A 57,671-nucleotide genomic window follows, 5' to 3' on the forward strand; every position below is an offset into this window, starting at 1 on the left:
CCCCAAAGATAGATTAGATCTCTAATGAAAATTTGACACCTATATGGGTGTTATGTGGGGGCTAAGTGGGGTATAAAGTGTCATCTAAGCAAATGTACCCCACTTAGCCCCCAAGGGTTTATGATAAGCTCTTGAGGTTAGAGAAGGAAGAGGCAGAGTTCTGGGGAAAGACTCATAGCAAGTTATTCTTCTCTCCCCTGCTTTCCTGCTCCCCTAGATAATCTGAACAGATAACTTTCAAAAATCAAAACGTATTGACTTGATCCCTATGTCAAACATTCACGCCTTGCAAAAAATTTTTCCTGCTGGCTTTGATAACGGTTATGGAAGCCTAAAACTTTTAGTCGAAGGGTTTGAAGTAGTTCGTGTTCCCAGCTATATCTCCACAGCCGAGATGGAAGATGTACCCGGACGGGTAGTTTTTAACGGTACTGCTTACACTGTCGGGGAATCAGCTTTCCGTACAGGTTATCATTTTGACCGAAACACTGATAACAATGAAAATAAAGTCAATAATGCGTTGTTGACTTTATTCGGTGCATTGGCACATCTGCCACACCGTAAGGCTTGGCACTTAAAATTAGTCGTCAGCTTACATGATGTTGGTCTGGCTGACGAATTGCAAAAAGTACTAAATGGAGAATATCAGCCGATACTTGCTGGCAAACAATCAGAGGTGAAGGTAGAAGTCATCAAAGTTGTGCTAGAGGGTATGGGTGCATTGTTTGGGCATCAACTGCCAAAAAAATTAACAATTTTAGACTTTGGCAATGGTACGACTTTGTATTCTCGTTACAACCAGGGGAAACGAGAAGTTCACACCGCTTACCCCATAGGTGTAGAAGTTCTCATCGATGATATTTCCCAAAAAATGAAACATTTAAATGGAGGGAAAATTGGGGATGCATCCAAGATCCGATTTTGTCTAGAAATGGGGCATACCCGGTACAGCCGTGACATAGATATCAAAGACATATACAGCGCTTGTTTGAAAGATTGGTATGAAAAATACTTGAAGAAAGTGGTGAATCTGACACTTGATGCCAAGCACCAAGGGGATGAAATCTGGGCAATAGGTGGAGGCTGCCTGTTACCAGGATTTAAAAAGTTGTTAGAAAAGAATGGCTTCAAAATCCTGGACAATCCAGTGGAAGCTAATGTCTTTGGGCTTCTAGAAATGGCAAAAACCATTATGAGCAAGAATTCACCAAACATATCTGGGAAGTGAAGTTATAACAATGACAGACAAACAAGACTTAGCTCCGGTAAAAATTCGGCTCAAAGATAACTACCGAGAACGCATATTTGCAGAGTCCCAACAACTAGGTAAGAGTTACCTGGAGACGCTTTACTTTATCATTGATTGCTATTTTGTTTTCATAAAGGGTGGATTACCCGCACAACAAGTAGTTTTTACACCGATTAATACTGAGTCAAACAAACAAGACCAGCCAAATCCCCAGCCATCTCCAGACTCAAAACCAGAAGATCCTGATGGCGAAACATTCAGTCTTGATTTTGATTTGTAACCGTCAGATGAAGTTGGCAACGGTAATTCCCAACCCGTGGGGGTAATTATGTCAAAAAAGTTTGAAATCTAGCTCTTGTGTAAGTATTTTAGTATTTATGTACTACGTAAGATAAGTTGATGTCAGCGATTCTACCAAACAGTGGATTTTTATTCTGGATATCTGTAAAAAAATAATGCCAGTACCAACAAGTAAGTCTGTATGTACTAGCATTATTCAGTTAATTTGGTCTAGAACGGAGGTTCTTGGTCTAAATCTTCATCTGTCGAAGTAACGTTATCTTCGAGTAGTTCCTTGGCAAAATCGGGAGTTTCAGGCGAGTGAGGGGTTTTACTAACCTGGGTAAGTTCGTTGATGGGCTGTGCTGACATAAAGTTTCTGATTACGAATGTGGCAATCTTTTCTTTGTAATCACCCCTGTTATCAACTAGCAAATCAAGATATCCTTCTGCTGTGCCGTGTACGCCTTCCCCTTGTTCGTTAATAACGACGGCGGGTGCGCCCTTGGAACGGAATGGCATCTCGTCAGCAACTACTCCCTCCTTGGAACGGTAGTAGAATTCGGCGATCCCAAAGGCAATCAAGGAACCTTCTTTGTCGTGGGTAGTGTTCACTGACTTAAGATTGATAGTTGCAGTATTATGAATCATGTTCCTTCTATTTGTAGATTGATTAGATGATTTATCGCCTACGATTTATACTGCATAGGCGATTTGTAATTTCCTAGAAATTTGCGTTAGCTACAGTCTGTGTTTCGTTTGGTGCAGAAGTGGATGTAGATTCTTCCTTACGGGGTGAACCTAACAATTCAATGGCGTTGATTGTAATTACGGGTTTTTGCCGCATAGTGCCAGAATTTTTATCTGCCCAACGATCAAATCCAAACTCGCCAGTAATTGCAATTTGGGTTCCTTTACGAACGTAATTTCCAATCACTTCTGCTTGATTTCCCCAGGCGACTAAATCAAACCAAAGGGCTTGTTCACTTCTGTAAGGTGGTCTTACTGCAATAGAGATTGAAGCCTTAACTGCACCGGACTCGAAGTATTTCAATTCAGGTTCTTGTCCGCATCTGCCAACCAGCATGACTTTGTTGATATAGTTCATAACGCGAGGATTTATATATTTCTCTTATTGCTGCGTCAGCATTAGTTCTTTCAGGATTTATTATTTGACGAGTTGTTTTATTTAAACCACATTCTTTTTTATTCATACTCATGAGTTATTTTTTGTCCTTGTTTATCGTAAAACTGTGGTTTTTACTAGGGAACGACAAATTACCCTGTGCTATGGTGGTATCGCAATTAATGTGGTCTGTATCTAAAAATTATAAGTAATGACTTATGCTTGAATATCTTCTCCTGAAGCGAGTAAGTATTTGTAAGCTGATGCTTTTGGCTTTGATGTGGATACAGTCGGATGAGGATAGCCAAAACCAGCTGACTTCTGAGTACTCATCTTCTTTGCGGGTAGAAAATCTTACCTGGTTAGGAGAAACATCTGTTGGAGAAGATGTAGAGCATTTTTGCGATGTTTCCAATACAACTAGGATAGGCGTTTGGGGAGAAATCCTAGAACTGAAATTAGTAGATTTAATTGCTGATTTACCGACTTGTTTGCACAATGCGTCATGGTTTGCTCTACTGGCAATTACCATGATGCTAGTAGATAAGGAACTAGACCAAGTATGCGTGCATCCACAAGATGAGTATTTTGCCCGGACTATCGCGCTTGAAAGTTTAGCAGATTTGGGTGATTCTTACTTAGTCAAAGGTCATCCTTATTTAGATTTTCCTCTATCGTTAGAAGACGCTAAATCATTACTGCCAGTTAATAGAAAGCAAGAGCTAGAAATCGAGTTAGATAAATTTATTATTGATACTTATGAAGACGATTTTGATGATGAATATCCAGATGTTAATGAGCTTTCACCCATCTATTTACAAGAGATTTTAAAAGAGTTTTTTAATGAATCTGATTGGCAGGGTGATATCAATCAAGAGGCTGTTGCCGAACTCCAACAGAAGTACGGTTCGCAGTATTCAGAAGGTGCGTTTTCTGCTGAAACTGAGGGACACGAACGTTGGGGGAAAACGCTTGTTTTTCTCAAACAGTTTATAGGTCTGGATTCCAGTTTTATTGAAAGCCAGAGCGATTTATTCCTTGATGATGAATCTCAGGTGGCTGATTTACCTGACTACTTCTGTATCAAGTCTTATTGGGAACGTTGTCAAGACCGAACAGTTGTTTTATCACGGTTGGTCCATACTTTGGTTTATTTTTTGCTGGTAGGGCAAAATTATCATCCCAGTCATCTGCAAGATTTGATGGCTATTCCAGCTTCTTCGCGGGCCATATCCAGCTTACAAGCTTGTTTGGGTGTAGCTGCTTACAGAAGTGGTTATTACATGGCTGCTTCAAATATTCCTGAATCAGAAGTTGGGCGGAACTGGCTTTTAGAAAAAGCTTTCCCTAGCCTGTGTGATTTTTATCAAACAGGTCGATTGAGTGGGAAGCAATAATTAATATTTTATTGTTAGTTTACAAATATAAATTTTTACTTATGAAAAAATACTTATTTATAGGATTGTTACTCTTACTGATTGGATGTTCATCTCCAGAAAAAGAAGATAAAGTCTCGGCTATAGAATCGAATTCTTCACCTACGCCATCATTATCCCCAGCTAATGTTAATAATGCTACGCCATCGCTAAATCCAGAAGCGTTGCCTGATTTATCAAATAAAGAGAAGCTTGGAGAAGTTAATGCAGATAACGACTTAATTGACTTGTTCTATTTTGATGGTAATGGTGTGAAAGTCAGTTTAACTATAGCAGCTGATAAAGGTTGTTTTGTCTACGTGCGGCGCAGTACTCCAGACCGAGTTGGTGAGGTTGAAATTGAGTCATTACGGCGCCAGAAATTGGGTTTGTGGCGTTCGTATAACACTCAGCGACTTCTAACTCAACCTGCTGGGAATAAACTAAAGGTTTATTTATCAAGTGAAGAACTTTATTCTACTTATGAAAATCCTGCTGTATCACAAGAACTTCTTGTGGCAGTAAAGGAATTGAAAGAGCGTGAAAAATCGTTTAAATTACTTTTACGTCAGGACTTGAGGGCAAGTGATTCAGCAAGACGAATTTATGTCAATCAGTGTCAGAAATTAAGTAATTTTTATTATAAAGAAGAACTACCTCCTCTCACAGAGAAGGAGAGGAAGGACTTTGAAAAGAGTGTTGAAAAAAGGACTGAAAATTAATTATGAGAACAGTGATAATTGCTCCATCTGAATATTACTTTCAGTTGTAGTTGCTTTAACAGGGTGTTTGTTCTTATTTGGCGATTTTTTACCCCACCCTTCTTTCACCGCGTGTTTGACTATACGGGAACGGATATCAGCAGCTAGGGTTTCATAATCAGAGCGGATTTTGTCATACTGAATTGGGGTTGTACCAATCTTCTCCCACAGTTTATCGTATTTGAAATTCTCAAAAGGTCTGTGCCTTACCAGGGCATCATAACTTGCCCAAAGGTAAACATCCGTCCATTCAGATGAAAGCGGCACTTCAAAAGCAATTGGCATCATAAGTGCAACAACTTCGCTACTAGAGGCGAGTTTACCTACTTTTCCCTTGTCTATCTCTTCTAGCGCTGCATCTAATCTATCGACTGCGATCGCTTTTCCTACCCAAGACGGAATTGACTGTTGCCAGCCGTTCTGCTGAGTTACAATTGGCCCGACGATGTATTGAACAATTTCATGACTTGCTCCTGCTAGATCAAGTAGACTGGCTGTTATAACTTTGTTAATCCCTTGGCTGGTTAGTAACTGAAGTATCTTTCTAGTGCTAGGAGTAAGAATTTCGCTAGCTTTTTGGCTTTTGCTGTTACGGATGGTTTCTTCGACATCGAATAAGCTTTGCTGCTGGTTCATATTCTTTATGTGTAAATAAATACTGCCAGCTAGAAATACTTCTAACTGGCAGTGCTTTTTGATAATGGATGGGTTTTGCTATGGCAAAAGTAGGTTATCCCAAACGCTTCTAGGAGTAACGTGATGCAACAATTGCTTTCTTGCTTGAGTGAATTTAGCTAGCAATTGAGTGCTTTTGAATTTCTGCCACCAGTTGTGTTGCAGGTAGGTAAGCAGCCATAATTGTGTCTCGTGATTCCAGCTTGAGATGGAGTTACTCAAACTGAGTGCGTTGAGAATATCGTCAGGAGGCACTTCCAGTTGACTTGTGATTTCTTTTGAGATGGAAGCTAACATTGTGATGTTGGCGATCGCTTGACCAGGACTGCCTGAACTAATAGCTAGTATTTTTTCTGTTACTTCGATTTGTTGGTCTTTCAGAACAGAGATAACCTCCTCATCAGTTAACCTTTGGAAAGGTATGATTTGACACCTACTCTTGATAGTGGGTAATAGCTTTTGAGGATAGGACGAGATCAGGATAAATGTTCCAGTTTTCGGTTCTTCCAGCGTCTTGAGAAGTTTGTTGGCGGCGGTAGGGTTGAGCATATCTGCTTCGTGGATAATCACCACCTTTTGCTTGGCCTTGACTGCACTAGTTGATAGAAATTCAATTGCCTCGCCCACCTGTTCTACTCGAATAGTAGGTATACCTTTCTGCTGGGAGGTGTTTTCGGGATGGGTTGGTTTGATTTGTAAGATGTCTAAATGTTTATTTTCTCCTGCGATCGCGGAGCGACTCCCTTTTGAGAGTATCGCATATGCGATCGCCAGAGCAGTTTTTCCTTTCCCCACTCCCTCAACTTGACTGCTAAATAGGTATGCAGGAGCAATTTTATTCTGTTCGATTGCTTCAGTCAGGAGAAGTTTGGCGGTATGTTGTCCGGTGATTTCTGTAAATGGGTTGTTTCTCATATCGTAGAAATTTCAGCAATTCGACTGGTTAGGTTGTCAATTCCGCTTTTGAGTTCGGCTTCGAGTTGTACAAGTAAAGTAAGGCTGTGTTTAAGCTTTTGAACGCCTACAAACTTGACTTCCTCTTTGAGGTAATACAATCTTTTGGGGTTTTTCAGTTCGGCTATTTCTGCAATCTTAGTATCAGATAATTTAGTTTCTACCCCAGCTTTGGTTATTAACCAAGTGCGGAAAATAGAGGTAACTGTTGCTACTATTTTGAGCTGATGTTCATTATTATCTATTAGTTTAGATACCTGCACTATTGCCAAATTTGGATGATTCCTTAACATAGCAATAGTAAGCTTTAGGTAATCAGTATTATGATTACCAACGAGCTGTTTTACTTCCTCAACAGAGATTATTTTTCCACTTGCATAAACAGCAAGTTTAGCGAATTCGCTATCGGTTCGTGCAGTGTTATTGCCAATTGCTTCAGCTAGGTAATCAGTGACATCTGGAGTGAGTTTAACTTGATGGATGGCTGCATACTTTCCTATCAAGTTAACTATCCCCTTTTTATCCCAACTAGGAACGAGGGGAAACTCTTCTTGTTGGGCATATTTTAGGATAGTTTTTACTACTGTCCTGCGCGAATCTGGCTTTTTATTACCAGTAATTAGTAGAATGTTGCTTGAAGGTATTCGGGACAAGTGATTTTCAAGTTCTTGGTTATTATCTTCATTTGAGAAACTTCCAATTAGAGAGTCGCTGTCTGTATGAATAATTTTGTTACCCTCTCCAAAAGGCAAAGTCATAACCTCAGTAAAGACTTTGGCAGCAATATTTTTCTCATTTCCAGATAGCTTGACGTAATTGAAATCTCTCCATTCCGCATGAACATTTTGATTCACTAAATAATCAATTTTTTGATTTAGTGAGTAGCTATCTTCGCCGTAGTATAGGTATACAGTCATAATAGATTCGATAAACATTTATTTATCAGGCGTTAGTCGTAAGCGGTGGTTTAATAAAAAATAAGAGTTAGTAGTAACTCTTTACATATCCTTAGTATTTGTTATATAGCCGCTAGCAAAATATAGCGATCAGCAAATACTTGCACTTAATTTTGTACTGACTGTACTGACTTCTGATTTGAGACTTTCTCAACAGTGTTTTCTACTGGTTGAGTACCCAAATATTTACGCCAAGAATCCAATTGTTGAAGATACTCTATTACTCCACTAGAACCAGTTACCTCATATAGCGCAATAGCTGTTTCCCACTCCTTTAAGCTAGCTTTTTTCTTGGAAAGAATTTTGACTATAGCTCCTGGAAGTTTAGTCTCTTTACCAGTATCTAGATTTAGGTGCGATACGCTTTCTAGTAATAGTTCTTGTTCGGATAAAGGAACACCACCATCTTCGATATTCATAGTATGAAGTTCGGCACTAATTCCTGATAGAGGAAGAGTATGCTGAATAAATTTTTTAACTTTCTTGGTTTTAGTATTCCTCTTTTTTGGTTTAACGATAACTGGGTTGTTTGGGTCTGCAACTTCGTAACACTGGGGAAGTTCTAGAGAAAGTTGACCTGTTAAGTGCCATAAAGCACTTCGTTTTTCTGGTGGGGTGATCCGGTACGAGAACTCGGCTGTTTTTCTCGCATCGCCAAATTTCCTGAGTTTGACCCGCATCTTGTAGCTGATAATTCCTTGAATATAGGTTTTTGGGTCTAATATTACTGGGTTTGTATTTTCCCACCACTCAATTTCAACAACGCGATCGCCATCTAATTCATAGATAGTTCTAACTCTGGCATTAGGATGAGATGTAAGGAATGAGTTCACCCAAGCCCGTTGTTTTTTATTAAGCCTGGGCTTGCCATATGAGGATTTATTTTTCATTAGTTACTTTTCCAATTTAAGGATAATATCTCCATTAATACATCAATAAATTAACGAACTTAATCAGTTAATTAATGACTGATACTGTGTTTGCTAATCTGATTTTTGGCGACATATTTTTTGTTTGTACGAATGCCTGAAAATACTTTAATGAAAGCCGATTTACTTGTAAGTATTTGTCATTGTTTACAAATTATCGAGAATTCATGGATTGAAAAAAGACTTGATATTTATTATTTTCAGTACTTAGGTTAAATATCAAGTTTATTCATCTAGAAAAGAGATAACTGACGTTTATTACCTTCTAGTATTTCAGGAGCGGCTATTTTGAGGATTTCTTCTCGCCTTTTTTCGATAAGGTCAAGATAGTATTGACGTGAATAGCTCTCATTAGTGGTGGTATTAGTAATACCTCTGATTCCGTAATAGTAAATTACTACATCACCAGGTTTTCCTAATTTAAGAAGTTCTTTTTCCCCAACACGAATTTTGCGAGTAATGCAGAGGTTTTCTATCGGGTATTTCCCTGATAAAATATGTGATTTTAATTCTCTGAAATATTCCTCTGCTGTGGATTGGTTTTGGATTAAGTAGGTTAGATATTCAACAGGGAATTCTTTCTCTAGCCTTGAGCGAGAACGGTTTCTCCAACTACCTTTGCGGATAATCAAGTTATCTTTCAGCCATAACAGATAGTTCTTAGTTCCCCTTTGCGGAATAAACATTGCATTGGCAATAAACTCTAATTTGACGGTTATCCCTTTGGGTAATTGAGACTGAAGTGTGGCATACACTTTTTCTGGGTTAGGGTGAGTAAAAAACACCCCGTCAGTATCAACTTCTACAGGGGTTGCGCCAGCTTGATTGATTACCTCAATCATGAATTGTAGGATGCGCCGACCGTAAGCTGTTACCAAGGCGGCTGCTTCCATATCGTTGAAGGCGAGTTCCGATGTTCCGAAGAACCCAAACTGAGAATTAGCTAAAACTTTGGTGGATTCTCTTTTTTCCTTGGCAACAATGTCTCCGGTGCTGGCAACTTGTTCCAACCTTGATTTCTCATTTACCAAATATTGCAAGATGCTCAAGCCGATTCGCTTTGTATCCTTACGAGAGACAATTCCTTTCGACAATATGGTTTTGGGGTACATAGAACTGATATCGATGTATCCAACCTTTTTATATAGTCCTGGAATAGAGTAGGCTATCCCCCCTTGAAATTTATACTTACGGTCGGGTTTGGGTTTGTATTCTGGGTAGTGATGCGAGAATATTTGCTTCCACTTGGTGCCGTTACCAGCGAGGGCTAACTGCTGGAGGTTCATTCCCGGTACAACCAGTGCTTCATAATGATATGAGGGTACAAGTCTGTTAGCTATGAGTTGCGTATCTTCCAAGTCGTAAATAAGGTAATCCTTGATTTTCTGCCATCCCCTACTACAAGAACCGACTTTCCAGCAGGCGAGAATTTCTTCATAGGGGAGAACCAGTCGCGCTTGCTTACGCAATCCCATTTCCAGTACCACCTGTTTAAGCGATCGCCCGTTAGTAAGTTCCTTGGCGACAAAATCCCACCTGAGAACGCAGATAAAGATATCTACGTGCAGGCAGTTGCGGATGAATACCTCCCGAATTTCCAGTGGTTCGCCGCGTACTTGGGCAGTTCGGATAGTGCGCTTCTTAGATGCAATTCTAAATGGATGAGGAATGCCGTGTAACTCGCAGCGGGTGATGAGAAACGGTAGGTCAAATTCTGTTCCATTGTAGGTGTAAATTACTTCTGGTTTGCTTGCTTCTAGGTGTTTGAAAAACTCCAGGAGGATTTTGCTTTCGGCTTGATCCATAAAGATGGCAATCTCCCCTATCTCGCTCATACAGCCAATTGCATAGATACGATTTTCTCTTGGGTTTATCCCTGCCGTCTCAATATCGACTACCAGAGTTTTGAGCGCTCCGTAGGTCGGAATATTTACTGTGGGATGCCACTCAGGTATTGAGGTAGTATCTGACCAGAATATGTCGAGTCTTTCCTCGTCAACGATAATCTTATTACCAGATTTGGTAATAAAATCTCGGTGGTTATAATTCATAATATCCAAAATTAATTACTCTTTTTTGGCATGATTCTTGTGGTTTAGTTGGTGGTTTTTTTGGCGATAAAAACACCTCAAAAATGATGTCTAGATTATTAGGAAGTGCGAATATTGAAAGCGGCTGTGTATGTGGTTATTAATAAAAATTTTGACAGATACCTTGCTGGTTCTAAAATGAAATTGGACGATGAAAGCTGACACGCCCTAGCTTATGCAAGACTTTAGACAAGAAATAAATGCCAGAGCTTCTATGGATTTGGAACAGCGAAGGACTTGGTATTCTCCCGTTGCTGATGTTTATTACAATGCAAGACCGCACTATCCAAAGGAACTAATTGATCGGTCTGTGGCTTTAGCCCAACTTGACTCAGATGCATCGATTCTTGAGGTTGGTTGTGGCCCAGGAAATGCGACAGTAGCTTTTGCTCAATTTGGTTTTTCAATGACGTGTATTGAGCCAAACCAAGATTTTTGTCGTTTGGCACAACACAACTGCGATCGATATCCAAAAGTTACAATTTGCAATACTTCATTTGAGGAGTGGGAACTAGAAGCAAAACAGTTCAATGCCGTTCTATCTGCTAATGCCTTTCACTGGATACCGCCAGAGATTAGATATACCAAGACAGCATCGGCAATGTGCGATAACGGTTTTCTTCTTTTGCTATGGAATCTGACCCCAGAACCGAAATACGAAGTTTACCAAATTCTAGAGGAAGTGTATCAAGCTTATGCGCCCTCCTTTGTTCGATATGAAGGTGCCCAGATTCAAGCGGAGATTTTGAGGGGGTTTGAACAAGAGATTTTAGACTCCAATTGTTTTAAAGAGTTGGTTGTCGAGCAAACTACGTGTGAAGTCACTTATAGCATTGATGACTACCTCAAGCTTTTGAGTACCTTACGGAGAGTAGAGCCACAAGCGAAAGAGTTACTATTTGCAGGATTGCGCCAGAAGCTAGAAAAATTTGGAGATAGCGTACAACTCTCGTTTCTTTCTGCTGTTCATGTTGCCCGCAAAGCACCCGTGAGAGGTTAAGAGAATTGCACACATGTCTGCTCGCTGCTGGTAATTCAAGTTCTGTACGAAGGCTAATTGCTGCAACTGGCATAACTTTAATCAGATACTTCCAGAATGCCAGTTGTTAAATTTTGTTGTGGTATTACTTGATATCTTAATTTTCTGCTTCCTAGTCAGGACAGTCTTTATTAATATTGAGAGTTACTGCACAAGGTAGATATTGCTGTAGATGCAAGTGTATTATATTTAATGTAATTTTTGAATAAGTCTGAAAAATCTTTCCCCAAAGTTTTTATTGGGGAAAGTAAGTGTTTTTACAAAGTGACTAACATCTGAATTAGGCAGTTTGTAATTGAGACTTCATCTGAAGCTCTTGTACCAGTTGTACCCATGCAGGTGCTTTTTTACCTTTAATGGGAGTAACATTGTTCCAATGCCTTTCGAGTTCAGATTGAGATAAATGTGGGAGTTGTTCCTTACCCCAATTTATAGCATCTTGGATTGTTTTCCAATTAGTCCAAGGTTGTTTTTCTTCTTTGATATTACTTAACTCAATGAGTGTCGCTTCCAACCAAAGTTTAGCTGCCTCGGAGTCACGCATTAACTGTTGTCTTGACATTAACAGGGCAATACTTGCCTGAACCTGGGTTAGTTCCCACATCTGAGAAATAGTAACGAGTTCCTGCCAAGTGTCTTCCTCCAGTTGAGTAATTTGTCTATTATCAGGAGCAGTTTTAGCCACTAGCAGGTCTTTGAGAAACCCAGTTAAACTTGAGTAGATGACGAATGGGTTTTTGCCATACTCTATTAAGTCTTGGAGGATTTGTAAGTTAGCTGTTACCTCCCCTTTAGCCAGGTTTTCGGTTATGGTAAGTAGATCGTGTTCGGGAACGACACCTGATAATTCCCAAACCCAGTTTGGTGTGATTTCATCTACTCCCAGGTTGCTCAATTGATCGAGCAAGACAAGACAGTTGCGAATAAAACCTCCACAAGACTTGACGATCGCCCAAATACCAGCTGCGTTAATGTTGATGTTTTCGTTCTGGGCAACTTCTGATAAATACTGAACAAGTGTTTCTAGTCCTACTCTCCTAAAATCAAACTTTTGACAGCGCGAGATGATAGTTTCAGGAACCTTGTGTATTTCAGTTGTGCAGAAGATGAAAACTACATGACGGGGTGGATTTTCAATAGTCTTGAGAAGCGCCTGCCACGATTGACTGCTTAGGGCATGACATTCATCAATAATGAAAATTTTGTACCTTCCCTCAACTGCTGCAAATTGGGTAGTAGAAATTAACTCGCGGATTGTTTCTACCCCGCTATTGCTGGCAGCATCTAACTCAGTTACATCCAAGGAAGAAGAGGCTGTAATTCCCTTACATGAATTGCATTCTCCGCAGGGCTTGGTTGTTGGCTCCTGAGTTGACTGACAGTTAAGAGATTTGGCAATGATGCGGGCGGTGCTAGTCTTGCCTGTGCCTTTGGGGCCGTTAAATAGGTAGGCAGGTGCAATCTTCTGGAGTGCGATCGCCGTCCCTTGCGTGTCTCCTTTAGGAAAAGGCGGGCGTTTAGCGATCGCGGAGTGACTCCCAGGAGGGAGTATCGCATTTATGAGAGTGCGGACGATATGTTCTTGCCCGATAACTTCATTAAGGGTCTGGGGACGGTATTTGAGATGTAGTGGTTGGTACATAATTTTGATGATAAACGGGTCTTTTATTTACTCCCTACCAGTGTGGTTGGTAGGAAGTTTAATTTTTTAGGCAGTCGCCGCTTCTTTTTTCGTTCGTGGCGATCGTGAGGTTGACTTACCCTTGTTAGTATCTTTCGCTACCACAGATGGCGTTTCTATTTGAGGAGTTTCACTATCGTCTGTTGCCTGTGCCACATTTGCTACTTCTTCAGTACTAGACTCAGTTTGAGTGCTAACTTCTGTTACTTCTTCAGTACCAGGCTCAGTTTGAGTGCTGACTTTTGTCTTTGTACTTTGGTTTTGGCTATTTACCTTTTCAAACCCCTGCTTGATTTCTACAGGCATTACCAGATATAACTGATTGAGCAGTCCTCCCATCGGGCAGACAATGACTGGTTGCGTGGGTTTGTTGCACCGCACCACGATTTCATCGGTACTGATATGCTTTAATCCTTCGATAAGGTAGTCGATGTTTAATCCAATACTGATGTTTTCTGAATTACTAGTTACTGATTTCATCAGTACCGAGTCAACTGCATCCCCGATATCAGTAGCTTCAGTGTATAGTGTTGCCTGTGTAGCTTCCAATTCCCAGAGGATTTTGACAACCTTTTGCTTGCGTTCGGCTAGATAACTTACCCGCTTGAGTGCGCTTTCAAATCCCTTGCGCTCTAATGTAAATTCATACTCAAACGACCGGGGAATCAAGCTATTGATTTTGGGATATTCTCCCTCCAGAAGTCGGGAAATGAGCTTTGTATTAGGAAGGCTAAACTCGATAGTTCTATCTGATAGAAGAATATTGCACACGCTCGTATCGGCGCTTTGAGAGAGAATTTTGTTTAACTCGCCAAGTGACTTACCTGGAACAGTGAAGTTGATTGGGTCAGAATATTCGCTATCGAGTGTTCCTGTTACTAGCGCTAATTTGTGACTATTTGTACTAGCAGCTTGCCACTTGTTGGTATCAATTTTGAAGTTGACACCAGTTAAAACCAACTTTGTTTCGTCGCTGCTGGCGCAATAGAGTGTCCCTTCAAGTGCAGCTTGGAGTTTCTTGGCACTTAAGTTTATCTCCGTCGGATTTTCCCCCTTAGGAAGTGTTGGGAACTCGTCAGATTTTCCGCCAATTAGTCGGCACTTACCGCTATTGTGAGTAATTATGCAGGCTTGATTTTCTACTTCTAGGGTAATTTCGCCTTTAACATTACTAACAGTATCGGTTAGTAGTTTGGCAGGAAGTGCTACCTGACCTGAAGTTTCGACGTTAGCGGTGGTTGTAGTATGAATTGTAAGGTTAAGGTTTGTGCCTGTTGCTGATACTATCCCATCTTCATCTGCAATCAGTAAGATATTTCCTAAAATTGGGTCAGTGGGTTTAGGACTGATTGCGAGGTAAGCGGTTTCTAGAATTTCTGCAAGTTTAGATTGTTCAATGGTTAGTTTCATTTGTTACTTGGTTTTTAGTGGATGATTTCTTAACGGGCGCTATTTCTAGCACCCTTTTCGCTTAGATGAGGTAGTTTGTTTTAGTAAGGCAGTTTTTCTATCTCAGTACTGTATGCTGTATAATCATGACCTCCTGTACTAGGAGGAAGTGCTGCTATTGGCATATCGGCTGCACCTATGAGGCGGTTATGTTCTGCTACAACGGTTGATATTTTACCGATGCGGTGAGAGAATTCGGGATTTGCCTGCATCGTTGTTTGGATATCGATTTCTTTGTCCTCTGAGAAGAATTCGAGAAAATCGCTGCCATCAGGGTTTGGTGATTTGTAGGAAGTGACAACTGCTACCCAGGATTTATCTCTTTGGTTAACTGCTTCTTTCGGTTCAAGGGATGGTGTGAAGGTGGGTTGAAATGCACCAAGGCGATGAAACTCTGCACGTTTTTCAGCGACAGTTGTATCAGTAAATCGGGCGAATGCAACCTCTAGTTCGCGTTGGAACTGTTTGTAAGCCTCGCCAAATTTTGATGATGCAACGCCTTTAATTGACAAGACAATTGGTACTGAGTGCAGGTTGTTATTATTTTCATCGACAAGTTGCAACAAGTAGAATCGTCTCAATACTGCGGCATCTTTGCCTAGTGCTTGGTACATTTCGTACCCATCAGGTGATTCGTACACCCCCACAATTTTGCCGTCATCGCGCTGTTCAATATATCTGGGAGAAACATCAAGAATGTGCATTCTGGGAGATTGCAACAATACTCCCATTTCTGGCGTACCGCTAGAGAAGGTGTGCTTGTGTGTAGGTTCTTGTCCTTGCCAGTTAATTGCTGCTAAATACTTATCTTTTATAAACAATCCAACTTTTTCTGCTTCCATGTGGTTGATGACTTGGCAGATGCAGATATTGCTAATCGGCGCATTGTACTCAGGGTTGGCAAATTTAGAAATAGCTGATTTACGCTTTTGTATGTTTGCCCCATTCTGAACGGTTTGTTGAGGGGGTTCCGACTCTGAGACTGTGCTTTCTTCAGTAGTAGGCTTTGTTTGATTTCTTGCCATAATTTTAATTAATTGAAATCAATCTTTAATGCGTCAAGCAAAAAGCCGTTGTAAAAAATAAAAGTCGTCTGTTAGAAAGACGACTTGAAAGATTTATTAATTTTTCGCTATTTAGATACAGTTTTCATCATTTAAACTTTTGAATCTTTAATCGAGAAAACCTCGCAATCGCTTGTGGAAGTAAACCCTCTCGTAGTACTGTTCTCAATGCACTCTTTCTTGAATTCGGTAAAGTTGTTCATGTAAGTGTCTTCCTGAATAATTCCAGCTTTGGTGTTTAAAAGTGTTTGATATATTTGCTGAAGATTGATGATGATTTGTCTAAGAACAGATGTATTTTCAGTTGTGAAAGTCAGTGACACAGATGTTGTGCTTGAATTGTGTATTGCAACTGTTTGTTCTTCAGGTGCGCCATAAGTTGTTATGTGACTATCTTTACCAGGAATAAATCTGTAGGAAGCAATAGTTTCAATTGCCATATTTATCTCCTTGTTCGTTGGGGTTTAATTTCAAGCATTTTATTAGTAAGTTTGGTGACATTACTGACTTTCCAACCAGCAAGCTTGCACTTAGTAACTGCTAGTTCTAATTCTTGCTGTGTAAGGATTTTGTATCTCGTATACTTTCCCCATTTAGAGAAGATGTACGTGACATACCTAGTTTCATCAAGTTGGCAGTACGCCATACGTTTGTAGTACACTATGGTTTAATTATTTTGACGATTCTAGTAGCTACATTTGTAGGGTTATTTGAACTCAAAAAGGCATCTTTATCTACCAACTCGACATAGCTCTTATTGCTCTGTAGCCACTCTTTGAAGCTTTGATACTTCCGGTTGAAGAAAACCGATTCAGGGACGACTGAAACTAATACACCACCTGATATAATTAACTTCCAAGCTTGATAGATATGTTCGACAAGTTCGCAAAATGGAGGATTCATGATACAGGCATTGTATAAATGACTGGGGTTAAACTCCAGAAAGTTTTTCCCTACGAGATTAAATCCTTTGAGTTCTAGAATTTGTCGTAGGTTGTAATTCACTTCAACTACCTCTATTTGAACATTTGGGTAAGTTTTAGTGATATACTCAGCAATATTTCCGCTACCAGCGCTAGGCTCTAAAATTCGCCAATTTGCTTCAATATCTGCCAGTTGAACAAGTCGTTGACAAACTGGTTTGGGAGTAGGAAAGAAATCTCCAGATTTCATGCCAATGATTTCTAACTCAAGCTTATTAAGTTGCTGCTTGGTAGTATCAATTGCTTCAGGTTTTACTACCTGTTGAATTTCTGTTATTGCTGATATGATTTCGCCTGATGTATTTAACCCTGCGCGACTGAGAGATTTTACCCAGTCTTGGTAATATTCGCCTTCTAGTATTTCTTGGACTTTCTGGCTAGGTTCTCCACTTTGAGAAATCCCAAATAGCACTTCCACCTGTGATTTACGAAATATACCGCGTAGTATTGGTGGGATATTTCCTACTTCCCACATTTGTGCGATCGCAAATAGCCAAGACTGGATAATCTCAAGTTCAATTCCTTCTTGGATTATCCCTTGAGCTATGGTTTTACGGCGCTTTGTTGCCCTTTGATTCCCAATAGCAGGATTTTTCTTTTGGTCAATAGTTGACTGCATGGAAGCGGCTAAATTACGGAGAGATTCTGCTTTTTCTAAGTTAGGAATATTGAAAATATCTAGTGATGAGTTATCCTCGTTGTAAGACAGATTCAGTAGAGATAGTTGCATTGCTAGATTCCTTTAAATCTTTAACGGCGCATTTAAGAATTAGGGAGGTTGGTACATTCCAAGTTTTTACCTCCCATTCAGTAGCTAATCGTTCGGAGTGACGGATCACTGCACTACTACATTTGTTTTTTCGGAGAAGCCAATCTCTAAACTTTTCGGCTTGTTCTTTGGTATCGAACCCGAAATAGCTGGTTTTTCGGTTTCCCAAGGGATCAGTAATAGTTGCTACCCGACGTGAGAGGATATTGAGCGTCCAACCACTGTTAGAAGTGAGTTCGATTTTGGTGATATTTAATTCTGTTGGATTCATAATTCCACTTCAGGAATTGCTGCTAAATATTCCGTAGTTGATATTTCTCTTGCCAGCCATTTATCATGTGCTTCTTGAGGAGTTATTTTATCGGCTAAATGTTTCTTTTCATTGTTGTCTCCTATAAAAGGAGCGAGTGTTTCTTCTAACCGTTCTTTGAAAGCCAAATGTTTCTTTTCAGAGTAAGTAAACTGGTAGATACTATCAGTATTTATGAACAAGTAAACTAGGCTAATTTGTTCTAATGGCATTCCAGTTCGTTCGTGAAGGAGAAATAATCTCAATTGGGTTTGCCACTTGCTCTCAAGAATTTCAAATTTAAGAGGTTTTTGAATTGTCCAGTCAAACCCAACTACTTGATTTTCACCATAGATAATAAGGTCACACTCGCTATAGAGAAGGATATCGTGATATAAATATTGAAGTTGGGCGTTCCATTGTTTGTTTCCAAGGATGTTTATAAAAGGTTTTACCTTATCGACCCAGTTATTAATTTGGGGGTATTCCTTTAAGAAAGGTTCGACTGGTAGCCCTAACCCAATTTGTTGCATGACGAGGTGAAACTGACCTCCAGCAACTTCGGATTCACTTTTTACAGTGAGATTAGAATAATTTTTCGTCGATAAACAGTCTGGATGATGTTCGGCTAACTCAAGTGTTTTGTGATTGAATCGATTCATAAAAATCTATCCCAAATTTGTTTTTTGGGATAAATATGCGTCAGCTATTTGTGGTGATTTGTCTACGGTATATAGTATTTTTTCAGATTGTCGATGCTTGCGTAAAAACTTCGGGTTGACATTGTTTTGAGGTCAAAATAACTGGCGAACTTTTTCAACCCCCCCGTAAGGGTTAATTCTAGTAAGTACTGGGCTGCGATCGCACTCGTCATTTTATTGACAAATAGCGACTGATAATTTCGTGCTTGAATTTCCGCACATGAGAGGTTATTGTCAGTGAGTTCTTCCAGTTGAGGAACTAACAATTCCGGGTGAACCAGCGCCGGGGAGGGAAGATGCAACCAGAATTTAGGTTTGTCTGGGTTATTGGCAGCTTGAACTATATTAAAATTAGAGTGCGTTCCAACTACTACTTGGCCAGAGTGGTCGCTGTTTCCACAATCTAGCCAAAATAGCGATGCTGGCTCATTTGCACTGTTCAGTTCGAGAACTGAGTGAACTTTGCTCCTGGCGGCGCTGTTATCCACACAACCAATAATTACTGTTAGGGTGTTCCATGAATTGGTGGTGCGAATCATGTCTTCTTCAAACCAGTCGCAAATGGCTGTAATCTCAATTCCATACTTGGCGCTGCATCTTGCAGCCAGTGGTTGTACCTTTGGTAGCCCAATTTCAGCTTGTTGATAATTTTGGCGGGTGATATTCTTAAGCTCGACAGTATCGCCATCGACGATCGTAAAGTTAATTTCTTTCCTCGTGCGCTGGAGTTGCAGAATAATTCGACATAAATCTTCTGCAAGAAACCCCCCTGTTCCTCCTACTCCCACTAAGACGAAGTTAATACGGGTATGATTGCGAGGTAAGACGGGTAAAGCTTGTTGGTAAGCAGTTAATTCGAGCATTTTACCTGTGGCGGAAGTTCAAATATGTGATTGGGGTTGATGTCGAAAAAGTGATTGTATATCCCGATGCGGGTGTATATTGTGGGAATGGTATTCAGTGTGCCGATGATCGCGAACACTCGGAATTTGCCTTTTTCTTCCTGATTGTCCACACTTGAAGGGTAAGCAGCTAGAGTTCCATGACTATGTATTTCCACTAATCCATCTGTATAGCTTTTATCGAGTGCGCTTTCTAAAGATAGGACGTGAGTAGAAGACGCAGTTTGCAGTGGCGTGTGACACCACCATTGGTAGTTTGTCACTCCCAAGTAGAATAGGATTTCCTGTTGGGGGTTGATACTGGCAGCATTGATAATATCAGCAATTACAAGGCTTGGGACTTTTGGGACTTTCAGGCGAAAGTAGGGTTCAATGGGTTGGAGTCCAGCAACTTGAGTTTGAGTCACTTGCAAGCAAACCTCTAACTCGCGGCGGTGCGATCGCAAGAAAAGCCCATTTGCTGCCAGCCAGTATTCTTGAAGTTTTTGGCTGTAGGGAGGAAAATTATTACTTGTAGCGAAGTGATAACCGATAAAGGGATTCATGACTAACTGAACAAATGATGGATAATGTCTTCTGGGGTTGTGACTTTCCAGCTATGAACGGAAACAAGGTCACTTGAAGGGTAGGATTTGGGTTTAGACTCGTGCAATTTGATTAGCTGGTTGCAGATATTGTCGGGATAAGTTTTTGACTTGCCTTGGGACAAGTCCTTATTAAAGGGTGATTTCCAGAACAACTCCCAAGTTTGGCTTATAGTTGCAGCACTGCATGTACCGGGAGAATTTCCCCCAAAGCAAATACTAGAGTCGTCCCAGACGTTAGGTAGAGGTGGCTTGTACAGTTGCGCGTCTGGTTTAAATACCCTCCCTTTAACTGCCCACAGGTAATATCTACTACCGCATCCAGCAAAGAGGAATGCAGGCATGGGGATAGTAATTACTTTAGTTTCCTGCCCCATAATTTGAATTTGATATTTTTGGGGAGAGTAAAACTGAATAATTGCCTCTCCCTCTGGATTTTTACCCCACCAAATCGTGTTACTAGAAAGCCATCCAGATGTAGCAGTTTTACTTGTGAAGGCTTTCTCTACTGCTTCGGGGGAAAGAAATTTGTACTTAGATTTTTTCCCTTCGTGTTCGACTAAGATAAACTGTCCTTTGAGGATAACTAACTGTGCTAGTAAATCATCTTGGGGAATATTTGCAAGCAGGATTTGCGATATACTTTCTAAGTTAATTATTGGTAATATATTTGTATCTACATTCATGCTTTTGATGCTTGATTCCAAACTTTGACTGCTGCTTTTCGAGCAGGAAGGGATGTTTCTAGCAAGTGGGTAAGCTTATTTGATTTTTCCATCATCGAGATGGCTTCTTTCCACTTGTGACCGAGAAATATGATATTTTCATAAGTCCATTCCAGCCAATCGCTTGTTTCACACGTAACATCTAGCCAGATATTTTCAGTCGAGTAATCTATAATTCGTATGGCTGTATCTAAATATTGAAGAGGACTTTTATAACGACGGCATAGCTTGACAAGTGTCTCGAAGTAAATTTCTTCTGCTAGAGCAATATAATCAGGAGTAAAACCAAAATTTAGTTCCCATTGGCTTATATTGTACCCTTGCCCCATCAACGACAAGAGGAACTTTTCTGAGTATTCTAGTTCCTCGAAATCTTCATACCACCATTCAACTTTTTGTGGTGAGACAGGAATACTATTATGTTCGGAACTAAACTCAATCTCGTCGATATATTCTATTGGGAATAGATTATCATTCACCAGTTGAATGAATTCAATCTCTCTATCCATATAGACACTTGTTGGATGTGATTGTTTATCAATAGGAATGGTTGATTCTAGCCATTGCTCTGGGAATATTTTTTGATACAGACTTAAAATATTTATTCGTTCGGAGAGATTTTCTAGGTAGATAATTGCTGTTAAACAAGTAATGGGTATTTTGAATGATTGTATGTTTGTAAGCATAATTAATCAGCCGCTAAAAGTTATAGCGGCTATAAATTTGTTATTACAGTACGGGATATTTACTCGTGGCAGCAGGTTGATGTTTAAGGCTTCGAGTTACTTTTTCGATGTATGTTTCCCAATTTTGACCGAGCTTGATAGCTTTTTCTATCTCAGGTTGTAGGGTAATTAAATTTTCGAGACTAATTTGATTTTTTATCTCCAGAAGCTTTATCTGCCACCCTAACTTTAGTGCAGGATTTATTTCTTCAGAACTATTTTTCAATTCTCTGAATTGACTCCCCTTAGTACCTGCTTTTTTCACTAAACGAATTGAAACCGTATCATCAGTTGTTTGTCGTTCAATTTCGGCATTAGCATATTCTGGAAAGTAGACGCTAATGGCTGTTTTGAGGGTATTGTTATCAAGAGCGATCGCCTCATCAAGAGGAATTTCTTGTCCTTCGATAATAGCAATGTACTTCATGGTAATTAAAATAGTGACAGTTGGTTGTTAGGCGCGGGTGTTTTGTCTTTATCTTCAGACAGGTTACGCTTTTGTACTTGTCTTGATTGTTCCTGTCTATTCTGATGTATAGTCTGCTTTTCCATCCTTTGCTTGCAGATATCTAACATCTCTGGGAGAGATTTTTCTAAATCCTGTAGCAAGTTATTTATGACAGGATGAGATGTTATCTCAGCAACGTTAATTATCTTAATAATTGGAGGTGCGCCTTTGATTCCAATTGAGACAATTACTGTTTCAGAATTTGGTATTAGTTGAATGGTTATTAAGGTGGTTTTTGTGTCAGAATTGCCTAAATCTATCTCGGTAGATGAATCTTGGTTTATAACTTCAGTGTTTACTAATTCATCTAATGTTTCTTCTAAATCGCTATTCTCCTGAATATCAGGATTAAAATCTCTACTGCTATAACTGTCTTCAAGGTTAGTTACATTCTCGTCAGGTAATATTTGACTGCTCATAATTAAGAGAGATTGGCTAATCTAAATAAGGTGCGGATAGTAATACCTGTCTTGTTAAAAGACTGCCATTTGTAGGCGCATTCGCCTGATTTGTACTTAGGAGAAAGTTGGCTCCAAGTGTCCCATGCTTTAAATAAAATGGGACTGACACTATGAAGTGCCATCCCGACTTGAATCCACGAGTGGTAATCATCTGCAAATCGAGGGTGTATAACTTCAAGTAGTACAAGTGCAGTCTGGATATTTGTCTCGATTGAGGGAATTAAATGAGCGTATCTGTCTACCCCATATCTGCGGTTATATTTTTCTTTGGGTAGGTTAAACTTTCTTGTTTTCTCCTGTTTGGCAAGCATCTGAGCAATTACCCAGTCAGGGGCTATTTCTATTTGGCGCTCAGATGGACTACAGCCAGGAAGCCATCTGTAATTTCTGCCTTCTGGGTGAAAGGAAGGTGGAAGGATTGAGGCTAGATTTTTGCCTCGAAACTCCAAGTGTTCATCCTTCCCAGTTTTGATTTTGCGAGATTTTACTTCCCAAGCTTTTGAATTTGGGATGAGGTATAAGCGTTGGCTGCGATATTTCCTTCCAGAGGTAAATGCAATTGTGGGAGGAAGGTATTTTTGAGCGCGTTCGTGTAACGACTCCGTAGGAGTATCGCACAACGACTCCATAGGAGTATCGCGTGCTTCGACGGGTGTTAGCTGGTTAAGTTCTTCTGGTTCTGTATGTTCGTTAATTTGGATAATTTGTCGCCAGGAGGTTTCGCCGTCGCAGTCAATAGCTACTAAGTACCCTTGGGGATGATTGGAACCGCATACCAAGGCTACACCAGTGGGGGTGATCAATCTGTTGTTTGTCCAAACTTTTAGACGGCGGCGGACGAGTTCGGCTTGTAGTTCTCTGGGAGAATAAGTATTTTTTTCCCATTCTTTTCCTAGAGGACGTTTACCAAAGGTGGGGACGATTCGCCATTCTTCGGGTAAGTTGTCAAGCGAAGATACCAAATGACGAATTTGGGCGTGCATGAATTCATGTGGCTAATTATTTCGATAATTCATGCACGGATGCGTTAGTGACTGTAGTGGTTTAATATTATGATTACGGTGCTAACTGATGGCCTGCTTCTACTAGCTTGGCAAGGGTATTTTGGTCAAACGCTTTGATACTGGATACAAATTGTTGCCACTGCTGCCATTTCTCCTTTGAGTAATCATGATTGGGATCAAAGTTGCAGACTTCACAGAATTTATGAAAGTCAGCATTCCAATGAAACGTGCAAATGCCTGTTATTAAATAACTGATTTCTTGGTCGCTCATGAGTGATATTTTAGCTTCTGATTTCTGTTTTAAGCCAGCCTTTGGTTCAGAGCATTTTCGACTTGATAAGTTCCAAGAGTACAGTTTGTATTGAAGGGAAACGTAGGAAATTCAAGATAATTATTCATGGTTTTTGTTACCTTGCACAGTACCATTATCCCGTCCCTACCCTTTTTTTCTTGATTATGATAGTAGCTGATAATCTCAAACTCATTATTACCAGCTTCAAATCTGCTTCCTGTATATTGGGAGATAGCTTTTTTCCAGTCTGGCTGCCAGAGCATGAGTGTATCTATTGCCATTGCTCTAACAACCGGGTTATCTAATTTAATCAGGATATCTGGTAAGTAATGGCATTGTTTGGCAATTACCTCTCGTGCGTAATTTATTAGCCAATACTCGGCTTCTTTTAAGAGAGCTTTTGATTCGAGATTTTGGCACACTTCATCGTAAACTTTAGACATTAAATATGCCCTTTGTTCAAAAACCATCCCATTAGTTCGTAATTTTAAGTCTGATGGATAATTAATCATCAAATCAGCAAGCTCGTCACTGATTTGAGGGAGAGTATATTTTTCATTATCTTGCTCTTTGGGATGGGATATTTTTACTTCATATCCTAAATTGACAGCATGATTGATAATAAAGTCGATGCTATTAGACTCAACAAAATCTCCTAACTTAAAATCTGTTTCTAGGAGGAGATAAGTTGGTGCATGGAGAATTTGAAACCGTTTAGGATTTTGACTTGAATCGGCTAATAGTTCGATATACATTGCTTATTCTCACAAACTTTCATAAATCTTGTGCGTAAGCGATGTATGTGGTTTAATTACTGAAAAAATAATCCTACCCAAGATGGGTAGGATTATCTTAATTATTGATTCATCGTTCTTGTTTTTGTAGGATTGATTATTTCCTCCAGTAGAGATAGCCCAATTGATTTAAATAGTGCTTTGTTATCATCAGGGCAGCGTTGAATTGTTGTACAAGATGAGCAGCCGTATTTGCAAGGGCAATTATCTACTAGAAACTTTGCCTTCATAAAAGCAGTTTCTAAATACTTGATGAGAGTATCGCACATACCTGTACCGTGTTCGCATGTATCGAAGAAATAGCCTACTATGTTATGATTTGATGGTACTTCGATTAACAGAAAATCGATATCTCGACTGTTTGCCCCATGTTCGACAAGTGGTAAACTGAGCATGAGTTGGTGTGCGAGAGTATGAACGCAAATCTGAGTTTCATTGCTTTCAAATAGCTGTTTTTCTTCATTGGAAATATATTTCTGTTTGTTGAGTATCTCTTTTCGGAGATTTTTGACGATAGCTGAAAAATAGTTTCTTGCATTAGCGTTAATTTCAACCCTAACGCAGAATGTATTGTAGTTAAGAGCAAATGCTTCCTTGTATTTATTTTCCTCCAATAGTTCGACAAATTCTCGTTCAATAAGTTGGGTATTGCAAGCAGGACAAGTTTGTATGTGTCCGGGTAAATTTAAATTGAAGTTGCGACATCTGTTATTAGTACAAGTCCATTTTTGTTCCAGCCTGTACAAGTTGTACCCGTAAATTTCTTCTTTGATTTTGGCTGAAACAGGTGTAAATCTAGCTGCGCCTTGGGAAAGATTGATAATTTTGGCTTCCCCTGCAATTTTGATTTCCTCGAAATTTAGGCTTCCTTCGGGACGACTAAATAGGTTGGTTGCCTCAATTGGCTTGAGAATTGCTTTCCCTTCGGTTAAATTTAGCTCTTGTGATTTATACTGTACGGGGTTGCCGTCAAAGTCTTGAGCAAGATATATGGCACCAAGGTAAACTTCTCGTAGCGCAGATGATGCCGAACTTTCCTCAAACTCTTCCGCGCTATCTTGATTGATATAACTGATGTTTTGGTCAGTGTTGCCTCTGAATTTAATTTTTGAGTGGACATAACCAAGGTTTCGATTAGTTGTCAGTTTTTGGTTATAACTGAAAATTAGTTGATTATTACCGATTAGCTGTCGTGCGATGCCTGCGGCGGGCGTAGCCATCGCATCGCCAGAAGTACCAAAATGCCGTGCAATTTGAGCTTGTGTCGGTTTACTTTCTTTGCAACAGGCGAGAATGTGCTGCTCCAAAATCGTTTCATAATTGTGGTTAAAGTTGATAATTTCTGGAGGGTCAGATAAGAGACGTTCCGGGTGATTGGCGTAGTAAGAGTCCATAATCGACCTTTTCGACGGTATAAATACTAATAGCCCTGCTTCTTGCCTGCCTGCACGTCCCGCTCTTTGGCGAAAGGCAAGAATTGAGCCTGGGTAACTATGTACGATAGTTGCATCAATAGACCCGATATCCAGACCCGCTTCTAAAGCACTTGTGGATATAATGAACTTGACCTTCCCGCCCTGTATATCTGCAATAATTTTGTTACGCTGATTTGCCTTCATGCTGCCATAAAATGCTGAGATGCTTTCTCCCAAGTGAGGCAATTGCATCTCTACTAAAGCTTTACGAATGGCATTAGTTAAAACCTTTACCAGTTCTCTACTATCGCAGAAACAAATCCCGACTATTCCTTTAGTTACGAGCATCGCTGCAACTTGGGCAGTTTGGTAAAGAGTATTGTTTCGTGCTTTGAGGCTAAGGAAAGTAATCTCCGAGCGTTTTGCCCCACTTTGGTCGATAATAGCAAGGTTGCTTTGTTCTACTCGATTGGATATCTTCTGGGCAATTTCGCTGCTGTTACTAATTGTTGCAGAAGCGAATATGTACTGCAATTTAGAAATATTGTTACCAGCAGATTCTATCATTAATTGAGTTCGCCGATTAAGTAGGGCAAAGTGTGAACCGAATATGCCTTGATAGAAATGCGCTTCATCACAGACTATGATTGAGATTTTTCTAATTGTTTCTCTAAATCCCCAATTTGAGTCAAACTGATAGTTGTTCAGTTCGTGGTTCCATACATCGGGTGTCACGCATAAAATCGAGGGTTGATGGCTGTAAAGTTGTTTGCGCTCCTGGGGAGGAATATCACCATTAATATTGAGAACTTGGGGGCGAACTTCTTCATCTAGGTGACTAACAAACGAGCGGATTTTCTCTACCTGGTCAAATGCAAGTGCTTTTAAGTTAAAGAATACTAAAGCTGATTTACCTTTTAGGCACTCGTGAACGATTGGAATTAAAAAGGAGATACTTTTACCACTACTGGTAGGAGTTTGGAGAATGATATCTTCCCCTTTTTTGTAAGCTTCCCATGCTTCGACTTGATGAGAATATAGTTGGGTAATTCCTGACTGACTCAGGGCATATTTAACTAGAGGGTGAATATCATCTGGTATGGGACAAAGTTTAGCTTCTTGAGCAGGAATTACATCGCAACTTTGTAGTTTTCCTGAGCCATCAAGAATAGCTGCTATTTCTTGGTAGAGAATACTTTTACCTGTTGGTGCTTGGTTAAGAGGTAATAAATTACCGCTATTTACCTCCTGCTCCCAGTCAAAAATAATTTGATTTACACTTCCCTTTTTGAAGTAAAGATTTTTCTCGATGATAGCAGCGATATGGATAACACCATGTTCTTTAGAATAAACCTGTTTATTTGCTTGTAACCATTCAATCTGGGTCATAAAAAGTTACCTACTTGCTGTTTTAGCAGGTAGGCGTTAGTCAAAAGTAGTGGTTTTTGTTATTGCCAACAGCAATGAAGTAGCGTAGGTGTCGCAGTTCCATAGTTTTGATATTTTATAAGTCTCAAATATTCATAAATATATATTGGACATGTCAAAAATTGCTACTTATGATACTCATACATGGAAATCATAGGAAGATGTAACTATGTCGGAGAATTTAAGAAGCCAAGTTGTGACCCAAGGAGTGCAGCGATCGCCAAATCGAGCTATGCTGCGGGCAGTTGGTTTTAAAGATGAAGATTTTAATAAAGCTATTGTCGGTGTTGCCAACGGTTACAGCACCATCACCCCCTGTAATATGGGGATAAATGAACTGGCGCTCATAGCGGAGACTGGGATTAAAACCGCCGGGGCGATGCCGCAAATGTTTGGCACAATAACCATCAGTGATGGGATTTCGATGGGAACAGAAGGGATGAAATATTCCCTAGTATCGCGGGAAGTCATTGCAGACTCGATTGAAACCGCCTGTACTGGGCAAAGTATGGATGGTGTGCTAGCCATTGGTGGCTGTGATAAGAATATGCCAGGGGCAATGTTAGCGATCGCGCGGATGAATATCCCTGCAATATTCGTTTACGGTGGCACAATTAAACCCGGTCACTATAACGGACGTGATTTGACTGTTGTCAGTTCTTTTGAAGCTGTTGGTCAATACAGTGCCGGAAAAATTGACGACAAGGAACTATTAGAAGTCGAAAGTCGAGCTTGTCCTGGCGCTGGTTCCTGTGGGGGAATGTTCACAGCTAACACCATGTCTTCAGCATTTGAAGCGCTGGGGATGAGTTTACCCTATTCTTCGACAATGGCGGCAGAAGATGCCGAAAAAGCCGACAGCACGGAAAAATCAGCTTTTGTGTTAGTCGAAGCCATTCGTAAACAAATCTTACCCCGGCAAATTATCACCCGCAAATCTATAGAAAATGCCATATCTGTAATTATGGCGGTGGGTGGTTCGACCAATGCAGTATTGCATTTTTTAGCGATCGCCCGCGCTGCTAACGTAGACTTAACCCTGGATGACTTTGAAACAATCCGCGCCCGTGTTCCCGTTTTGTGCGATCTAAAACCAAGTGGTAAATATGTAGCTACAGATTTGCACAAAGCTGGTGGCATTCCGCAAGTCATGAAAATGCTACTCGTACATGACTTATTGCATGGTGATAGCCTCACCATCACGGGTCAAACCATTGCAGAGATATTGGCAGATATCCCAGAAGAACCATCAGCTAATCAAGATGTGATTCGGACTTGGAATAACCCGATGTATCCCCAAGGACATTTAGCCATCCTTAGAGGTAATCTGGCAACCTCCGGGGCTGTCGCCAAAATTACCGGGGTGAAAAAACCAGTAATTACCGGGCCTGCACGGGTGTTTGAGTCGGAAGAAGCCTCTTTAGATGCAATTTTGGCGGGTAAAATTCAAGCTGGTGATATTTTGGTTATCCGCTACGAAGGGCCCAAGGGTGGCCCTGGAATGCGAGAAATGTTGGCTCCCACTTCGGCAATTATCGGGGCTGGTTTGGGTGATGCGGTGGGATTAATTACCGATGGGCGCTTTTCTGGTGGTACTTACGGGATGGTGGTTGGTCATGTTGCTCCAGAAGCAGCAGTGGGTGGTGCGATCGCTCTTGTAGAAGAAGGCGATAGCATTACTATTGATGCACCCGCTCGTTTATTGCAGTTGAATATATCCGAAGAAGAATTAGCCCGTCGTCGTGCTAATTGGCAACCTCCTGCACCACGTTACACTAAAGGCGTGTTGGCGAAGTATGCCAAGTTGGTATCTTCTAGCAGTCTTGGGGCTGTGACAGATTTGGACTTGTTCAATAACTAGTTATTAAAGTTTTGAGAAGTGAGGAGCCAGAATAAAGATGCCTCCTAGCTCTCTACTTCAGGCTAGATTCAGCGCTATTGACAAGCTTCTTTAGATTTAAAGAAGGGCAAATGCTTTTGGCGTTAATGAGATTTTTCCTTTAGTACTATAAGTGTTTACAAGCTGCTTTAAACGTTCAACAGCATTGTCCTGAAGGATGAAATAGTTAGCTTGGTTACTGATAATCAGCGATAGCTCAGTTGCCCATTGCTCATAGTTAGAACTACCAATAATACCGATAGAAGACTGAATATAATTAACAAGAATGCTGTTATTGAGACCAAAGCCACCTTCACCCCAGATGCAAGCACATTGCAGCAAATACTCGTAGTCCGCGAATACTTGAAACTGGAGGTTCCATCTAGGAGCATTGCTTCGGTAGTGGACAAAACCATTGCTGTCGAATATCTCTTGTTGCCATAGAAGCTGCTGTAAAGAGCAGCAATTGCTAGGCGAAACAAACGGCTGACCCTGGCGAATAACACTACCATTGCGGATGACATCGCGGCGGCGCTGCTGTCTTGCCATGCTGTATCGGATATTGGGATGTTGTTCAAAGTACTGCCGCATTGAGGCAACGAATTCAGGAGCTATACTGTTGTCATCGTCCAGGTATGAAACAATGTTACCACCAGCTGCATCTAGTCCCAAGTTTCGAGCGTAGCACAAGCCAAAGCCACTGTTCGGTTCAGGGTGTTCCATTTCAATGTAACTGATGGGAAAATCAGCTCTTGCCTTAATGCTGTTGATGATATCTTTGGTATCACCATTAGCCCCATCATTGATGACGATCCACTCGAAATTGCGGTCAGTTTGACTTTGAATGCTTGGCAGTGCAGTAGATGCAAGCTGCATAGGTCTATTGTAGGTTGCAGTGATGATTGATAGTTTCAAAACTCTATACCTCTATCAGTTGATTGCGTTATTGTTGAATCGATCGCAGTTTGAATTTGCTGCCATCTTGCTACGTCCTCGTTTGTTATACCCCTGGCGGTTTCTATTTGATTACTTGCAAGAGTTAGCCGAATCAGCGTTAGCTTTTCATTGGTTCTGGCAACAGTTAAACTTTGCGTGGTGCTATTGAAGCTAATCTGGTAGTTACTGCCTTCTAAGACAAATAGGTTTTCTTTTTCTGTGCGAATGGATTGAGGATAGGCAGTTGCTTGCTGCCCAAAGAACAGTCTAGCTATGGGGGCAATTATAGTAGCGCGTTGCATCTGTTCTTGCTGTAATTGCTGATAGTTCCATTTCCCAAGTTCTATGCCCAAATCCATTTTTACCAAACGTTCTACTAGTATTGCCATTTCTATCGGGCCAACACCTCCAGGGACGGGCGTAATGTTCTGGGGGATGCTGTAAGCACTGCGGTCTACATCGCCAGCAGCACCAGAAGCAGTAGGTGTAAAGCCACCATCGACAACCAAGCGATGAGAGGGGAGTACATAGTCCGTGAAAATTCCTCGTCTTCCGGTGACTGATACTACAATGTCAGCATCTTGAGTTCTAGTCAGGTCATCGCCGTCTTCCAAACAGAAACAACTGATTCTGCTTGCTTCTAAATATTTGATGACACCATTACCCACAAAGCCACCTCCGCCTACAACTGCAACATTGGAATCCCTTTGTGCGTAGGATTCAACAATTCTGGCGATTCCTTCAGCAGTAGCACAACTTTCAAAGAAATTGTTGCTTTGTCTGCGGACGATATCTATATCTTTTTGTGGCTCTAATAGCCCAATTGAGCTTGTAAACTTAGCTGGAATTGGATATTGAACAATAGCAGCAGTCACCTTGCCGTCTTCATTAATGGATTGGATAATGCCGTCAAATTGCTCTACTGCGATATTGGGTGACAGCACAATATAATTGGGAGTAATGCCAATAGCGTTGAAAATAGCTACTTTTTGTTCTGCTGAGATTCTGGCTGCTTCATATCTAGCTCTTAATTCATTGCTGGCATTTTCTGAAGCCTCAAATCTGATGATTACTACTTCTTTTTGAGATGCTTGAAATATGGATTTGTATTTTTGACATTCTTGCTTGACGTGTTCTCGTATTAACTGTCCATCTATGAGCGTCATTTAATATGGCGTTAAATTTGATGAAGAAAATTGTCTGGTACAAACAATTTTCTGAATTTATAATAGGATTTGTTGGAATTAGGTAGGGCGTTTGGTGATTTCACCAACTTCTTTGCCGTTGCAGGAAACCCAGTTGGTGACATAGCGTTCAGTGTCATGGAAGCCACTAAATTCAATACTGTTATCAGAACACTTCTCTTGGAACCATTGTTGTGCTTCTTGTTCTGTATTGAATGTTCTAGCAGCGACTTCTTCTACTGGAATCTTCCAGTTTGTATTACCATACAAATCGCAAACATAATGTGTCATATCTGTTACTCCTTTAACAATATCTAAAGACTACTATGACAATTTTAAATCAACAACAGCAGGCTGAATTAATTATTCAACAAGCTTGCAAGGAAAATTTTACTGATAGCGAGAAAGCTATTTACGATGACTTTATTCTGGAAGCGGGGGTAAAAAACCCAGCCAAGATGACTGAGGCTACTGCTGATGCTTTAATTAGATACCTTGATGGCTGCGAAGCATCTAACGAGTTTGTTGCTAATGTAGTAAATCGCCTCGCGCAAGTTGCCCCTGCTCATATCATGACCAAGGTTCTTCTTAGTGATAATGACAGCGATGGTGTGCCTTTATACGAAGAATTAAAACTTGGAACAAAGGTTACGGAATTTGATACCTCTTTTGAAATAGCGGCTGCAAGACAAAGGCAATATCAATTTTCTCCAACTCGGAATTGCGATATGGAGTTGTAAGTATAACCCATTACTAAGTAATCATCTGTAGTGGGTATGAGATTGTTATTCTCTAAAACGACTGAAAATAGAAATTAACCAGTTGCTACACAGGGGTAGACACTTACTCTTAGCTCGAAGTAAGTGTCTTAGAGGCTTTCCTCAAAGGCGCGCGAGTAGCAACGGAACAGAAAACCGGGATAAGAAAATAAACTCAAGAAAATTGCTAAAACCCTTGCCATATATACATAGCTGAAATCCACGCCATTAGTATATTTGTTCGTATCGGTATCGAACACCTACCGCTTCAAAGATACAAAGGTGGAGACTATATATAAAACAACCTTCCTTACAAACTATGCTGTTCATCCTCGCGTAGGTTTATGTTGGTCTTCTTTTTTTTGTTTTTAATTTTTACTTTTTTAATTTGAGTTCCATAAATATTTCGGCTATTTCATTGTCATTATATTTATTAATTTCTTGAAATCCATATTTTTCAAAAATCTTCCTGGCTGCAATAGACTTTCTCATTGTATCCAATCTTAATATATGTAATTCGTTTTTGTTGGCATTCAATAATAAATGTTCCATTAATAATGTACCTATTCCTTTACCCTGATATAAAGGTAAAACAAAGTACCTTTTAATCTCTCCTGTTTTATCTATTTTGTTTAATATCTTTAATCCAATACTTCCAATTACTGCGGCATCTTTCCTCATAATCCAGAAATTTCCCCCTTGACTTTGGTATATATTTTCAATATTCCTTATATCCAACTGTAAGCCAGTTGGCTCAAATTTATATCCTCTGTACGAATACATTATTTCCAAAAATTCTTCCAAACTAGTCTGGAATTCGGAACTGTATGAGATTAATTCCATTTGTTCAAAGGGAGTTGTCATGGGTTACGTTTTAGAAGAATTTAACCTAAGTCAGTCACATCACGGCTTCTAGTTTTACTAGGGAATAAATCAACTTTACTAGGGCTGCTCTTGTTATCCCCTAGTACCTGACTATTACTAGGGCTGACCCGGATTCATGGGGTTTTATCTATGCTAAAAGCAAATGCTGCTCTTAGGCAGAATTTCAATGTAAATCAATTCTTGGCCGACTATGCACCAAATTATACTTTGACTGAACCTGATGGCAAAGTCACAAGTCTAAACCAGCTTTACAATAGAAGAATTAAAAACGGGAAATCCTCGAAATAAACCTGACATCAGGCATGATAGTGTCGATAAAAAAAGCTTCAGCTAAACTCTGTACAATAAATTATTAGTCCTTACTGCATCTGGTTCACCATATCAATAAATGTCAGATCAAAAAGCACTCCTAATCGAACTGCTCCGTGCGGCGTACGCAGCCTTCAACGCACGAGACATTGACGCTGCCCTTGCCCTCATGACTCCAGACGTGGTTTGGCCGAGAGCGTTCAAAGGCGGTTTTGTCCGTGGGCCTGAAGAAGTTCGCGCTTACTGGACGGAGCAATGGAGCGAGATCAATGGGCACGTCGAGCCGGTTTCCTTTTACTCGGAGGAGGCCGGGCGCATTTTGGTCGATGTGCATCAGGTAGTGCGTGACTTGGATGGAGCAGTTCTTGCCGATGAGCACGTGGGCCATCGATTCACCCTTGAACACGGCTTGATTCAAGCTATGGAAGTCTGTCCACTTCCATCGTCCACCACAAAGGCCTAACCACGCGCAAAGAGCGAACAGGCATCAGCGGGCGGCCTTCTTCTGTATATTGAGTATAAAAAATTGCGCTACTGTTAATCGCAAGCGCATTCCCGATCATGTACAGCGATCGCAATACTCCCAGCCCAAATAATCAGGCGATTTCCCTGTAAGTTTAACTTTGGAAAATTACCCCAGTGTCCTGATCTTCATCCCAAAACCACCAACCTTGGGATAGTTCAGAAAGAACGCGCATTAGTGCTAATTGTTGGTGTGTGATTTCACCACCGCCATAGCTGACGTTGCTAGTGCCATCCCATGATTTAAGAATTGATGCTAAATTGTATCCATTGCCCATAATCCAACTAGCGTAGAAGCAGTCTTTGGATATTTCTTCCATGATGGCTAGCAGTTCAAGGGCGGCATCGGGATTGGGTGATTTTAGGGCTTCGAGTGCAAGGCGGAGGTTTTCTTCCCTGTCTGCAAGAAACTCCGAAAAAACTGCTCTATTTGATGGTAAATTCTCCTTTTCAAGTGTAATTAATTTTCCATTTACAATCTTGACTGGAGTTATATTTGAGTAATCAGTTCGGTCATCTTCACTTGCCTTTACTTTCATAGCTAAAGGATGCCAGTGGATGCGTTCAATTTTATTGGTCTGAGGATTTGTCCATGTCCAGAATAGTTTGTGAGATGCAGCACCCTTAACTGTAAGATAAGTTCTTTTATGTCGAATGGGATAGTCTACACTTTGCTCTTTTTTGGCTTGAAACAAGGCTTCTATTGATGGATATTCTTCATTAAGATATGCCATTTTACGTGGTGCTGTCGCAGATGTATAACCCGATAGGCTGCTGCTATCACCATCTTTCAAGACTACCAAATTCCATTTGTCGTTTATTGGATTGTGTATCCAAAACTCAACTGATATTGTCTGTACAAACTGATCTAAAATTTGAACTACACAAGGATAGTAAAGTGTGAGTTGTTGGTTGCTATTAGTCATTGCTATTCCATCCATTCGATTGGGGATATGGTTTCCTTTTTAGCGGGAAGTATTTTGACTTCGTAGCCATAAAGAATTAATTCGTGCAGAGTTTCTAATAGTTGTCTGGGTGATATACTGTCCCATTGCTTGCACTCGAAGACATCTTTCAATACATTATCTGGAGCATTAACTACCCAAAGACTGTGAATTTTTATGTTGCTAAATCCCGCACATAATTGAACAATTGGTTGTAGCTCAACTGTTGTTTTTGGTATGTGAATAATTGCTGAACTTATAAGAATTGTTGGTTTTGCTTCTAGATTTTTGGGTGGTAAAAAATCGGGGTCACTGTACCACTGTCCGTCGATTTGGTATGCAATCATTAGGTATGGTAATGCTTTAATCGCATTTATAGTTCCCCATCTGGCAGTTTGTCCTGCGTGAAACCAGATGTAAGAGCCGTTGTGTATCATCATGTACAAGTTTTATGATTTTGACTTGAGGTTTTGCTTGCCTAGCTAATTGATAATTTCGTCTGTGGTAGAAAATTTAGCTACTTTTTCTACCTAAAGAATGATTTCGTATTTGTATGAACACTTAGTTAAAACTCGCCCTTATTAGCCATGTACAGTCAACTTCATGCTCAGGTAAAATACTTTGGATTTTATTGATTGCTGAATTACTCCTAATAACTACCTTTATAAGGTGTGTAATAACTGTGGTGATTCATCTATTAATAGATTAATTTTTATTTAAAAAGTTCAATAATTCATTAGAAATAAAAAGTGCGCCATTATAATTTATGACGCACTTTTATTAAAAATAAAATTATGATTAAGCGTGCTGAAGGATAATATTTATTGCGTCTTGAGTGCTAATTTGATATTGTGTAGCAAGTTTATTCATATTGGCTTCACCATTCGCATGAGCTTTGACAATTGCGCGAATAATATTTGGTGAAACATTAATCTCACAATTTGTAACAACTGGTTTGGGTAAAGTTTGAGAAATGAAGAATTCTTTTCTTCTTAAGAAATGTATTTGACGGTAATGCTCTTTTCTGGGTATCCATTGACAATTTCCGGGAGCAAAGTCACTCTCTAGATCAATACGTGCTATGACTGTTCCTTCGGGTGCTACTCCCATATCTTTTAAGAACTGGGTAAAGTTATCGCGCCAGGATGCATCGACTTCAATTCCGCACCCGCCATGATACTTGTACTGATGGTGGTTCTTGTTATAGCAGATGCGCTTGATGTGTAACCAGGAGTTATACTCGTGGCTTTTGCAGTGTCCGTGGACAGTTTTATCGCTCTTGAGGGTTTCGCGCTGCAAGCATCCGCAGCTTTGTGTAAGCCCTCTTTTTAAGCTATTTTTACTGACATACTTTTGGGTTCCGCAGCTGCATAAGGTAAGGAGTAGTAATTCACCCCTTTTCCCCTTAACTTCTACATCGGATATAACTTTTAGTCTCCCAAAGTTTGCCCCAACTGGGATGGATTCTTTTCTTTTTTTACAACCGCAATTAGTTGACCGACCATTGGTAAGGGTGTGACTGTAGACAAGTTTTTGGGTTCCACAATCACACTGGCATAATACTTGCTTTCCTTGTTTATTTAGTACAATCCAGCTACCGAATTTTTCACTTATATTAATTACTCGTTTTGTAGTCTCCATAAATCATTTTGGTGCCATTACTGCTGGGTTATATATTTAAAACAAGCTGTTTTTCTTGCTCCAGTTCCTTCTTTATCCAGGCAAGTTGCTGTCCAATGGCTAGGTGCTGCATTGGTACTTTTGTTTCGTATCCCTTCGCGTGTAAAATGGGCGTTACCTCCTGTCTGTAAAGCTTGCCTGTCAAAAATACAAACTCTATTTCCACAGACGCAACTTGCATGAGGTTTTCTGCTACTTGTTGCGCCCATAGTATACGTTCCTGGTGAGATAAAGAATAGGGGGATTTGTCGTAGGGTTTGATAATTGTTTCTGGGTTAATAACTTGATGTAATGGTGACAAGATATACCATCTTGAGTCTTGGACTTCTACGTAGCGACGGCACGCTTGAAAGTGCTGGGAATAATATAAGTCTTTGGCGGCAGCAGGGTAGGTAAGCTGCTTGCCACATCCTGCAACCAGGTAGATTTTTTCCTTGGGAGTGAACTTTCTGTAGGTGCTGATCACCAAATTGAGGTTGTGGGCGATTCTTCCCATAGTATGCGTCCGTCCTTTGTTTGTCAGCCGAGGGTCAATCCTATGTCGGTTGAGAACCCTGCAAACATGACAGTTGCACTTTGGCGCACAGTGGGTTGGTATCCGAATTAATTTTTCCTCGTGGCTGACGAACATCCCACCGCCTAGTCCTTCCCGGATAAAAGTTGAACCATCAAAGGATAGTCCCATCTGAATAAAAGCTTTGGCATACTGGGGCGAGCATAATCCAAAAACGTGTAGATGAGCATTTGGCTCGTGCAATGCTCCTGTGGAGTTGCTGTGCGATCGCTCCATTGCACCCGCCTTGTCCTGTCGGACACGCTTCGCGAACGGCGATACTCGTTCCAAGTCACTTCGTGAACGCACAACTTGAGTGATTGTTTTGATAATGTGTAAGTTAATCGAATACTCTCTCGCCTGGGAAACAAGCCCACCGATGCCGAGATGGCGGTATCCCAGTCCCAAAAGATATTTTGCTACTTCAAGGCGTTCACTGAGAGACTGCCCGTGGATGACTGCTAGGGGTATTCTGTTGGGAAGATAACTTTTAGCAAGTTGGATAAATGTTTCTGCTTGTTTAAGGTTGTATTCTTGCCGTTCCCTGATATTTTGCCCTACAAGTAAATGGTCGGGACAAACAATAATATCGCCGATCTTTGAGCGTTCTCGATATCTATGAATAGACCAGTGGGCATCAACATATTTACCGTTTAGAGTGGGGATATCTTGCTCACGGTAGTTAAATGATCCACAGTCATGAATAATGGGACTATCTGGAACAATTTCTGCCTTGATTGCGAGTGAGTATAGCCACCCCACAGGCTGATACTCAAGCAACTGCCAGATTGGAATTTTTTCACCCTTGCTTCTAACAAAATCGCTCTTACCCAATACTGGATAGAAACCTAATTTCATAGTATTTAAACGAGCAGAAGTTGATTTACATTCGTTAAGTTAACCCTCTGCTTGGAAAGGGCTAACTAGTAGATGTCTGTATTTATTTGCAATATTCAGAAGATACTGCCGCCAACGGTTAGATACTCTTGTAGCAAGAGTGCTAATATCACTTGCTGGAATTTCTTCTGCTTCAGTTTCAAAAGCATATCAAAGTGAATCTTGGCGTGATCCTTCATACCATCGAAGTGGATATTGAAGCTAGGATTGAGTTGAAAGTCTTGAATCATATTTTTATCCTTACTGGGGAAAATATAAACACTTGTTTTGTTCTGCTAGCCTATTTGTATGATAGTTATCAAGAATCATTTTCTTAAATTCTTCTCTTGTTGCTTGCAAGTCGCGGAATATTTTGTCAGTAGGATAGAAAAATACCGACTGTTGGCGGCTGTAAAACCAGACCATTTGATTGATACTATAGGTATCATTGCTATCAAGCAGGACGTAACTAATTTGTTGGTAAAAATTTTCTAGAGAGAAGGGACGCTTTTTGGCAGTTGTTCGTACATCGATGAGAGTATTTCCAGCAATTATCTGGCAATCAGCACCTCCAAGATATTCACTTAAAGGATATGAAGCATTGCAGGTAATATTCCCACTTACTTGATTAACTACTGTTTGCCATGTACGGGGTACAATACCGATGAGTTGAGATGTATCTTGGATACTAGGAAGCCATTTTTTGAAGTATTGTGCTTCAAGCTGAAGGGATTTTTCTCCTTGTAGAAAAGGTTGAATAATCTCATGAATATTACGGCTACGAGCATAATTTTCTAATGCACCCAAGAGCATACACTTTAGAGCTTCTTCTTCAAGTGAATTTGAATTTGTAATGGAATAATCGAAGGCATATTCTATTTTGAGGGCTTTTGCTCCAACCTGAGCAAGACAATTAGTAAACCATGTTTGGTCTTCATAGATGTTTCCTAAATACTTGGCAAGGGCTTTGGCGATCGCATTTCCTACTAATGGAAAATCTACTCCATCAACTGGTCTGATAATTTCTTGATTTTCTAATAGCTGGTTATGGCTAGTAATCATCTTGATAACTGTCTGGTTTAGTCTAGAGTCAAACCATCTTCTAATAGGTGAATTTCTATTTTTTAGCTCGGATGTTAAGCTCACTTTTTGGGTTTTCGCTTGAAATACTACATTGAGTATTTGCGTGAGCTTTACGTAGTAATTTTTCCTTTAATCGTGTTACTTAACTAAATATACTTACCATTCAAAATCAGTGAAAAGCTTGTATATTAAGCTTTTTGAGTTTTAAGTTCCGCAATTGAGGTAAATTTACGTAACTTCTAAACCCAAGTTTTTATATTGTCAATGCGACTTTGCAAACTTGGTGATAGGTAGTTTACAGTTCAACTCCTCTTGACTTGGTTTTAGGTACAGCGGCAGCGACAGTTTCTCGTTGAGGGGAGGGTATGTGTTCAATCGGGGTATATTGCTGCCGAATTTCTTCCCCTCGCCATGCTTGTAAGTCGTTCATAATCTCTTTAAGTGGAACAAAATCAACGACTGTTTCCCCTTGCTTTTGTGCAACGGTAGCCTTGTAAGTCATAATCTTGAAGTACATCTCCCGCTGATCAGCAATTGGTAACTTGCCGTTATTCTCATTTATCCGTTGAAGAATCTCTTCATTACCCTGGTTCATTGCCTTTCCCCAGTCAGGGCTACCATGCTTGACCATGTTCGCCCATTCCTCAGCGATATATGGGTGAACTTTCACAGGCAGATCGCCAGCTGCTTGTATGACTCGTTCTTTGGGTGCAGCTGCGGCTGTGGGTGTAGATTGTTCATTACCAAAGATTTGTTCCAAGTTGAGTTTGCTGGCGTTTTGGGCAATAAACTTAATTTGGTTGATGTCGTAGTCAGAGATGTTCATCTTGCTGACCTCTTTAGTAATCCCAGCTTCGGTTTTAGTTAGGTCAAACCGGACAAGTTCCTGAGTACCTTTCTCTTCAGTAGTTTTAAATAATTGCAGGCTGGCTCGATTGTTTTCAAGGTCACGAGTCCGCTTGATGGTAAATTCACCTACTGTAAGTTCTTCCTTATCAGCCTGGATGAGGACGTTATTGAGGGTATGCAACATCTCGTTTTGTTTAAATACTTCCAGGGTTTTAATCGTGCCAGCGGGTGCAAGACTTCCCAAGCTATTTGCTACATCACGGATATCGGCATTGTTGAGGTCAGGGAGCTTGCCATTGTCGCCCAAGTACTCGGCTACTATCAGAAACTCCTGACGTTCAACAGGTAACATCTCCGTAGGTTTTTTCGTTATTTTGGGTTCCTCTTTTTTGTTGAGTTTAAAATCTATCAAGGAGTTTTCCCACCCAAAGAGTTCATCACTGCGGCGGTGAATGCTAACAGTGTCTCCCTCTTGGCGAATCACAAATGTATCGCTACGGTAAATACGCGACCCGTCTTGTTCAAGAGTGCCGTATTTTTTTAACATTGTCGTTGTGGTTTCAGCAATGTTTTTATTTTCCCTGTTGTAGCGTTCCTCCCGCGCTTGTTTATTATTAATTTGATAGATAGGTACTTCAACCTGACGCGCCCACTGCTGCGCTGCTGACTCTACACCTTGGGAGTTAGCTACTTCTTGATAGATAAATTCAGGTGCATATTTGTTTCGATTATTAGTTTCTAGCTCCTCTGGCTCTTGTGCAAAAAACTGATTGCGAGTTCCATTTTCATTTACCTCTTCTTCAGCTTTATTTTGAGGTTGGTAGTTACTAACAACTATCTCTCTGATTTGAAGAGTTTCTTTGGACTGTGCTATTTCTTCTTGAAGATTATTGACTACATCATCTTCAAAACTTTCATCTGCTTCTATTTCAACAGATGAGTTTATTACTTGAGTTATGGGCGAACTGTTTTCGCTGTTTTCATCTTGTAGTAACTTATTTATAGTTAGCTGACTATCATCTAACAGTGGATTTACTTCTATAGCATTGAAATTTTCATGATCAGATAATAACTCTTTTGTATCTTCAAAATTTTCAATAATTTCAGCAGATGGAGGTAGTAGCTTAATTAGTGGTTCACTTGCTACATCTATTATTTCATCTGGGGTAAGTATTTCAGTGACGAGATTAGTTGTACATTTACCTTCGCTATCTTGTTCATAGATAACGATTTGTTTTTCTGAACCCTCTGACTCCAGATAAGCTGTAATTTTCAGAGCGATCTCACCTGTTTGCTGATAATCATTATTTAAATTGGGTACATCTTCTACTAATCTGGCAGCAATTGTTTGTGCTTGATAGTCTGTAAAAGATTCAGTTTCTATTGTGTATTGACCTTCTATTAATACATCTGGCATGAACACAATATTAGTTTCTTGATTGCTTTTTATACTTTGGCTGGTTAAATCTACCTTTTCCCATTTATATGCACCAGGGGTAGATTCATCAGATACAAGATTGTAAATGTCTTTGCCAACTTCAACTGCAATTTTACTTGCTTCTTGAGCTTCTTTGAGTTTTTCGATAATTACTTTCGTTATCTTAGTAAGTGCATTGATGAGGGTTTTACTTAATTCCCGACTTGTTTTAATTGCAGTATCGGCTGTACTTAAATATGATTCATTAATTTGAGTGTGTCTGGAGTCAAACATATATTATTTCTAGTGAAAATAATCTATCAACTCAAACAGTCTGATTATGCTTTACAAAAACCAGTTGACCATCAAACTTAAAGTTTTTAGAAAAAGCTCTTGTATGCATCAACAGGTAACGGTGCATTGCCTGCTTGCACGGGTGCTTGTGGGATAGGAAACTTCCGATCTACTTCCTTGACTCGCAAATCTAAATCTTCCTGTGTGGGCTTTTTCTGGGTGCTTTTCCTAGCAAGCTCCTTAATGACTTTATCCCAGTTAGTATCGTTTTCTTGTTCGACTCCGATAATATATTTCGGGATTTTGATTTTTTTTAATATTGGTACTGAACCCTCATTTTTATTACTATAAGCTGGGTTAATAAATAGACATTTCCCAGGTGGTAATTTGAGGAATTGGGCAGGCTCGAATAGCTTCCGAGTCCGTTCTTGTTCGCTGATAGATGTGCTAGCCCTACCCCCTCCAGTTGAGCGAGATTTTTGTTTATATTTAATTTCCTCTTCACCCAAATACGCAGAAAATAGTCGTGCTGATTCTTCTTCACCAGGATTAAAAACAAATTTTGTACCGCACGCACCGAGGATAGCTTTAGAGATTTCTTTACCATAAATCTTTTCAAGCTGACCCATATTTTGCCAACCCAAGATACCGCAGAATCCTTCGGAACGAGATTCGTTAAGCCATTTAAATAAATCTGGAAGAAAGATACTTGGCAACTCGTCAAGACATACTACTAATGGCCCATCTTCCTTGCGTTTTTTGGCGATACTGCGGGAAACTACCATGTGGAGAATGCTGGTCATCAGGGGGCTGACAGCATCGCGGCGTTCGCGGTCTAACCCGAAGATAATCATCTGTTTGCGTTTTACCTCCAGGGGAAGGGTTGTTTTACCGACAAAGCATCCCAATGTACCCCTTGCCATGAACCGGGTGAACATCAATGAAGCGCTACCAGCAATACCCGCCACGGTTTTTTCGGAGCCAGCCGAACTAAATAATTGACCAAAAGCTATCTTAATCCAGGGGTTTAGTGCTGCTGCCATCAAGCGTTCGACCATCTTCTCGCTGGAAAGTATTGCCGCAGCCGTCATAATATCAGCGCGATCGCCAAACTCTTTAGTTAGCATTAAAATAGCCTGTGTCAACTGGTCGCCCGCAGGGCCAAAGAATGCATCCTCAGACGCATTACCTAACAGGCGGAAGTTCTTGTTAATTACTGTAGCTAACTGCCGTGCGGTTTCAGCATCAGAGGAATCGCGCAAGAAATCGATGGGATTACATACCTCCGATTCGGCGAATCCTGGTGCAAATATGTGTACGTCATACCCCTTTGATTTGGCATAACTGGCGATTTTGGCTTGACTAGCATACTTAAAGTCGTATAGTACGATACCAAAACCTTGGTCAATTGCTGAGTAAATCATCGGGTTGATAGCCGAGAATGATTTACCGCTACCAGGTGCGCCAATTACAGCAGTTCCGCGTTGGACATCGGGTACATAAACTGGTACTCCCCCGCTCCCCTTGGGTGAGTTTTGACCCTTGTATCTATGTACTCCGATATACAGACTGGCACTATCACACTTAGGAGCTAAGATTTGCTTCAAGGCTTTTTTCTTAGCTTGGGCAGTTTCCTTTGCTCCACCCCAATAGCTAGTAGCAAGCTTGCCTTTTTTACCATTACTAAAAAGCTGTAAAAGCAACAATAAGCCAATTCCCCCTGCAAGTAGTAAACCTTGAGGTGACATGAGCTTATCTGTATATTTACTAAAGTCAAGATTGCTATTTTTATGAGCAGCTTTTACTTCTCTAACAGTCTTAGTTTTAGCAGTTGCAAACAGATAATTATTCATATTAATCTGTGTTAATTTTGCATGAGATAATTGAAGAAATATGCGATGAAGTGAAGTTGCATATTTCTCCATTAGTTGTGTGTAATGTCTTCTCCAAGTCAAAAGTTAAAGAGAATAAATTCTTCTCTGATTACCTTTTTACTTGTTACTTTTTAGGTACAGTGAGGGGTGTACCAAGGATAATTGGGTCTATCTCGCGGTAGGTGAAGAAGGGAACAGGGCCAATGAAGTAGGGCGAGCAGCCCAAGTCAACCCATCCCCGCTTGCAAATACGGAAGAACATCGCGGTGGTGATACTGCCGTCAGCTTCGTTAATGTCCCAGATGACTTGTTTAAATGATTTCCCAAAGGGATGACGACCTGTGGGTTCTTTCCCACCGTTGAGGCTGCCCAAGATGCCGAATCCGCCTTTAACGTTTTGGTCTTTACCGGACATCCATTGTGCGCCAACGATAGTCTCACTGCCCGAAACTTCGATATGACCACACTTTTTCTCGCACGGGACATTAAACCCAGCTTGATAGCTACCGCTTATTGACTTCCAGCGTCCGCTTTCAAGCGAACCGAGGGGTAAGTCTACTTTGCCGATAAAGCTAACATCGGGGATGGGAACACTGGGGAACTGATCAAACGGTACATCAGCCAATCCTGGAACCTTACTAATTGTTGTGTTTTGCCAGTTAGTGAAGTCCTTTAGCTGTGCATCCTGAATACCGGGGATGCTGGTTAGTTTATACTTATCGAGTTTGACGTACTTACCGAGTTCCACTTCTCCCAGTTCGGGATAATTGTCTAGCACTTCACCAACAGTTTGGTAGCTTGCGGTGCTGCCTGTAACTTTGGTCACTAGTTCTTGAATTGGTGGGATGGCTCCCACTTCTGAATCTTCAAGCTTGGGAATTGCTTCGGCGAGGTCTTCAAGTGTTTGCCACTTTAGTGTCTCAAAATCTGACAGTTTAAGATTTTTGAGGTTAATTCCCGTGATGGTGGCGATATCTTCAAGCGTGAAATCTTCAATATTGAACTCAGTTGCTTCAAAATCACCCAGTTCCATGACTTCAGAAAGGCTTTGTCCTGCGCTCCAGGCGCGTGTCTCCTTCATACCAGGGTTTTTGATATTAGGGAATTCGACGCTGCCAGCACCGCCAAATTTCATATTTTTGAATGTGATACTGCTCCAGTCAGGAGTAGGTGCGCCGTTGACGTATTTAGTTGCGACGGGTTGTGGCTGTTTGGTTTGTTTTGTTTTATCTATCGAAGTGTTCAAATTTGAATACTTCGATGGAACTGTTAGAGCTACTGCTTTCTCACCGAATAGGAGACTGCCGATATTGTAGCTACCTCCAAACCGGATTAACCCATGTAGGGCAAGTCCTGCAATAAGTCCTGCTACCATCAGGTAGCGTAAATTATTAAATTTTTCCATCCGATACTCAAGCGCTCGGTTGGTTTTTTTGTGAGTGGTTTCCTGACTTGCATCTCTCACTGGTACTATCGCAGTTACCTCGGTTGTGATATCTAAAATTTGGTTGTTGGAGGTCAAATTTTCGTTATACATCACTGGTTATTTAAAAATTATTGATTCAAGAGAAAGTTTGTTTTACCTGTATTTGGTGTTATGGGAGGGTTATTGCGCTGTGGCGGTATTTCTAAAAAGCGCTTTCCACCTAGCACCATGAGTTTTTCAACCAACTGCATTGATACTCCGGTGGTGCTGGCGGCGACAACAAGTTCCTCTCCTTGCGATCGCAACTCAACAAGTTGATTGAGGCGTTTCCAAAGCTTGCTGTCTGTAGTAACCCACTGATTTTTTAGGGCAACTTGCATTCCTTTAGCGATATGTCTGCTATCAGATAATGCGGTGTAACTAACCTTTGGTTTTACTTCTTCAGGTTTGCTGGGAGTATCGCTAATAATTTCAATTTGGCTGTACTCTGGTGTGCCACTGCCCGCTACAATCTGAAAGTGATAGCTTTTCCTTGTTGACCCAGATTCGGTAATTACTGTCATGTGCCCCCCGTAAGAAGCTTGTGGTAAACCGGGGATTTTGACTGTTTCGATGCGGCGAATGTGAATTAGTCCTGCGCCCGTACTGTTTCCAGAACACTTACCTAAACCTTCAAGACATCCGTCTACATCAAAAACAAACCTAGATGGGTCATCCAGCCAGATTTTCTTGATGACTTCTCTGGTGTTGTAGAACGATATTGATACCCCATGTCCAGGCCAGACCTTAACTGTCTGCAATTGGGCATTCTCCCCTGACACCTGGGACGCTGCAACTTGACGGATAGTACTTGCCAGTACAAGTTGGTTTGGTGCAAACACGGAGGTGATGGTGAAGCACCCGCTAAAGGCGATCGCCCAGGGCATTATTAAACTAAAGTTGGCTATATCTCTTAATTTCACAGCTTGATTGACCTATCGACTTTGATTGTGATTTTGGTGTCTTTAGGCACATACCAGACATTGGGACGGCGGTTGATTTCGTCGGTGGCACGTTCTGTCCGCTTGCTGACTGTTTCGCCAAGTTTGCCAAAGGCACCTTCAAGGAAAGCAGCTCCCAGGTTGCGGTTGTTATTGCGGCTGCGGGTTCTTGTCCCACCTAAAGGCAAATCTTCTGTGACTTCTTCATCCGCCTGGTTGATAATTTCCCCTACCTTGGCAATACCAGCTATTGTTCCTAAAGTGGTATCGTATTTGGCAATTTCAGATCCCTTGTTGTCGTATGGTCTGGCGGCTAGGGGGGAACCTGCCTCTCCCAGGACTGATATCGTTCCGGGTGATAGTGGGTATTCGGTTCCGTCTTTGAGGATGGCCGTGACTTCGGCACGCACGCCTGATGTGCTATCAACCGAAATCATAGCGATAGTTACCTGCGTTCCTGCTGGAATGGCTATTTCGCCAGTATTGCTGTAAAGCGGCTCGTTCAACTGGGCGACAAACCGTAACGTATTTGTCTGCTCTTGGGAACGACCGTTATTGTTGATTTGGGGCATCACGAGCGGAGTTACGAGGGTTGCACTTGCAAACGAACCGACAACTAGATACTGTGGTTGTGTTTCTTGAAGTATCTGTGCTTCTTCTGGCAGGTAGTTATTTGCAACTCGTTCGACTTGCCGAGGGAGATTGTTTTCTTTATTACCAGCAAAACTGGATTCTACGGTTTTTTCTTTGCCAAGTTCTGAGCTAGTTTGTGGTTCTTTTACCGAGAAACTATAAATAACTGGTACGGCTTGATTGTTCTCTTCGTCATCAGTATTACTATACTCTGGAGTACTGTCGTTTGTGGTTACAGGTTCCCAGCGCGGGCGCAGTTCTTCAATTTGACTGGGAGTGTTGGCAACTGTTTCGGTATTCTCGCTGCGGCGGTTACGGCGACGACGGGAGCGACTGGTATTTTGTTCTGCTGGGCGTAATGTTTCTTCAGTTTTAGCTGTAACTTCTTCTGCTGTTGTGCTTGTAGGTTCACTGACAGTGGTACTGGCTAACATATAATCAACCTGACCAACCGAACCCAGGCTACGTAGGCGTTCGAGTTCGGCTATTGGGTCTTTGGCGACACTCTGGTTGCTAGCAACTATTTGTTTGGCAAATTTTGGCAGAGGAGCGCTAGGACGCAGGGGTGGTATTGGCTGTGAGGCGACTTCTCTACGTCTTGGTCTAACAGTTTCGGGTGCTTCTTCTCGGTATACACGTCTTCTGGAAGTAGGGGGAGTTTCTTGAGCGACTACCCTTCGTTGTCGAGTAGAACGTGTTTTCTCTTTGTTTTTGGATTGTTCTTCTTCAGTACCTTCCTTTTTTTCTTCTTTGTCTTCTGTCTTGCCTTTACCGTTTAGTGCATCAAGTTCTTCCTGTTGCTTGGCAAGGGCAAGCTTGGCATAAACATCCCCATCTTTTTTCTCAGATGCGGCAACCGTGGGAGTGGGGGTAGAGGTTACTTCTGGTTTTTTGGCATTTTTACCACCCCCATTCATCATGCCGTTGAGGACAACAAATATAACTAGGAACCCAGCACCGAATGCACCACCAATAATTCCTAATCTTGACCAGGGAGATGTGACAAAATCGTGTTTAGTTTGTATTAATGCGGGGTCTTCTACTTCCAGTTCATCTTCTTCAGCTACCTCATATTGTGAACCCTCCAGTTCATGTTCTAAAGGTTTTATATCTTTACTCTTAATTGGTAAAAGACTATCTACGGAAGATAATTTATGCTTATTTGAAGCCTCATCTTGTAGCTGTAACATATTTTGGCATCTAATTACTAATTATTTTCTTTTTTGCCGAGATTATAATCAACAATTTGAGTAATTTCTAAACCTGGCTCTCGTACTAAATAAATTTTTTTATCAAGTTCAGTTGGCTTGGCTGGTAACTTGGGAGTATCGATAGCTTCGACAGTAATTGTTTTGTTAAAGGCGATTCCTTTGCCTTGATTTTCATTTCTATCAAAGCTTACAAGCGTGCCGATATAATCAACCTCCCACTTTCCATCCTTGATTTTTCTGGGTTCAGAGATATGGCGGGTGACGAGTGAGACTTGAACTTCACCGTTAAATACACCATTTGGGACAATTTCTGCTAATTTTTTGAGGAAGTTTCCCCGAAAATCTTGATTTTCAGATAGTGCAAATGCAGCTTCCCAAGCTCTAGTCGGAATTCTTTTTCTACTATTTTTTGTTGTTTGAACATCTATTCCTTTATCAGGTTTGGTAACGTTTTCGCCATTCTCTGTTGCTTCGATTATTCCGTTCCAACCGAACATTTTAATCATGCTATCTGAGATAAAGCGTTTGATAGTTTCATCTTCGCGTTCGTTGGGAGCAGCAAATTTACCAGGTGAAATAGAGCCATCTTGGAGTTGAACAATCGTCATGCCTTTGACATGACGATTTGTGCTAGAACTCATGCCAATATTTACAATTTGCAATAGGATAGATAAAATAGTTCCTCCTGCTGTTATGGTGATTGCCATTGCAATAGGTGTAGAGGTAGATTGACCATAACTGAGAAGGCGGGCTGGTTGAGATTTAGACTTAGGTTTAAGCATATATTTGCGATTTAGGAAATTCACTAGTAAATTGACATACTAATAAAACAAACTGATGTGCTTTTTGCCAAACTATCAAATATTGAAATGTCTTAGCTGACTCTTGAATTCTGACTCCTGAATTCTGACTCCTGAATTCTGACTCCTGAATTCTGACTAATTACTTTTTAACTTTGATTTTGGAACTAACAAATTTGGTGGCATTGACAGCAACCGTAGCAGTTGTACTTGCTCCACCAGTAGCGATTCCTGCTGCAATTTCAGAGCCAAATGCTACTGTTTTACCTAATCCTGTCCAAACAGCTATTCCACCACCTGCGGCTAATGCAGATGAAAGGATAGGAGAAACCAACCCAACAAAAAGGAGAAATATCATCGGTTGATTTTGTTCGGAATTAGCAATAAGTTGTCCGCACAAACCAATAATCATGTTGAAGCAAAGTTTTGCCATTCCAACGGTGAAATAACCAGTTAGCCAAGCGAAAATAGGTTTCGCGCCAAAGGGGAGTAGTGAACCGCCTATTGCCAACGGGCCAAGTAGGGCAGTTAAAAGCATCGTGAATTCGATACCCCACTGGTAGGCGTTATTTAGGGCGAGGAGGATGACTGCGACAAATCCGGTAATCATCGAGCCGATTGTACTGGTGATAGAATTACCAATCTTTTCGGCAATTTGACCGGGGGAGAGGTCGTCGAGCGCATCTTTGGCATCAGATAAAGCCTGAAGTGGGTTAAACTCCCAACTACCGCTATCGGGGGCTTCTCCTTTGAATAGATCGGGCGCAGAGGTTTTGAGTTCTGCTTCTGCTTGTTGCAAGCAGGTGATTGAATCTTGCGTGTTACCAGGGATTGAGCGGCATCTTTCCATTGCCGCCCCTACTTGCTGCTGGAGGGCAATATTGCCAACTGCGCGATTGAATGCTACTTCTAGGTTGGCTCCGGCAGCGGTAAATTCAAGAATGTCATTATTGACAGTATTAATGTATCCCCGGATGGCGAGTGTTCCACTTCTGAGTAAAGTGCCATTGTTAGCTAGTAGCCCGATAACCAGGATGGGCCATATCCAACTGGAGAGAGCTTTCATATCTTCTTGATTTATCCAGTTTTTGCCTAACTCAACCATAAAAAGGGTGAGTGTGGCGATCGCAAAAAACTGACCAACTTTGCACATCGAGCCATACAAGCTACCGTTGAGGGTTTCTTGCCAAAGTTCATTGAAACCTTCTGCTACTAGTTGCGCTCCAGCGGCGGCATTTTCTAAAATGTCTTGCCCAAAAAATGGGTCGGTTGCAATTATGAGGTGTTCTAACATGGCACTTGATTAACAGGCGTGAAGGTTTGGTCATCTCTGCAATTGAGATGACCAATTGATTAGGGTGAATTATTCACCTGCTGTAGTTTTGAGACTGCTAAACCCGCTGATTTCGATATACTGGGCGCTAATACCGTCCATCATCAGGTTTTGACGACGGCGATCGCTTGCCCCTTGTTTGGCAAGTTGAGATAGCATTAGGTTCGTTTGCTGGACATCGTGCCGTGCTTGCAGTCCGTCGGTGCGGGATTGCCCCAACATTGAGATAATTTGCGAGTTTTGGGCAGCAATTACCTTGAGGATGTTTTGTGAAGCATCCATTGATTGTGCAGATTCCGCAAGTTCTTTGGCCTCAGCTACAGTTTGTTCAGTTGCTTCTATTTCATTTTTGGTACGTTCCTGACCGATTTCCCCTAAGACGCTGGCGATCGTGGCGCGGGTGGTTTCTCTCTCCAGTTCGTTAGCTGCACCTACAGCACCTTCAACTGTATTACTTTCATTCCAGTTACCCTTGCTCTTGAGTTGCTCTTTGAGCTTTTCGGCTGAATTTACTGGGTCTGGCATATCCATACTGCCAGTCTGAATAGCAGTTTTAGCTTCGCTTTTCATTCCACCCCATTCATTAGCTGCTGCGGTGAGTTCGTTTTTGGTTTCTTCAAAATAGTTATTGAATTTGCCTAAAACCTTGAAAAAATCGTCAATTGAAAAAGCATAACTGGGTGCTGTACCGAGTAAAGTAACCAGACCAATGATTGACCCGATTATTGCCCCTTTCTTAGTAAATTTGAACTTTTGTTTCATACTTTTTGTGGATAAAATAACCAATGTGGCAATTAAAGTTAAGCCACTTTTTTATGATTTATTGATTCTTCTTTTTCCCAGTCCAGATTATTTGTTAGTTTGCCTTATATAATTTATGCTGACTTTAATTGCTTATTGTTATTGTTATCCAGTAATTGTTGTGCTTCTTGGCTTAACTCATCCCCCCGAAGCATTTGTATGTATACCTCAGAAAATCTCACCATACCCAGCATTGGATTATCGGCATATTTATTGAGGAAGAGAGTGCGTAATTCTTGCTCATTCGGGTTATTTGCTACTGCTGCAAGTAAGCAATAAGCAGGGTAATACCTACAGAAAGTAAGTTTGCCATTATCGTCAAGTAACCACTGTGAGTAGATACTTTCGCTTTTTGGAAAGAATGCTTCGGTACTATTGCGTGAGATAATTTCATAAGGATATTTAAATCTGTTAACAAATGGGTCAACAGCTGATGTTTGAATCCGCCCGATAAGGCGGGTAGTGATGTTAGCAAATATCTTGGAAGCAGACTTACTTTGGAAAATACTTTCTGGTTCTTGGGCAGATAAAATTACACGTATACCTGCTTTCGCACCGTTGGCGCAGAGTCTACCAATTAGCTCGGCTATGCTATCAAAACTGAATAAAATCGGCGCTTCGTCTAAGAAAAATATTGATACTTTGGATGATAAAGCTCTACGTAATGCTGCGGAATAAGCGCTAAGGGCAAGGACTGCGGCATCCGCTTCACTCCCAAGCGATCGCAATGCAAATACTAGTAGTCGGGCATCAGTTTTAAAGCTAGATGGATTGGCGATTGATTGTCCAACTCGTGAGTTCAGCCAAAACTTTAATCGCAATCTGATTTGGTCAAGAGCATCAAGAATTTCTTTACTATTATTGGTGATTGAATCAAGTTTGATAAACCCAGGCGAACAATAATTATAGAAATCTTTAAGTGTGGGAATATCTGCCCATTCAGGTGTTCCCAATCCATTTTCTAATGCTAGCTTGTACCGAAGTTTGATATCTTCATCGTTGTAAAAAGTTTCAATTGTGATTGTAATAATACTTTCGATATTTGATATCATTGTGGGACTTACCCCTACAGGGTTTGTCCCTAGTACCATTATCATTAATGTTGATTTCAGGAATTCCTTGAAATCGGTCATCCTTTCCTTAATAACTTCCGGCTCATACCCCCTTAAATCAGGTAATTCAAATAGATTGTTCGACTCTTTACTAATATCGAAATATGCCCCTTCTTCTCCCATAAATTTGGTATAGTCAGTAAACGTACTAGTACCATCGGGTTTGGGATAATCAAGTGCAATTACGGGAATGCCTTGAGCCAAAGCAGGTGTTAATAGACCTGCTACTAAGACAGATTTACCTGCACGGGTAGTACCAAAAATAGCGAGATTTTTGTGCTGCTTGTACAAGTCGAGATGTACTGGGGTTCCTCCCTCTTCAGCAATTAGCTCAAACCCGCATTTATCTCCCGTAGCCGTTCTAACTATCGGCATGAGTCCGGGAACTTCTGATGAGAAATAGGGGAGGCGACGGTTAAAGGGTCTTGTGAGTAGATTTTCCCAGACAATAGGTACACATTGTAACCATGTTTTCCAGGCATACTCAATTTCTCTATCAACTACAGCAGGTCGTAAGAAGCAGCTAGAAAGGTATTGGCAAGCTTCATCGAGTTTTTGACGACTGTGACGATGAACACAAAAAACAACGGCAGTATGGATGGGCAAACTGCCTCTGAGGATGGTTTCTTGTGCCTTAACTGCCTCCTCGATGTTCATATTGGCTTTTACGTCAATTGACCCTTTCTCAGAAGACATCGCGCTGGAGGTAATTGACTGTTTGGTAATTCGTTGAAGGGCAGTTTTGGCGAGTCCCTGGTTAGCTTTAGATAGCTGGCAGATAATCTCAGTATCGGAGATTTTTTCTTTGGATATTACCTCCCAGAGGTATCGAAGCTGGGCGTATTCGTCTACCCACCCTTGGGGCTTTTCGCTAAATTGCAGGACACCGATATACTTGTCTTGTAGTCTTACCCAGCTGCGATCGAGAAACGGGACAGATTTCTCATTCTCCAGCATCAGGTGGCGAATATGGAAATCGCTGGTTTGAACTTCTCGAAGCCCCTCTTCATCTAATATGACAGGATTGGGAACTTTGGGTGCGTCGCTACGGTTAAATTGACTCCAAAGAATCGACCATACTTCCTCACTTGTGACTGCTCGTACTGAAAGCCCCATTGAGTTAGTAAAAAGTTGTTCCCACCGTTGAAACCCAGAGGTAAAACTATCCCGTAAGATTGTTTCGATTCGTTCTTGCCGAACACCGTGGATTTGACCAGTAAATTGGAACCAGGCGTTCTGCAACTGTTTGATAGTTTTTTCAATCGCATCATTTGAGCGACTGTCTTCAGAAGCCAGGATACTATAGGTACACCAGAAACGTAAAAACTTATTTTTACGGGTTCCCGCTTCAGTGAGTTCTCTCGCTCGCAGACGTTCTGATCGCACTAATAAAGTTAATTGCTCTAAATCGCATTTATCCTCTATCTTTTTTAGTTCCTGCTGCCGGAGAAAATCATCAGTGAACGAACCAAGATGAATTGTTAAGGTTTCGCGTTCGGGAAGTTCTTTGAGTCCGCCCTCAATATTTTCAAAAATGGGGAGAATCTGTTCTTCGGGTAAAGACGGGTGAATTCCCTGTACGTCGAAGCAAAACTTAATTTGAATATCTTCTTTTTTCTGGAGGATGAGTGCGCCGATATCTCTACGACCAGCAAGCGAGATACTTGCAATCCCGGCTAAATGGGTAATATCCTCAAACGGTGTCAGGTTTTTGACAACACCTAATTGTTCGGTGTCGAGAGATTTTTTACCAATTTTGTGCTTTATTTTCGTTGAGGTGGTCGAACTCATAGCCTGTAGTTTTGTTCGCTGGTATTAATTCAGAAGCTTTATCTGCGTTTTTTCAGCTGGCGCTTTTTCTTGGGTTGAGGTTGTAGAGGATTAACGAGGGAGACAAAAGGTTTGTAACCACGCGTGATGCGGGGTGTGCCGACAAACTTACCGAAAAAGGCTTTGTTAGAACTTACTGTCCACCAGGTTGCCCATCCCCAGGCGGTTACAATTCCGGTTGCAAGCCAAGAAGCTTGCATAAAACCCTTGACTACCATGTAGGAGATGAGAGCGATCGCACTCCAGGGAACAATTTGGTCGGCAGGGAATGGCCCGAGGCGTGGCTGGTCTCCTAATACGCGGTTGACAGTACGAAATTCCCGTTCTCTGCCCATTATTACGAAAGACAAAAGTCAGTTTTTGAAATTTTGATGAGTGGCACTTGTGGAATTGTGCCACTCGTGGTGGCTTTTTTGAATACTTGGTATCAGCCTGTTACCAGTCCTGCAAGCAAGTCTCCGACTACAACTGTGAGGGCAACGATAATTGGTGTACGGGCGATTGTTTGCCAATCCTCGTCGTTTCTGGCTGATTGAACGACCCGGATCAGACCAATACCAAGGTAAATTAAGAACAAACCGCGCAGTACTGCGAATACGTATTTAATGATGTCTGCGTCAACACCTGTAAAATACTCTGTGAAAAAGTCCTCTGCGTTTTGCATAAACTGGGCGTTTGCGGGTGCAGCGGCCATATCCAACATAAATATTACACCTACTAAGCAGAACAAGACGGTATAGATATTGATGCCATACTTGCGCTGCCATTTCTCGAAGTTGGAAAGTAGCAAGTTTGCTTCCTTGGGTAGTAACGCTACAATGCCAGTTCCAAAGGCCAGCGATGCCATTACCATGTGATGAATCGAGATATCTGCAATCATTAAGCCAGTACCAACTGCCATTAGTCCGGCGATGCTGGCGTTTTCTTTCCAGTTGCGACGGCGACGGGTGGGAGCGGGGTATCCGTATTCTTCGTAGGAAGGAATGCGATCTGCGCTTCGCAGCAGCGCTTCGCTATCGCGGTCATTGCTAAAATTAGATTCGTAGTCTGTTCTCATAAAAAAAGTAGATGATTTGGTAAATTACTGGATGAAACTTTGTAGGGGTAATTACGACTGAATTACTGCTTTATTCTGTTGGCGGAGTCTGCCCCTAGTACATAGTTTGGATTGGAGTAAATCTCTGCTCCAACTTCTCGCTTGTAAACCTATTTTATGAGACTAATATCCGTAAAAGCATCTAAAAATTTTCCATTTTTAAACACTATGTTTTTCAGTAAATCATTAGTAAAAAATTAGAAAATTTTGATTGACAGCTTTCAACATTTAAATCAGTGGTTTATTTCATAATGTTTGACCCCCGATATAGTCTATATCGGGGGTCAGTAATTGATATGTGAGGTAGTGTAATTACGGTGGCTTACCGTTAATTTACCCAGTGAAATAAATTGTCCGTCAACTAATTCTGCGTTTGATTTGGGTTGAAGTCGAGATGGAGCTTCTTGCCTACTTTGAGGTTGAGGGTTTTGGTACTGTTAGCAGGTAGTTCAATAACTTGGTTAACAGGATAGATGGAATCATACTTAGGACAGGTTTTTGTTTTGCAGGGGGGAGCCGCCTCTACGATTGATTTAATAACTCCATCTTGGAGAAATATCATATCTAAAGGAATATACGTATCCTGCATCCAAAGTTTAACTTTTTCAGGTTTGTTAAGGACAAATAACATTCCGTGATTTTCGGGAATCGAGTCACGGAATTTGAGTCCGTGGGCATATTCTTTTCTATCGTCTGCTAGTTCGAGTTGAACTATCTGATTATTACTGGTAAAGGTTGCACCAATAGGTAGATACTGGGGCTGGCGAGTCCAAAAGTATAGTGGTAGGGGTGAGAGGGCAGCAGTAAAACCAGCAATTGGCCCAACGATATTGAGAATTTTGAAAAATAGACTTTTTTCTGGATTTTGTGCTTGTTTCGTTTGAATGTTGGTTTGAGCGGTTTGTCTTGTAACTTCCATAGTTTTAGATAAATAAAGTACTAGAGTGGTTATAAATGGCAAGCATTATGATCTGTTGAAATGTTTTGGCTACATTTGCTTTTGTTCAAACATGATGAAACTTTGAATTGATTTATGATATTTACAAAGAAGTAGTCATAACTCAGAACTCAGGAGCGGAGCCGGAGACGCTCCGCCTCTGATCAGAATTCAGGAGAAAGCTTGCGTAAGGCTTGAGGATTTTGTACGAATGATTCTTAACTGTTGGTTTAAAGCCTTATCAGAGTTGTTAAGCAAAACAAAAAAGTTTTTTTAACCACCAGCGCGAAACTCCTTCCTTTATGGCTGGAGTTCTTCTGACTCCTGAATTCTGTATTCTGGCTCCTTTCATTAGCTAAAAATCTCGATGTTACCAACAGCAAACTTGCTTTCATCGAGGGGACTACTAGGTAAAGCTTGTTGGTCAGCTTTGTTACGCATCGACTCGACTTTATCGGCTTCGCGGATGGCAAGCGGGTTAATCTGGCGGCGTTCTTCTAGTAATGCCTCGATTGTTAGTTCGAGTGCGGGGAGTTTGCTTGATGCGTAGGTATCTTCTATTACTGTTTCGCAGAATATGGTACTAGCGGCGCGTTCTACAATTGTCTGGATTTCTGCACCTACACACCGATTGGTGGCTTTAAGAATTCTGCGCCACTGTTCCTCGCTCCAGGGGTCGCCGCCATTGCGAAAACGTTCGTCAAATCGGGCAGCGTGCAGTTTGAAGATACTATATCTTTCCCCATTATTGGGCAGGTCTACCTTAAATAAATAGTCAAACCGTCCAGCACGGGTGAGTTCGGGTGGCAGCCATTCCATGCGGTTGACTGACGCGATGACTAGTACATCTGACGTGCGCTCTTGCATCCACGTCAACAGCTGACCAGCAAGCCGTTTGGCGAGGTCATCATCCCCAGCGAAGCCTTTATCAAAGTCGTCGAAGTACAAAATTACTTGATTGAGCCTATCTGCCAGTCGCAACAAGCGTTTAAGCTTCATTTCTGCTTGGTTGCCAAAACTTCTAAAGTTGCCCCAATCGACCATGATAAGAGGAATACCCATATTCTGGGAACAGGCTTTTGCTGAGTGTGATTTTCCCGTCCCCGGTGGGCCCACAAGCATAATCCCTTTGGGTACACGCAGATTATATTGTTTGGCACGCGGGGTAAGCAATCGCTTGAATTTTTTGAATGACTGCTGCATAATTTCCAATCCTCCAAGCTGGACTTTTGGCGGAGGTAAGAATTCAATGTCATACAAGCGGTTGAGCAGTTGAATTTTTTTTGATAGCAGAAGCTTGGCTATCTCACTGGAATTTCCTAAATCATGATTTTTACTAATATCGTTTAGGCAATACATAATATCAGAAATATACAAACCAACACTAGCGTTAGCAATTTCTAAATAGTCTTGATCTGTATATGTTAAAGAAAAAATCTTGCTTTTGATTAAACTATCAATAATTTCTTGTGCATCTGGTAGTTCTTGACTCCATAGGGGAATTTCTGCCGCTATTTCGCTTGCTATTTCCGCGTTTGCTCCTAGTAAGATAGTAGTTTTACCACTATCTTTGGTATGAAATTTGATATTTATTAACGATGACTTAATCCATTCTGATATAAAAATAAAATCAGATTCTTTAGGTATGCTTTCTTTTATCCAAGGAAAAATATTTTCAACGATTAATACTCCGCTACCAGAATAAAACTTCCAAAAATTGAGTACTTGAAAATAGTCTTCTTTATTTTGTTTTATCGAAGGTTTATAGTCGTCAAACTCTCGAAGAACCAGATTTTCTTCGGCGCTTACGGCTAGTTCTTTAATACTATCCTCGCTAAGACTCCAGATGTAGGCTTTTTTGCCTGCTTGCTGACAGTAAGTAGTGATTCGGGTGAGGAGGCGGTGACGTTCTTGGAGGGGAGATTCGCAGGCGACGATTGGATAGTTGTCCGCAAGAAGGTCTTCTAGATAGTCAAAGCTAGACTTCATCTCAGTTGTTTGTAGCGTACTCAGAAGTAATCTTATCCAGAAGAGATGCTGTACGAGAACTGAGAATTTTCTAATTCTTGCGTCCATAAATTAGAAAAAAGTTGGTTGATTTTCAGTATTTTGTTGATTGTGTAATCGCGTTGTGAATTTAGATAATTGCAGTATGAAGAGTTAGTGTAAGTATGGCAAAGACACCAGAATATCCAATTGTTGTTATCCCAGAGTTAGTTAAA

General features: G+C 40.9%; 56 protein-coding genes and 1 pseudogene (1 of these 57 only partly in view). 9 read left to right on the forward strand and 48 right to left on the reverse strand.

Translation table 11 applies throughout. The annotated features are described in order from the left end of the window. Positions 1 to 268: 268 nt before the first annotated feature. Both RMZ41_RS11145 and RMZ41_RS11150 read left to right on the forward strand, forming a co-directional pair. Complete coding sequence (locus RMZ41_RS11145) at positions 269 to 1,228, forward strand: ParM/StbA family protein (protein WP_322642000.1); 960 nt, start codon at positions 269 to 271, stop codon at positions 1,226 to 1,228. Positions 1,229 to 1,238: 10 nt separating this feature from the next. Then, positions 1,239 to 1,529 carry a hypothetical protein gene (locus RMZ41_RS11150; RefSeq protein ID WP_322641999.1) on the forward strand — a complete coding sequence of 97 codons (291 nt, stop codon included), beginning with the start codon at positions 1,239 to 1,241 and terminating at the stop codon, positions 1,527 to 1,529. Between the two features lie 230 nt (positions 1,530 to 1,759). Here the strand turns inward: RMZ41_RS11150 and RMZ41_RS11155 are convergent, their stop codons facing one another. Both RMZ41_RS11155 and ssb read right to left on the reverse strand, forming a co-directional pair. Continuing rightward, the gene (locus RMZ41_RS11155) at positions 1,760 to 2,179 is read right to left on the reverse strand and encodes a hypothetical protein (protein ID WP_029631539.1); all 420 of its coding nucleotides are present in this window, start codon (positions 2,177 to 2,179) and stop codon (positions 1,760 to 1,762) included. A 73-nt stretch (positions 2,180 to 2,252) separates the two neighbouring features. Beyond that, a complete protein-coding gene (ssb, locus tag RMZ41_RS11160; RefSeq protein ID WP_029631537.1) occupies positions 2,253 to 2,636 on the reverse strand; it encodes a single-stranded DNA-binding protein in 384 nt (127 codons plus the stop codon). Between the two features lie 236 nt (positions 2,637 to 2,872). Here ssb and RMZ41_RS11165 point away from each other — a divergent pair, with 236 nt between their 5' ends. Both RMZ41_RS11165 and RMZ41_RS11170 read left to right on the forward strand, forming a co-directional pair. Further along, on the forward strand, positions 2,873 to 4,051 hold the full coding sequence (locus tag RMZ41_RS11165; protein ID WP_322641998.1) for a hypothetical protein: 1,179 nt from the start codon (positions 2,873 to 2,875) through the stop codon (positions 4,049 to 4,051). Positions 4,052 to 4,092: 41 nt separating this feature from the next. Further along, positions 4,093 to 4,791: a hypothetical protein gene (locus tag RMZ41_RS11170; RefSeq protein ID WP_322641997.1), complete on the forward strand. Its 699-nt coding sequence runs from the start codon at positions 4,093 to 4,095 to the stop codon at positions 4,789 to 4,791. Here the strand turns inward: RMZ41_RS11170 and RMZ41_RS11175 are convergent, their stop codons facing one another. From RMZ41_RS11175 to RMZ41_RS11195, 5 genes are all read right to left on the reverse strand, one after another. Continuing rightward, positions 4,792 to 5,466, reverse strand: coding sequence for a hypothetical protein (locus RMZ41_RS11175; RefSeq protein ID WP_322641996.1), 675 nt, complete (start codon positions 5,464 to 5,466; stop codon positions 4,792 to 4,794). Positions 5,467 to 5,544: 78 nt separating this feature from the next. Beyond that, complete coding sequence (locus RMZ41_RS11180; RefSeq protein ID WP_322641995.1) at positions 5,545 to 6,420, reverse strand: AAA family ATPase; 876 nt, start codon at positions 6,418 to 6,420, stop codon at positions 5,545 to 5,547. Then, positions 6,417 to 7,376 (reverse strand): DNA polymerase III subunit delta, encoded by a 960-nt coding sequence (holA, locus tag RMZ41_RS11185; protein WP_322641994.1) that lies wholly within the window; start codon positions 7,374 to 7,376, stop codon positions 6,417 to 6,419. The genes RMZ41_RS11180 and holA overlap by 4 nt, the downstream gene beginning before the upstream one ends. Before the next feature lie 146 nt (positions 7,377 to 7,522). Next, positions 7,523 to 8,248 (reverse strand): hypothetical protein, encoded by a 726-nt coding sequence (locus RMZ41_RS11190; RefSeq protein WP_322641993.1) that lies wholly within the window; start codon positions 8,246 to 8,248, stop codon positions 7,523 to 7,525. Positions 8,249 to 8,577: 329 nt separating this feature from the next. Then, positions 8,578 to 10,395, reverse strand: coding sequence for a 3'-5' exonuclease (locus RMZ41_RS11195; protein WP_322641992.1), 1,818 nt, complete (start codon positions 10,393 to 10,395; stop codon positions 8,578 to 8,580). Positions 10,396 to 10,609: 214 nt separating this feature from the next. On the opposite strand from RMZ41_RS11195, the gene RMZ41_RS11200 reads away from it, so the two are divergent. Next, a complete protein-coding gene (locus RMZ41_RS11200) occupies positions 10,610 to 11,434 on the forward strand; it encodes a class I SAM-dependent methyltransferase (RefSeq protein ID WP_322641991.1) in 825 nt (274 codons plus the stop codon). 319 nt (positions 11,435 to 11,753) lie between these two features. Here the strand turns inward: RMZ41_RS11200 and dnaX are convergent, their stop codons facing one another. The 17 genes from dnaX to RMZ41_RS11285 form a co-directional block, all read right to left on the reverse strand. Then, entirely contained in the window at positions 11,754 to 13,115 is a 1,362-nt protein-coding gene (gene dnaX / locus RMZ41_RS11205; protein ID WP_322641990.1) for a DNA polymerase III subunit gamma/tau, read from the reverse strand. A gap of 66 nt (positions 13,116 to 13,181) precedes the next feature. Beyond that, positions 13,182 to 14,564 (reverse strand): DNA polymerase III subunit beta, encoded by a 1,383-nt coding sequence (dnaN, locus tag RMZ41_RS11210; RefSeq protein ID WP_322641989.1) that lies wholly within the window; start codon positions 14,562 to 14,564, stop codon positions 13,182 to 13,184. An 80-nt stretch (positions 14,565 to 14,644) separates the two neighbouring features. Continuing rightward, entirely contained in the window at positions 14,645 to 15,628 is a 984-nt protein-coding gene (locus RMZ41_RS11215; protein ID WP_322641988.1) for a DUF5895 domain-containing protein, read from the reverse strand. 131 nt (positions 15,629 to 15,759) lie between these two features. Continuing rightward, positions 15,760 to 16,107 (reverse strand): hypothetical protein, encoded by a 348-nt coding sequence (locus RMZ41_RS11220; protein WP_322641987.1) that lies wholly within the window; start codon positions 16,105 to 16,107, stop codon positions 15,760 to 15,762. A 220-nt stretch (positions 16,108 to 16,327) separates the two neighbouring features. Next, complete coding sequence (locus RMZ41_RS11225) at positions 16,328 to 17,380, reverse strand: SAM-dependent DNA methyltransferase (RefSeq protein ID WP_322641986.1); 1,053 nt, start codon at positions 17,378 to 17,380, stop codon at positions 16,328 to 16,330. Next, positions 17,340 to 17,690, reverse strand: a complete 351-nt coding sequence (locus RMZ41_RS11230) for a hypothetical protein (protein WP_322641985.1) — start codon at positions 17,688 to 17,690, stop codon at positions 17,340 to 17,342. The genes RMZ41_RS11225 and RMZ41_RS11230 overlap by 41 nt, the downstream gene beginning before the upstream one ends. Beyond that, a complete protein-coding gene (locus RMZ41_RS11235) occupies positions 17,687 to 18,370 on the reverse strand; it encodes a hypothetical protein (protein WP_322641984.1) in 684 nt (227 codons plus the stop codon). The genes RMZ41_RS11230 and RMZ41_RS11235 overlap by 4 nt, the downstream gene beginning before the upstream one ends. 62 nt (positions 18,371 to 18,432) lie before the next feature. Next, entirely contained in the window at positions 18,433 to 19,272 is an 840-nt protein-coding gene (locus tag RMZ41_RS11240) for a ThiF family adenylyltransferase (RefSeq protein ID WP_322641983.1), read from the reverse strand. Beyond that, positions 19,260 to 19,856: a Mov34/MPN/PAD-1 family protein gene (locus RMZ41_RS11245; protein WP_322641982.1), complete on the reverse strand. Its 597-nt coding sequence runs from the start codon at positions 19,854 to 19,856 to the stop codon at positions 19,260 to 19,262. The genes RMZ41_RS11240 and RMZ41_RS11245 overlap by 13 nt, the downstream gene beginning before the upstream one ends. A gap of 2 nt (positions 19,857 to 19,858) precedes the next feature. Beyond that, the gene (locus tag RMZ41_RS11250) at positions 19,859 to 20,581 is read right to left on the reverse strand and encodes a hypothetical protein (protein ID WP_322641981.1); all 723 of its coding nucleotides are present in this window, start codon (positions 20,579 to 20,581) and stop codon (positions 19,859 to 19,861) included. After that, positions 20,578 to 21,306, reverse strand: coding sequence for a hypothetical protein (locus RMZ41_RS11255; protein WP_322641980.1), 729 nt, complete (start codon positions 21,304 to 21,306; stop codon positions 20,578 to 20,580). Before RMZ41_RS11255 ends, RMZ41_RS11250 begins: the two co-directional genes overlap by 4 nt. Before the next feature lie 43 nt (positions 21,307 to 21,349). Continuing rightward, positions 21,350 to 21,772, reverse strand: coding sequence for a hypothetical protein (locus RMZ41_RS11260; protein WP_322641979.1), 423 nt, complete (start codon positions 21,770 to 21,772; stop codon positions 21,350 to 21,352). Positions 21,773 to 21,777: 5 nt separating this feature from the next. Beyond that, the gene (locus tag RMZ41_RS11265) at positions 21,778 to 22,272 is read right to left on the reverse strand and encodes a hypothetical protein (RefSeq protein WP_322641978.1); all 495 of its coding nucleotides are present in this window, start codon (positions 22,270 to 22,272) and stop codon (positions 21,778 to 21,780) included. 2 nt (positions 22,273 to 22,274) lie between these two features. Beyond that, positions 22,275 to 23,297: a bifunctional DNA primase/polymerase gene (locus RMZ41_RS11270; RefSeq protein ID WP_322641977.1), complete on the reverse strand. Its 1,023-nt coding sequence runs from the start codon at positions 23,295 to 23,297 to the stop codon at positions 22,275 to 22,277. Positions 23,298 to 23,370: 73 nt separating this feature from the next. Further along, a complete protein-coding gene (locus tag RMZ41_RS11275) occupies positions 23,371 to 23,589 on the reverse strand; it encodes a hypothetical protein (protein WP_322641976.1) in 219 nt (72 codons plus the stop codon). 29 nt (positions 23,590 to 23,618) lie between these two features. Next, complete coding sequence (locus RMZ41_RS11280) at positions 23,619 to 24,365, reverse strand: hypothetical protein (protein WP_322641975.1); 747 nt, start codon at positions 24,363 to 24,365, stop codon at positions 23,619 to 23,621. Between the two features lie 101 nt (positions 24,366 to 24,466). Next, the gene (locus tag RMZ41_RS11285; RefSeq protein WP_322641974.1) at positions 24,467 to 27,208 is read right to left on the reverse strand and encodes a DEAD/DEAH box helicase; all 2,742 of its coding nucleotides are present in this window, start codon (positions 27,206 to 27,208) and stop codon (positions 24,467 to 24,469) included. 208 nt (positions 27,209 to 27,416) lie between these two features. Between RMZ41_RS11285 and ilvD the strand changes: the two genes are divergently transcribed. Next, positions 27,417 to 29,108, forward strand: coding sequence for a dihydroxy-acid dehydratase (gene ilvD / locus RMZ41_RS11290; protein ID WP_322641973.1), 1,692 nt, complete (start codon positions 27,417 to 27,419; stop codon positions 29,106 to 29,108). Between the two features lie 96 nt (positions 29,109 to 29,204). On the opposite strand, the gene RMZ41_RS11295 is transcribed toward ilvD, so the two are convergent. The 3 genes from RMZ41_RS11295 to RMZ41_RS11305 all read right to left on the reverse strand — a co-directional run bounded on the left by RMZ41_RS11295 (position 29,205) and on the right by RMZ41_RS11305 (position 31,537). After that, complete coding sequence (locus RMZ41_RS11295; protein ID WP_322641972.1) at positions 29,205 to 30,041, reverse strand: glycosyltransferase family A protein; 837 nt, start codon at positions 30,039 to 30,041, stop codon at positions 29,205 to 29,207. Beyond that, positions 30,038 to 31,228 carry a bifunctional 5,10-methylenetetrahydrofolate dehydrogenase/5,10-methenyltetrahydrofolate cyclohydrolase gene (locus tag RMZ41_RS11300; protein WP_322641971.1) on the reverse strand — a complete coding sequence of 397 codons (1,191 nt, stop codon included), beginning with the start codon at positions 31,226 to 31,228 and terminating at the stop codon, positions 30,038 to 30,040. Before RMZ41_RS11300 ends, RMZ41_RS11295 begins: the two co-directional genes overlap by 4 nt. A 78-nt stretch (positions 31,229 to 31,306) precedes the next feature. Then, entirely contained in the window at positions 31,307 to 31,537 is a 231-nt protein-coding gene (locus RMZ41_RS11305) for a hypothetical protein (RefSeq protein ID WP_152591072.1), read from the reverse strand. Between the two features lie 35 nt (positions 31,538 to 31,572). Between RMZ41_RS11305 and RMZ41_RS11310 the strand changes: the two genes are divergently transcribed. Beyond that, positions 31,573 to 31,986: a hypothetical protein gene (locus tag RMZ41_RS11310; protein WP_322641970.1), complete on the forward strand. Its 414-nt coding sequence runs from the start codon at positions 31,573 to 31,575 to the stop codon at positions 31,984 to 31,986. 393 nt (positions 31,987 to 32,379) lie between these two features. On the opposite strand, the gene RMZ41_RS11315 is transcribed toward RMZ41_RS11310, so the two are convergent. Continuing rightward, on the reverse strand, positions 32,380 to 32,868 hold the full coding sequence (locus RMZ41_RS11315) for a GNAT family N-acetyltransferase (RefSeq protein WP_322641969.1): 489 nt from the start codon (positions 32,866 to 32,868) through the stop codon (positions 32,380 to 32,382). 409 nt (positions 32,869 to 33,277) lie between these two features. Between RMZ41_RS11315 and RMZ41_RS11320 the strand changes: the two genes are divergently transcribed. After that, the gene (locus RMZ41_RS11320; protein WP_322641968.1) at positions 33,278 to 33,661 is read left to right on the forward strand and encodes a nuclear transport factor 2 family protein; all 384 of its coding nucleotides are present in this window, start codon (positions 33,278 to 33,280) and stop codon (positions 33,659 to 33,661) included. Positions 33,662 to 33,815: 154 nt separating this feature from the next. Here the strand turns inward: RMZ41_RS11320 and RMZ41_RS11325 are convergent, their stop codons facing one another. The 20 genes and pseudogenes from RMZ41_RS11325 to RMZ41_RS11420 form a co-directional block, all read right to left on the reverse strand. Further along, positions 33,816 to 34,646 (reverse strand): hypothetical protein, encoded by an 831-nt coding sequence (locus RMZ41_RS11325; protein ID WP_322641967.1) that lies wholly within the window; start codon positions 34,644 to 34,646, stop codon positions 33,816 to 33,818. A 2-nt stretch (positions 34,647 to 34,648) separates the two neighbouring features. Further along, positions 34,649 to 35,104 carry a hypothetical protein gene (locus RMZ41_RS11330; protein WP_322641966.1) on the reverse strand — a complete coding sequence of 152 codons (456 nt, stop codon included), beginning with the start codon at positions 35,102 to 35,104 and terminating at the stop codon, positions 34,649 to 34,651. A gap of 358 nt (positions 35,105 to 35,462) precedes the next feature. Next, positions 35,463 to 36,305 carry a hypothetical protein gene (locus RMZ41_RS11335; protein WP_322641965.1) on the reverse strand — a complete coding sequence of 281 codons (843 nt, stop codon included), beginning with the start codon at positions 36,303 to 36,305 and terminating at the stop codon, positions 35,463 to 35,465. 28 nt (positions 36,306 to 36,333) lie between these two features. Further along, positions 36,334 to 37,755 carry a DUF6884 domain-containing protein gene (locus RMZ41_RS11340; RefSeq protein ID WP_322641964.1) on the reverse strand — a complete coding sequence of 474 codons (1,422 nt, stop codon included), beginning with the start codon at positions 37,753 to 37,755 and terminating at the stop codon, positions 36,334 to 36,336. 95 nt (positions 37,756 to 37,850) lie between these two features. Next, positions 37,851 to 38,024: a hypothetical protein gene (locus tag RMZ41_RS11345; RefSeq protein ID WP_322641963.1), complete on the reverse strand. Its 174-nt coding sequence runs from the start codon at positions 38,022 to 38,024 to the stop codon at positions 37,851 to 37,853. Between the two features lie 10 nt (positions 38,025 to 38,034). Further along, positions 38,035 to 38,835, reverse strand: a complete 801-nt coding sequence (locus RMZ41_RS11350; RefSeq protein WP_322641962.1) for a hypothetical protein — start codon at positions 38,833 to 38,835, stop codon at positions 38,035 to 38,037. Between the two features lie 316 nt (positions 38,836 to 39,151). After that, positions 39,152 to 41,416, reverse strand: coding sequence for a hypothetical protein (locus tag RMZ41_RS11355; RefSeq protein WP_322641961.1), 2,265 nt, complete (start codon positions 41,414 to 41,416; stop codon positions 39,152 to 39,154). Positions 41,417 to 41,502: 86 nt separating this feature from the next. Further along, complete coding sequence (locus RMZ41_RS11360; protein ID WP_322641960.1) at positions 41,503 to 43,269, reverse strand: type IV secretory system conjugative DNA transfer family protein; 1,767 nt, start codon at positions 43,267 to 43,269, stop codon at positions 41,503 to 41,505. A 145-nt stretch (positions 43,270 to 43,414) separates the two neighbouring features. Then, a complete protein-coding gene (locus tag RMZ41_RS11365; RefSeq protein ID WP_322641959.1) occupies positions 43,415 to 44,827 on the reverse strand; it encodes a hypothetical protein in 1,413 nt (470 codons plus the stop codon). A 17-nt stretch (positions 44,828 to 44,844) separates the two neighbouring features. Beyond that, positions 44,845 to 45,678, reverse strand: a complete 834-nt coding sequence (locus RMZ41_RS11370; protein ID WP_322641958.1) for a hypothetical protein — start codon at positions 45,676 to 45,678, stop codon at positions 44,845 to 44,847. Beyond that, positions 45,675 to 47,519: a TrbI/VirB10 family protein gene (locus RMZ41_RS11375; protein WP_322641957.1), complete on the reverse strand. Its 1,845-nt coding sequence runs from the start codon at positions 47,517 to 47,519 to the stop codon at positions 45,675 to 45,677. The genes RMZ41_RS11370 and RMZ41_RS11375 overlap by 4 nt, the downstream gene beginning before the upstream one ends. Before the next feature lie 17 nt (positions 47,520 to 47,536). Continuing rightward, complete coding sequence (locus RMZ41_RS11380; RefSeq protein ID WP_322641956.1) at positions 47,537 to 48,322, reverse strand: hypothetical protein; 786 nt, start codon at positions 48,320 to 48,322, stop codon at positions 47,537 to 47,539. Further along, a pseudogene (locus RMZ41_RS11385) lies at positions 48,321 to 48,431 on the reverse strand (four helix bundle protein); the annotation flags it as partial. The pseudogene RMZ41_RS11385 and the gene RMZ41_RS11380, both read right to left, overlap by 2 nt. A gap of 51 nt (positions 48,432 to 48,482) precedes the next feature. After that, positions 48,483 to 49,634, reverse strand: a complete 1,152-nt coding sequence (locus tag RMZ41_RS11390; protein WP_322641955.1) for a hypothetical protein — start codon at positions 49,632 to 49,634, stop codon at positions 48,483 to 48,485. A gap of 69 nt (positions 49,635 to 49,703) precedes the next feature. Next, positions 49,704 to 50,435, reverse strand: coding sequence for a hypothetical protein (locus tag RMZ41_RS11395; protein WP_322641954.1), 732 nt, complete (start codon positions 50,433 to 50,435; stop codon positions 49,704 to 49,706). A gap of 113 nt (positions 50,436 to 50,548) precedes the next feature. Then, complete coding sequence (locus RMZ41_RS11400; protein ID WP_322734497.1) at positions 50,549 to 53,377, reverse strand: hypothetical protein; 2,829 nt, start codon at positions 53,375 to 53,377, stop codon at positions 50,549 to 50,551. A 38-nt stretch (positions 53,378 to 53,415) separates the two neighbouring features. Continuing rightward, positions 53,416 to 53,751, reverse strand: coding sequence for a hypothetical protein (locus RMZ41_RS11405; protein WP_104899401.1), 336 nt, complete (start codon positions 53,749 to 53,751; stop codon positions 53,416 to 53,418). 92 nt (positions 53,752 to 53,843) lie between these two features. Beyond that, on the reverse strand, positions 53,844 to 54,473 hold the full coding sequence (locus tag RMZ41_RS11410) for a hypothetical protein (RefSeq protein ID WP_322642114.1): 630 nt from the start codon (positions 54,471 to 54,473) through the stop codon (positions 53,844 to 53,846). A 400-nt stretch (positions 54,474 to 54,873) separates the two neighbouring features. Further along, a complete protein-coding gene (locus RMZ41_RS11415; RefSeq protein ID WP_221704832.1) occupies positions 54,874 to 55,431 on the reverse strand; it encodes a DUF192 domain-containing protein in 558 nt (185 codons plus the stop codon). Positions 55,432 to 55,800: 369 nt separating this feature from the next. After that, positions 55,801 to 57,438 (reverse strand): ATP-binding protein, encoded by a 1,638-nt coding sequence (locus RMZ41_RS11420; RefSeq protein ID WP_322642113.1) that lies wholly within the window; start codon positions 57,436 to 57,438, stop codon positions 55,801 to 55,803. A gap of 182 nt (positions 57,439 to 57,620) precedes the next feature. Between RMZ41_RS11420 and RMZ41_RS11425 the strand changes: the two genes are divergently transcribed. Further along, positions 57,621 to 57,671 carry the beginning of a hypothetical protein gene (locus RMZ41_RS11425; protein WP_322642112.1) on the forward strand. It continues 528 nt past the right edge of the window, so only the first 51 of its 579 coding nucleotides appear in the window; it begins with the start codon at positions 57,621 to 57,623; its stop codon lies beyond the right edge, outside the window.

The organism is Nostoc sp. DedVER02 (genome assembly GCF_034530675.2).
Classification (GTDB): Bacteria; Cyanobacteriota; Cyanobacteriia; order Cyanobacteriales; family Nostocaceae; genus Nostoc.

Excerpts from the sequence above, each read along its gene's own strand:
- RMZ41_RS11145 (WP_322642000.1), top strand. The coding sequence starts at position 269 with ATGTCAAACATTCACGCCTTGCAAAAAATTTTTCCTGCTGGCTTTGAT.
- RMZ41_RS11150 (WP_322641999.1), top strand. The coding sequence starts at position 1,239 with ATGACAGACAAACAAGACTTAGCTCCGGTAAAAATTCGGCTCAAAGAT.
- RMZ41_RS11155 (WP_029631539.1), bottom strand. The coding sequence starts at position 2,179 with ATGATTCATAATACTGCAACTATCAATCTTAAGTCAGTGAACACTACC.
- ssb (WP_029631537.1), bottom strand. The coding sequence starts at position 2,636 with ATGAACTATATCAACAAAGTCATGCTGGTTGGCAGATGCGGACAAGAA.
- RMZ41_RS11165 (WP_322641998.1), top strand. The coding sequence starts at position 2,873 with ATGCTTGAATATCTTCTCCTGAAGCGAGTAAGTATTTGTAAGCTGATG.
- RMZ41_RS11170 (WP_322641997.1), top strand. The coding sequence starts at position 4,093 with ATGAAAAAATACTTATTTATAGGATTGTTACTCTTACTGATTGGATGT.
- RMZ41_RS11175 (WP_322641996.1), bottom strand. The coding sequence starts at position 5,466 with ATGAACCAGCAGCAAAGCTTATTCGATGTCGAAGAAACCATCCGTAAC.
- RMZ41_RS11180 (WP_322641995.1), bottom strand. The coding sequence starts at position 6,420 with ATGAGAAACAACCCATTTACAGAAATCACCGGACAACATACCGCCAAA.
- holA (WP_322641994.1), bottom strand. The coding sequence starts at position 7,376 with ATGACTGTATACCTATACTACGGCGAAGATAGCTACTCACTAAATCAA.
- RMZ41_RS11195 (WP_322641992.1), bottom strand. The coding sequence starts at position 10,395 with ATGAATTATAACCACCGAGATTTTATTACCAAATCTGGTAATAAGATT.
- RMZ41_RS11200 (WP_322641991.1), top strand. The coding sequence starts at position 10,610 with ATGCAAGACTTTAGACAAGAAATAAATGCCAGAGCTTCTATGGATTTG.
- dnaX (WP_322641990.1), bottom strand. The coding sequence starts at position 13,115 with ATGTACCAACCACTACATCTCAAATACCGTCCCCAGACCCTTAATGAA.
- dnaN (WP_322641989.1), bottom strand. The coding sequence starts at position 14,564 with ATGAAACTAACCATTGAACAATCTAAACTTGCAGAAATTCTAGAAACC.
- RMZ41_RS11215 (WP_322641988.1), bottom strand. The coding sequence starts at position 15,628 with ATGGCAAGAAATCAAACAAAGCCTACTACTGAAGAAAGCACAGTCTCA.
- RMZ41_RS11220 (WP_322641987.1), bottom strand. The coding sequence starts at position 16,107 with ATGGCAATTGAAACTATTGCTTCCTACAGATTTATTCCTGGTAAAGAT.
- RMZ41_RS11225 (WP_322641986.1), bottom strand. The coding sequence starts at position 17,380 with ATGCAACTATCTCTACTGAATCTGTCTTACAACGAGGATAACTCATCA.
- RMZ41_RS11230 (WP_322641985.1), bottom strand. The coding sequence starts at position 17,690 with ATGAATCCAACAGAATTAAATATCACCAAAATCGAACTCACTTCTAAC.
- RMZ41_RS11235 (WP_322641984.1), bottom strand. The coding sequence starts at position 18,370 with ATGAATCGATTCAATCACAAAACACTTGAGTTAGCCGAACATCATCCA.
- RMZ41_RS11240 (WP_322641983.1), bottom strand. The coding sequence starts at position 19,272 with ATGCTCGAATTAACTGCTTACCAACAAGCTTTACCCGTCTTACCTCGC.
- RMZ41_RS11245 (WP_322641982.1), bottom strand. The coding sequence starts at position 19,856 with ATGAATCCCTTTATCGGTTATCACTTCGCTACAAGTAATAATTTTCCT.
- RMZ41_RS11250 (WP_322641981.1), bottom strand. The coding sequence starts at position 20,581 with ATGAATGTAGATACAAATATATTACCAATAATTAACTTAGAAAGTATA.
- RMZ41_RS11255 (WP_322641980.1), bottom strand. The coding sequence starts at position 21,306 with ATGCTTACAAACATACAATCATTCAAAATACCCATTACTTGTTTAACA.
- RMZ41_RS11260 (WP_322641979.1), bottom strand. The coding sequence starts at position 21,772 with ATGAAGTACATTGCTATTATCGAAGGACAAGAAATTCCTCTTGATGAG.
- RMZ41_RS11265 (WP_322641978.1), bottom strand. The coding sequence starts at position 22,272 with ATGAGCAGTCAAATATTACCTGACGAGAATGTAACTAACCTTGAAGAC.
- RMZ41_RS11270 (WP_322641977.1), bottom strand. The coding sequence starts at position 23,297 with ATGCACGCCCAAATTCGTCATTTGGTATCTTCGCTTGACAACTTACCC.
- RMZ41_RS11275 (WP_322641976.1), bottom strand. The coding sequence starts at position 23,589 with ATGAGCGACCAAGAAATCAGTTATTTAATAACAGGCATTTGCACGTTT.
- RMZ41_RS11280 (WP_322641975.1), bottom strand. The coding sequence starts at position 24,365 with ATGTATATCGAACTATTAGCCGATTCAAGTCAAAATCCTAAACGGTTT.
- RMZ41_RS11285 (WP_322641974.1), bottom strand. The coding sequence starts at position 27,208 with ATGACCCAGATTGAATGGTTACAAGCAAATAAACAGGTTTATTCTAAA.
- ilvD (WP_322641973.1), top strand. The coding sequence starts at position 27,417 with ATGTCGGAGAATTTAAGAAGCCAAGTTGTGACCCAAGGAGTGCAGCGA.
- RMZ41_RS11300 (WP_322641971.1), bottom strand. The coding sequence starts at position 31,228 with ATGACGCTCATAGATGGACAGTTAATACGAGAACACGTCAAGCAAGAA.
- RMZ41_RS11305 (WP_152591072.1), bottom strand. The coding sequence starts at position 31,537 with ATGACACATTATGTTTGCGATTTGTATGGTAATACAAACTGGAAGATT.
- RMZ41_RS11310 (WP_322641970.1), top strand. The coding sequence starts at position 31,573 with ATGACAATTTTAAATCAACAACAGCAGGCTGAATTAATTATTCAACAA.
- RMZ41_RS11315 (WP_322641969.1), bottom strand. The coding sequence starts at position 32,868 with ATGACAACTCCCTTTGAACAAATGGAATTAATCTCATACAGTTCCGAA.
- RMZ41_RS11320 (WP_322641968.1), top strand. The coding sequence starts at position 33,278 with ATGTCAGATCAAAAAGCACTCCTAATCGAACTGCTCCGTGCGGCGTAC.
- RMZ41_RS11325 (WP_322641967.1), bottom strand. The coding sequence starts at position 34,646 with ATGACTAATAGCAACCAACAACTCACACTTTACTATCCTTGTGTAGTT.
- RMZ41_RS11330 (WP_322641966.1), bottom strand. The coding sequence starts at position 35,104 with ATGATGATACACAACGGCTCTTACATCTGGTTTCACGCAGGACAAACT.
- RMZ41_RS11335 (WP_322641965.1), bottom strand. The coding sequence starts at position 36,305 with ATGGAGACTACAAAACGAGTAATTAATATAAGTGAAAAATTCGGTAGC.
- RMZ41_RS11340 (WP_322641964.1), bottom strand. The coding sequence starts at position 37,755 with ATGAAATTAGGTTTCTATCCAGTATTGGGTAAGAGCGATTTTGTTAGA.
- RMZ41_RS11345 (WP_322641963.1), bottom strand. The coding sequence starts at position 38,024 with ATGATTCAAGACTTTCAACTCAATCCTAGCTTCAATATCCACTTCGAT.
- RMZ41_RS11350 (WP_322641962.1), bottom strand. The coding sequence starts at position 38,835 with ATGATTACTAGCCATAACCAGCTATTAGAAAATCAAGAAATTATCAGA.
- RMZ41_RS11355 (WP_322641961.1), bottom strand. The coding sequence starts at position 41,416 with ATGTTTGACTCCAGACACACTCAAATTAATGAATCATATTTAAGTACA.
- RMZ41_RS11360 (WP_322641960.1), bottom strand. The coding sequence starts at position 43,269 with ATGAATAATTATCTGTTTGCAACTGCTAAAACTAAGACTGTTAGAGAA.
- RMZ41_RS11365 (WP_322641959.1), bottom strand. The coding sequence starts at position 44,827 with ATGTATAACGAAAATTTGACCTCCAACAACCAAATTTTAGATATCACA.
- RMZ41_RS11375 (WP_322641957.1), bottom strand. The coding sequence starts at position 47,519 with ATGTTACAGCTACAAGATGAGGCTTCAAATAAGCATAAATTATCTTCC.
- RMZ41_RS11380 (WP_322641956.1), bottom strand. The coding sequence starts at position 48,322 with ATGCTTAAACCTAAGTCTAAATCTCAACCAGCCCGCCTTCTCAGTTAT.
- RMZ41_RS11390 (WP_322641955.1), bottom strand. The coding sequence starts at position 49,634 with ATGTTAGAACACCTCATAATTGCAACCGACCCATTTTTTGGGCAAGAC.
- RMZ41_RS11395 (WP_322641954.1), bottom strand. The coding sequence starts at position 50,435 with ATGAAACAAAAGTTCAAATTTACTAAGAAAGGGGCAATAATCGGGTCA.
- RMZ41_RS11400 (WP_322734497.1), bottom strand. The coding sequence starts at position 53,377 with ATGAGTTCGACCACCTCAACGAAAATAAAGCACAAAATTGGTAAAAAA.
- RMZ41_RS11405 (WP_104899401.1), bottom strand. The coding sequence starts at position 53,751 with ATGGGCAGAGAACGGGAATTTCGTACTGTCAACCGCGTATTAGGAGAC.
- RMZ41_RS11410 (WP_322642114.1), bottom strand. The coding sequence starts at position 54,473 with ATGAGAACAGACTACGAATCTAATTTTAGCAATGACCGCGATAGCGAA.
- RMZ41_RS11415 (WP_221704832.1), bottom strand. The coding sequence starts at position 55,431 with ATGGAAGTTACAAGACAAACCGCTCAAACCAACATTCAAACGAAACAA.
- RMZ41_RS11420 (WP_322642113.1), bottom strand. The coding sequence starts at position 57,438 with ATGAAGTCTAGCTTTGACTATCTAGAAGACCTTCTTGCGGACAACTAT.